Raw genomic sequence first — 55794 nt, forward strand, 5'->3', positions numbered from 1 at the left:
AGACAGTATCAGTAAAATGAAAGTGTAATGATAGCGAAATTTTTAAACTCATTAGAAGCGATATTAATACCGATGCTCATATTGCTCATTGCGTTTATTGTAGATGCAGGAGTACTATTTTATCGTGTGTTGCCAGAATATATGAATGAAAATCTAAAGCTATTTGCTTCTATAATGTTAGGGATTGCTGTAGCCTTTCCTTTATTGCTAACAAGTGTGAATTCTAATCTATTAAAACATAAGTATAAAATAGGTTTTCCTGAAATCTTCGGTTTCTGTAGCTTCTTTATGACCTTGTTATTCTTTGATGTATTCTCTGCAGATACGAAACCATTTAACTGGTATTTGACTACGGTATTTATGTGCTTGCTTTTGGGATTAATTGATTACTTATATGCAGATTTATTTGTAAAAAAGTATAGTCAAATCAACAACCTAGAGTTACAACAACAGGACTACGAAAGACTAAAGGATAAAAATAAAAGTCTACTCAAAGACTTAGATAAGTCTGATTTAGTCCTTTTACAATCCAAAGAAGAACTATCCAAGACTAAAGAAAGCCTACAAAGGACTATAAACAGTCTGGAAGAAGCCAATGAAAAACTTACCTGTCCTCATTGCGGACAATTGCAGAAATCTGTTAGTACTTATCGAAATCATATCGGAGGTTGCAAGGACAACCCTAAGAACAAGTTAAACGGAAAGGTTAAATCAATATCAATTACAAAAGAACCCTAATTAGTATGAGCACTATATTTTTTACTTCTGATCATCATTTTGGACATAGAGGAATAATCAAACATGCTAAACGTCCTTTTCGATCAGTAGAAGAAATGAACGAAACAATGATCCTAAGATGGAATGAAAAGGTTAAAAAGAATGATATTGTTTATCATCTAGGCGATATCGGATTAATGGCGTCAAGGAGACTAGTAGAAATTTTGGAGCGCCTAAACGGCAAAATTCATTTAATCAAAGGAAACCACGATGATCTAAATAGAAATTGTAAAGATCGATTTGAATGGATAAAAGACTATCAGGAATTGAAATTACCAAATCCCGATTCAGCAAACAACCAATTGATTGTCATGATGCATTATCCTCTTATGACTTGGAAAGGAAAGTATAGTGGTTCTTACCATCTTTTCGGGCACTCTCACGGTAAACTCACTAGCTTTAATAGAAAATCTGCTTTAGATGTAGGCGTGGATTGTCACGATTTTTATCCTATTTCTTATGAGGAAGTAAGATGTATTATTAAAAAGGTCAATTAATCTTGCTTAGTGGAATTTTTAGTTCTGTGATCTGAACTGAAGCGCAATTTTTCCAAATTAGAAGTATTATGGTTTAATAAGATATTAATAATATTAAGTATATTTAAGGCACTTAACAATATAACCCCACGCTTGGATTAATCAATCTAGGCTTGGGTTTTTTTTATTCTAACTAAAAATTATCAATATGAAAACAAAATTATTTTTCTTTCTCGTTGTGATTTATCTTTCAGTTACAAATACCAGAGCTAATGATGTCATTGAACTTGGCTCTAATGATCCTAATAATCCACAGAAATTATTAATCAAAGAAAATGGTATTATTGGGAAGGCTGGTCAAAAACTTTTAATCAAAGGCTATGTCGAAATCAGTCATTTTGAGGAAAATATATATACGGAAGAAGCAAAGAAAATATATATAAAATTTGATTCAATTCAATTTACAAACAATGGATTGGTATATACTAAAAGTGATTTAGGAATTTATCCTACAAAGTATTTAGGGGGATTTGTGAGAATTCATAGTGTTAGAGGTCAGAATGGTGTAGATGGAAAAGGTTATAGTATTCAGTCATCTCCAATCACCCAAAAAGCACCAAATGGAGCAAATGGTTCTAATGGTAGAGATGCTAGCTGTGGCGTTAGAAACTTTGTTCCATATAGTAGAGGTGCAAAATCTGGTAGTAACGGTGGAGCTGGTTCTGAAGGATATAGAGGAAATGATGGGCAACACGGAGAACAAGGTGAAAATGCTACTCATTCTTCTAATATTTTGATTGAACTTAATAAAATATCACTTGACTCAAACTTAAGAATAGAAGTAGTTGCTGAGGGAGGTAATGGAGGACAAGGAGGTAATGGCCAAAAAGGAGGAATTGGTGGTGAAGGTGGTAATGGTGGAAAAGGAGGTAATGGCGGTGATGGAAGTGAATGCGGGAGGAGTGCTAAAAATGGCGGTAATGGCGGTAATGCCGGCAATGGAGGTAATGGCGGCGATGGTGGTGACGGGGGTAATGGTGGAAAAGGAGGTAATGGTGGGCTAATTGAGGTTTATTTTAGTGATGTAAATATCCAAGATTTCCTTTTTCAAGGAATAGATAAAAGAGTAGTTGCAAAATATAAAGGCGGTAACGGAGGAAAACCTGGCTTAGGAGGTGAAGGAGGTGAAGGAGGAAAACCTGGTGCCAGGGGATGTGGAGGTTCAAAAGGAAAAGCTGAAGGAATACCAAATATATGGCAAGAAAATGGAGATAATGGAGACTGTGGTAATACTGGAACCGCTGGTAATGTTGGTAAAAGAGGCTTGAATGGGAAATGGGGGGATTCAGGGCAAGACGGAACTTTAAGGCACTCGAATTATAAATATGTTGAGGAAAGATCAACTGATTTCTTCAATATGCCAAACAGAACTCAAGGTAGATATATAATCCTTTAATTTAAACTGAGAAATGAAGATTTTAATAATAATTCTTTTAGGTATTCATACTGCTATTTCGCAACAGTCAGATTCAGATATTACAATTCAATATGACTCAAATGCTAACCTACAACTTGGTGGTAACATTGATCCAAATAGGATATTTGCATCCAAGCAACAATGTTTATCACCTTCAGAAAAGGAATGGGTTGATGGGGGAGCGGTTAGAACTGAAATTTCGACGGAATTTTTAACATCACATAAAGACATAAGTAATAATTTCAAACTATCTTATTTTTCAGATATAAAAGCTAGCTTAAATCTTGGTGATGGTATAAATGCTCGAGCTTCAGTGAATTATGATTTTAGTTTAGATAACTATTTTAGAAACATCTCTAATTCTCTTTTTTTTGTAATAAAAGCTGAAACAAGTCATGGAAGAATCGGTTTGAAAAATATAAATCTTAAGTCAGAATTCAAACAACTAATAGCGGAAAGTAAATTCGATGAATTTAGATCTGCCTGCGGAACTCATTATGTAAGATATGAAACGAAGAAATCTGCTGTTTACGCAATAATCAGTGTGACTAATATAGAAACTGAAATTAAAAGACATATAATTGCTAAATATGCGGCAAAATCAAATATAAAAATGACTGGCTTTGGTTCGATGGATTCCGAAGTACGTTTAAATATTGACAACTTGTTTAAAGAATTATCTAAGCATGGGAAAGTAGATATTAAATATACGGCACTTGGTTCTGAAGGAATAAAATCTTTTAGCCCTGTAGTTTCAAATGCTAATAATTATGATATAAGTAAAATTTTGGATAATTTATCAACTGCTCTTGAAGGTTTTACTAAAGAAAGTTCTGTCCCAGTAGAGTATAGACTGGCGTCGTTTAAACCTTTCGGTTTAGAAGAGTTTACATTTAATAATGACAAGTTAATCTATTTAGGTAGAGTTCAATCTAACTTAAATCAACTATACGATTCATTTAATCAAATACAGGAAATAAAGGATAGTAGGTATGATGATTATTTGTTATATTTTAAGGAGTTTGAAGAAAAAATAAAACAATATATTGAACTTAGTACAACCTCACTTAAAAATTGTTATTTTAATAATGAATATGATTTAGATAACATTCCAGATAACACTGAATTTATAAAAAGTATTGTTTGGCCTTCAGATGTTTTTAGTAAAATTAACCTTACGCTAACTCCTCATTATTCAAATGCGGTTAATTCAAGTGGTGAAAGGAAAGAAACCTTAACCTCTTTGGTCATTACTATAGATGGTAAAATAAGACATAGTAATTACTATAAGAATATGACTCCAATGAGATTAGATCAAGATTTAAAGTTGTTACCCACTAATGGTTTTGAGATGTTTGAGAATAATCCTTCAATCGGAGAGCCTAAATTTACAGAAGATAACATTAAATACGTACCCTTCTTCTTACGCCTGGAATCTTTTAATCTTAACTTTGATCAGAATAGTAATGGATTAATTGAGCTATCCTCTTCCGATGTTATTACTAAACAAAAACAATTGTTAGAGTCGTTGTCTAGAAGAAGCTATATAGTTAATATTAAAACTACTAAGAATGAAAATTTTTTACAATCTGTAGACTTTAATTTCAAGGAATCTGATATTGAATTTACTAGATGATTTCAATTTTGTTTACATAGGGAATTAAAATATCTGTTTTCTTCTATAGTTGGTGTTGAAAATTTAACATTCAATATCATCAATCGAATGATTTGTTTAAAACATTTGAATAAACTTTGAATGAAGACTAATTGTAATTGAAGTCTTTTATTTATTTTAGTTTTTTGGTGAACTGAATTTTTAAGAGAGAAAAAATAGAGTAATTGAATTTAGATTTAATAGAGGGAAATAAAGTTAAACTTCAGCCTATTCAAGAGGAATTACCTAGTGATTATGCAAATCGACTAGGCGAGTTCTATGCTTCTAATAGTACAAGTGGAGAGAAGAAAGTTAAAGGCCAGTTTTTTACGCCATTATCTATTGCTAGATATATGTCTTCTTTATTTGAAATTAATAAAAATGAGGTTTCAATATTAGACCCAGGATGTGGTTTAGGTGTTTTATCAATTTGTTTAGTTGAATCAATTATTGAGCGTAACAGTGATTTAAGAACTATACATATTGAAGCTTATGAGATTGATTCTGAATTAATAGTTTTTTCACAATTAACTTTCGATTATTTGAAAGTTTGGCTAGAAAGTAGAGGGGTGTCAATGAATTATATTATTCACGTGGCTGATTTTGTCTTGGATAAAATTGAGGTTACGGATGAATCTAATTTATATAGTTTGTCATTTAATAAATATGATTTTATAATTTCCAACCCTCCTTATTTTAAATTATCTAAAGATGACAAAAGAGCTATAGTAGCAAAAAAAGTAACTAATGGTCATTCAAATATATATTCAATATTTATGGCTATCTCTTCTTCTCTATTGAAGTCTAATGGGCAGATGATTTTTATTACACCTAGAAGTTTTAGTTCTGGAAATTATTTTCAAGTTTTTAGAAATTACTTCTTTAATAAAATAGATATAGTTCAAGCTCACTTATTCGGGTCTAGAAAAGAAACATTTAGCCGTGATAATGTTTTGCAAGAAACTGTAATATTAAAATGCAAGCCAAAAAAAAATAACCCAAAAAGAGATTCAGTTTTAATCACTTCGTCTAGTGGAACTTCAGATTTAAATAATGTTGACAAAATTGAATTACCCGTTGAATTAGTGATTGAATATGATTCATTAGACAAAATTTTATTTCTCCCAACAAATCAAGAAGAAAGGAAGATAATCGAACTTTTTAGATCTTGGAAAGGAACATTAAATCAATATAATATACAAATATCAACAGGTAGAGTAGTTGCTTATCGTTCAAAGGATTACATTAAAGAGAATAACAACTTAAAAAATACAAATCTAGCACCTCTATATTGGTTGCATAATGTCAGTCAAATGGATTTAAATTGGCCTATAGATAAACCTGGAAAAGGTCAATATATTTCTATTGAAAATAAATCAATGTCTATATTAGTAGAAAACAAGAATTATCTTCTGTTAAGGAGATTTAGTAGTAAAGATGATAAAAGCAGATTAATTGCTACTCCTTATTTTTGTAATGATGATTTTTCTCATATTGGAATTGAAAATAAGCTAAACTATATATATCGCCCTGATGGTGATTTAGAGGAATTTGAAATTCTTGGTTTAGGGGCATTATTGAACAGTTACGTTTTTGATCAATTTTTCAGAATGCTCAATGGAAATGTAAATGTGAGTGCAACAGAATTGAGATTTATTCCCCTTCCACCACATAAAATAATCAAAGAAATTGGAAATGAATTATTTTTATCTAATTCATTTTGTAACTTAGATTTGATTAATAAAATCGTGAATGAAAAACTCAAACCTGAGCTTGTTTCCTGAAAATATAAACAAACAAGAAGAAGCACAAAAAATACTTGAAGAATTAGGGCTTCCAGAAGCTCAACTTAATGAGCGTTCAGCATTAACATTTTTAGCATTATTGAATTTGAAGCCTGACCAAAATTGGGAGAATATAGAAAACCCTCTTATGGGAGTAACTCCAATAATGCAATGGATTAATACTTTTTATAATAAAAAGTATGCAGCCAATACAAGAGAAGCTATAAGGAGACAAACATTGCATCAATTTGTAGACGGAGGCGTGGTAGCTTATAATCCAGATCGACCAGATAGACCACCCAATAGCCCTAAGGCATGTTATCAAATATTACCTGAGCTTAAAGAAGTATTATCTTATTATGGAACCAAAGAGTGGAGAAAGCATCTTGATGCTTTTCTAAGACATAAAGAGACATTAGTTGAGCAATATGCTATGGCAAGAAATATGAGTAAAGTTCCTCTAAAGATAAACCAAGATAAAACATTTTATTTGACACCAGGAAAGCATAGTATATTAATAAAACAAATAATAGAAGTGTTTGGACCAAAATTTGTTCCAGGGGCAGAGCTTATTTATGTAGGTGATACTGAGAACAAAAAAGGTTATTATTTAAAAGACAGAATGCTTGAGTTAGGAGTTGAGATAGATGATAAAGGTAAGTTCCCTGATGTTGTTCTGTATTTTGAAAAAGAAAATTGGTTAATATTAGCCGAATCGGTAACCAGTCACGGACCAGTGGATGGTAAAAGATATAAGGAACTAAATAATCTTTTTGGAGGATCGACAGCAGGCTTAGTATTTGTTACAGCGTTTCTTGATAGAAAAATGATGTCTAAGTATATAGCGGATATTTCTTGGGAAACTGAAGTTTGGGTTGCAGAAGATCCTGAACATATGATTCATTTTAATGGGCATAAGTTTTTAGGCCCATATTAACTTAAAATATAGATAAATGCCAGATGAACAAAGTCTATTAAATGAACTAAGTAGAGAAAAAAGTATAATAAAAACAGATAGTTATAGCATGTCTATAGGGGAGATTATTAATCTTTATAAAGATAATGAACTTCAATTAGACCCTGCTTATCAACGTCTTTTTAGATGGAAGGAAGATCAAAAATCTAAATTTATTGAATCAATTTTATTAGGAATTCCTATCCCTCCAATTTTTGTTGCTCAAAAAGGGGATGGAACTTGGAGTATTGTAGATGGTGTACAGCGTATTTCTACCATATTACAGCTAACAGGAGATTTAAAATCAGGAGATCTTGGACCTTTAACATTAGGTACCACAAGAAAGCTGCCGTCTTTAGAAGGGTTTACTTGGAATACCCTTCCAACAGATTTAAAAAGAACCTTTAGGAGATCAAAGTTGGGTGTAAATATTATTCTTACCGAAAATAGTATTCAGTCCCAATATGAATTATTTCAGAGACTTAATACGGGTGGGTTGAATTTAGAACCGCAGGAAATAAGAAATTGCTTAATAATTATGTTGAAACCCGATTTTTATCAAAAAATCAATCGGCTTAAGAAATATTCTAATTTTTTAGAAATCATCTCTATCAATAAAAGAAAGCTTAGAGAAGAATATCATATGGAATTAATTTTAAGATACTTCATTGGTAGGTTTAATGAAATCGATTACGACTCTTACAGAATGTCTTCTACTCATCTAAGTGAATTTATTGATAAGGAAACTGCTAGGTTAATTGAAAACGAGAATTTTGATCTTGATGCTGAAATCATACTATTTAAGAGATTAGTAGATTTACTTAAAGACAATTTAGGAGAATCATCTTTTAAAAAATATAATTTCCAAAAAGATACATTTGAAGGTCAGTTTTCTAATGCTATTTTTGAATCAATTTGTGCTGGAATTGCTGATAATATTGATCTACATGAGGCAAAAACAAATGAAGAGTTTGTAGAAAAAATCAAAAATATGTATCAGGAGCAAGAATTTAACACATATTCTAATAGAGGAATTAAAGCTATTCAAAGATTTAAAGAATTAAATTCCTTCTCAAAAGCATATTTTAGTTCATGAGATATGATCAGTTTGAAAATTATTTGGATACCGATTTAGCTTGGAGAAAAAAGGAAATATCTGAACTATTACTTCTTGCCAAAACCTCAAATAAAGAAGTTCTTCTTAAATCTCTGATTCTCCTATTATATGCGCATTGGGAGGGGTATATAAAAAAGAGTAGCAAGTTATATATAAAGTATGTTTCTGAAGAAAAAATAAAAATAAATGATCTTTCTTCAAATTTCACTGCTATTGTTCTGAAGTCCCAAATTAGTCGATGCATCGAAGAAAGTGATAGTTTAACTTTAGCTAATGAATTATCTTTTATAAATGGTTATCTAAAAAAAATAAACAAAAGATTCAAAATCAAAATTGATCCTGATAAAGATTTGGATAAAGATATCATTGATACTCAGTCTAACCTAAAACCTAAAGTTTTTAAAAGTATTGTAGACATCGTAGGGCTAGATTACAAAACTTCAATAGAAACAAGAGAACACTATATAAATAGTAACCTTCTTGCAAATAGAAACTGCATTGGTCATGGCAGCCCTTTCGACCATACAAATCAATTAGATTTTAGTTTGACCTTAAAAGATATAGAAAAATTAAAAGATATTATTTTTTCTATAATTGATAATTACAGAGAAGAATTATTGGATTATGTAAATAATGAATTTTATCTATCTGTTAATGAGGTTAAAAGAAAATCTTATACTCTAAAAAAGGATAAGGAGCTTGAAAAATTATTTTCCCAAATAGAGTCTGTTTAATTTTTTTGATTCTAAAGTGATCCGTTTATTCTGTCACCAAATCTGACATCTAAAAATATAAAACTCCTTTAAAATCAATGTTTAAAGGAGTTTTTTAGTGACCTCGGCAGGATTCAAACCTGCAACCTCTTGAGCCGTAATCAAGTGCACTATTCAGTTATGCTACGAGGCCGTTTTGCGGGGGCAAATATAGGATGTTTTATTTACCAAACAAAACTATTTTTGTGTTTTTTTGAAGTAAATAATATGGGGTTTTGATTTTCAGATTGGTATCTTTGATGCGCTTAATCTTAGAACTATGGAATTTAATCAGTTAATACGTGATATACAGGATTTTCCCAAAGAGGGCATCCTTTTCAAAGATATAACCCCCTTACTCGGAAGCCCCAAAGCCCTGGTAGCTGCAGCAGATCGATTAGCAGCAGTGAGCCCTGAAGGAATATCGATTGATAAAGTGATCGGTATAGAGGCAAGAGGGTTTATTTTAGGCAGTATGATAGCAGAACGCCTGGAAGCCGGTTTTGTTCCGGTAAGAAAAAAAGGGAAACTGCCATTTACAACCAAACAAAGACAGTATGGGTTAGAATACGGAACAGATGTGTTGGAAATTCATACAGATGCGATTCAACCTGGGGATCACGTGTTGGTACATGATGATGTATTAGCTACCGGAGGAACGGCAAAAGCAGTATGTGAATTGGTGGAAGAGTTAGGAGGGATCGTAGTACAGTGTAATTTTATAATGGAATTGACATTTCTCGATGGAGGATCAAAATTAAAAGCTCCGATTCAATCACTTTTACAATATTAAAAAAAAGAGGTAGCTGCTCTTGCATGCTACCTCTTTATCGCTATGAGAAGTTTATATTAAATATATATACTTACTTTTTTAAAGTGGCGATAATAGCGCCGTCTTTGGCTTTATCCCCGTAAATACTGATGGCGGTAGCAGGTTTCAAAAAATCTACATCCTCCAGTTTATCTTCTTTGGCATATGTGTCCAATGTTTTAAAATTACTTTCTTTTCCGTTAATAATGATTAGTTTCTCTACAGAAGGGTCATCTCTAAATCTGTATTTTGGACCTTGATGTGGTTGCTGAAAAGGATGCATTGCCTGTCCGTTAAAGAAAGCTTCCATATCACCTTCTTTGAACTGCATGGATTGCATAATCTGATCTTTTAATTGTTGTATATCAATAGCACCATTTCCAAAAGGAAAACCTCCATCTTCATTATCAAAGTTAAAATCAAAAGAAAGGTTGTGTTGTTTTAATAAACTATCAATTTTTTTTGCTGGAATTCCCGTATGTGATTGATTGCGAAATGAGGCAATGTCAAACATTCCGGTGCTGGTGATATAAAGATTTCCGTTTTTGTAACCCAATTCGATATCTGGAATAGGTTGGTTTGAGGAGGAAGAATAGTGACTTTTGGAACTTCCTTTTTGGATAACAATATTGATTGCGGTAATCAGACCTTCTTTATTGAAGTTTATTTTTTTAATGATTAACTCAATATCATTTTCTGCAAGAAATGCTTTTAGATCATCCAGTTCTTTTTGTGTTGTTTTTTTATTGATAATCGCTGTTATCTCATTCTCATTAGAAATGTTTTTGGAAACCGGAAAAGTAGCAATGCGATTAAAAGCAGAAACAGAAAGCATTCCCATTAAGCCGACTCCTATTAAAATCCATTTTTTCATACGGTTGTTTTTTATAATTCTAAGATATCAAAAAGAAAAGATATAAAAGTGTATCTATCTTCTTTACAGCTTTAAATACGAGCGGGTTAAAAAGATGTTGCAGATGCAGAGAATAAATAGTTTGTTTTATACACTTTTGAGATGTAAAAACATAGTGTTAACTTGTGTTAGAGCCTCTTGTTGTGCCTGTTATTGATGTAAAGCCCGTTTAGTCACATAAAGGCGCCAACCAAAAATAAGGAGTTGAAATTTTGAAGCCTTACTGAGATCAAGTCGTTTTTTGGTGTAACTGGGGAGTAGTGTCTTGTTGATCGCTGCCAATATTTTAAAAAAAGAGGATTTCATGAGAATGTGTTTAGGTCGATTAGTTGTGCGATATTAGTACAAAATTTAAATACTATTCAGCAACATACGTTTTTTATCTCTGGAAATGGAAAGTGTTTTTCCATCACTCATAATAATATGCCCACCATCATCATTACATAACAATTTTAGGTAGTGAATATTGATAAGGTTGGATTTGTGAATTCTGATAAAATGAGGGTGACTTAGTTTTTCTTCCAAAAATTTTAAGTTTTTCGATACGACAATCTGCGGCTGATCTCTAAGGATGATTGATGTGTAGTTTCTTTCTGCAATACAATACATAATATCATCTACTTTAATCACATGAGACCCTCTGGAATCTGATAAAATGATTTGAGCCGGACCGTTTTGTGCATATATTTTTTGTAAGTTTTCAATAATCTCATTTTGAGAAGCTCTTTCTTTTTCTAGTATCTGAGCAGTTTTTTCTACAGCCTCCTTGAGTTTAATAGGATCTACCGGTTTTAACAGGTAATCAATGGCATTGTACTTATACCCTTTTAAGGCATACTCTTCATGAGCGGAGATAAAAACGATTTTAAAATTACTGTAATCAGCATCTTCAATAATAGTAAAGATATTGTTGTTACCAAGCTGGATATCCAGAAATACAATATCTGGAGTTAATTCTTTGAATAATTTTTTTACAGAAGCCTCATCTTCTCCTTCTCCGATGACTTCTACCATTGGACAATAGGCGCTTAATAAAACCTTTAGGCTGTTTCTAGCCATTTTTTCATCATCAATGATAATACATTTTAATTTCATATTCATAGCGTACTCATTTAATGATAGGAAGATCAATAATAATCCGGGTTCCTATCGGGTTATTTTCTGTATCATATAAATCATCAACATGCAGAGCTGTCTCTTTATAGCCGATTTTTTTTAACAGATTAATTCTTTCTGAGGTATTTTTTGAAGCAATCGATAAATGTGCTTCTCGTTTAAGTGTATTGAGTTCTTTTGATTTTTCTCGTCCGATCCCGTTATCTTCTACAATGCATTGCACAAGATTCCCCTTTTTTTTGAAATGGATCTTTAGTATCTTTTTGTCCTTATGACTAAGTCCGTGTAGAATAGCATTTTCTATATGCGGTTGAATAATCATGGATGGGATTTTTGGATCCATGTTGATTAGTGTTTGGTCAACAGATTTGTGTAAGATGAACTGATTGTCGAATCGCTCATTTTCAAGTTTAATATATGTTTCCAGAATTTCCAGTTCTTCATTGAGTTTGATAAAAAGGCTATCCGCATTAAATAAGGTTTTTCGAATCAGCTGAGATAAAGAACGCATGTGCTCGCTGGCCTGAAATTTATCTTTTTGCAGGATAAGACTCTGAAGGGTATTAAAGGAGTTGAATAAAAAGTGAGGATTCATCATAGATTTTAAGGACTTGAGTCGGGTAAGGCTGATTTCTTCATTTAGTTGAGCAATTTTTAAACGGCTTTTTTGATAAAAAGCCAGGAATATTAAAATACTAAATAGACTAAAAACCCCGGTGGTAATCGCAATAATCCTAATGTTAGAAACCTGCTTATTGGTTTTTATGTTTTTTTCCTCCAGTGTACTGATAATTTGATTTTTTTTCTTCAGGACACGATGGTATTCTGTTTTGGCTAGTTCTTTTTTTATGTTTAATCGTTCAACTTCTTTGACATAGTTTTCTTTAGCTTTTAAGTAGACGTTCGCCTTTTTATAATCTCCTTTTATCTCATAAATTTCAGCAAGATCATTTAAGCTATATGTATTAGAAGCGGGGTGATTCTGAATAACTGTATCGATAGACCTATTGTAGTATTCAATGGCTTTATCATATTCTTTTAACTTGTAATGAAGCTCTCCAAGGGTGTGAAAAAAGAAAGAATCAAAAGAGTATAATTGACTGTGAGAAGTTTTGTTCAGATCGATGTTTTCTGCTATGATGCGTTTTGCTTTTAATAATTTTTGCTGTTTGATATAACCATAAGCAATATTGTTAACACTCGTTTTGATGTTTTGCTGTAAGTGAGGACCGCTAACGGTTTTTGGATCTATTTTTTTGAATTTATCCAGAGCGATACTGGAGTAATATACCATAGAATCCAAAGTTCCTGTAGTATATGTAGCGGAGATATTCAGGATAGAAGTAGCGGTTCTGTACTTGTTATTTGTACAATAATTAAGAGATTCGATATAGTTTTCTCTGGCAAGTTTATACTCATAGAGTTCTGATAGTAAAAGCCCCTGACAAATTAGGATTTCCCATTTCAGATTTTTGCTATCACTGTTTTGTGATAATTCCCGGGCTCTTTTGAAATAATCCAATGCTTCCAGGTATTGTTCTCCTTTGTGGAACTGCTTTGCGATCATCATATGTGTTTCTGCCAGACAATCGATATTTTCTTTCTCTCCACAGTAATCCAGTAGAGAAAAAAGAGCTTCAGTATCTGTATTTGTCAATTCGTAATGAACTTCTTGTCTTAGTAATCGTAAGCTGTATTGAATATATTTCTTTGCATCATTCCTTTCTTTGGCATTGTGTATTTTTTTTCTTAACCGTGCCTTTGCAGAATCGATTTTAGTGTCTTGAAGAGGAAATGAGTAAAAGTTTTTAGAATAGGCTGTTTGGAAAAGGAAACACCCTATAAGTATATATAATAAAGTAGAATAGTGATTAGTTGACACTTTTTTTGGGGAATTTATGACAAAATTACGAATTAGCTAATTTAAAATTAAATTTAGTTAAAAAAATGTTGTTTTGTTGTTAAAAAAATGTGTTTTGTGTATTGTTTTTTACCGTTGGTGTAGTCTGATTAGTATTTTTTTTTGATCAATCCTAATATTGTAGTCATAAACAAACTCAATATCTAATGAAAATAACAAAGTCAGTGAAAGCGATGGCTGTTACAGCAATCGCAGCATCCATGATGGTATCATGTGAAAAAGATGCCACAGCGAATTTTACACCAGAAGAATCCAGGGAAATTTCTAAAGAAGTAATAGCAAAGATTACCGAACTGCATTATAACCCTAATAATGTAGAAAAACGTATGATCACAGATATCGATGGGAGCCAGGAAGAAATGTATGTTATAGAAGGTGATATTTTAATGTCGTATGATCAATTGATGGGAATGGAATTGCACGGAGGAATAAGAAATAAACAGTATCGAACTAATAATATAGTAACCGCAACAAATATAATTCGAGTAGTTGGATACACGGGAAACAATCAGTTTGGGTTAAGTAATACAGCTCAGACAGGGTTGCGATATGCAGTAGATAATTATAACAATGAGAATTTAAGTATTCGATTCGAATTGTCTTTTGGAACAATCTGGGGACCTAATGATATTCTCGTATATGTAGATAATAGTATTAATCCGAGTCCTAACCAATCATCTGGGATTGCAGGTTTTCCTAGAAATGGATATCCTTTTACACGGGTAAGGATTAATAATCGAGCAAATACTGGAGAAAGTAACCAGCAGTTAGAACATTTGTTAGCACATGAAATAGGTCATTGTATAGGATTTAGGCATACGGATTGGGATACAAGAAAGACATGCGGAGAGAACAGTAATGAAGGAGTCTCTAATGACGGATTGGTGTATATTCCTGGAACAGCGGGACCAGGAGGAGATGCGAATTCGATCATGAATGCATGTTATCCGTTTAATACAGATGGCGAATGGAGTCATTTCGACAGAGTAGCCCTTAACTATTTATATTAATACATAGCGTGTACGACGTATCATAGTTAAGAAAAAAAAGCAGTAGCCGATTGGGGGTTGCTGCTTTTTTGTTTGGAAGAATTTCCATTTCAAAAACGGCTGATCCGGTAAGGAAAAATAGCTTTTCTAAATCTTGTCTTTTTTGAATAAAAGAATAGTATCTTCGCGGGTAAATTAGTTACTATGTTAGGAAGTATTTTATATGTCATTATAGGATTGGTTCTTCTGGTTGTGGGAGGCGAATTTTTAGTGCGAACCTCAGTTGCGTTGTCTTTTAAATTACAATTGTCCAAAATGGTTATTGGATTGACGGTTGTGTCTTTTGCGACCTCGGCACCGGAATTATTAGTAAGTATACAGGCTGCATTAGATGGATTGTCAGATATGTCGTTAGGAAATGTAATCGGTTCTAATATTGCCAATATAGGATTAGTATTAGGGATTACTGCGCTGATTGGTCCCTTGGCAATCGATAAAGACTTCTACAAGTTTAATTGGCCTGTGATGGTGTTATTATCACTGGCATTATATGTATTTCTTAATAATGATGGGGTTTTATCTCTGTTAGAAGGAGGTATATTATTAGCCTCTCTGGTTACCTATTTGTATTTGTTGATCAAAAGAGCAAGAAAGTCAGGAGGAGAGGAAGAAGTAGAAGAAGTTGATGATGCGTTACGGCAAGTATCAAATTTTAAAATTGTCATATGGCTATTAATAGGAGCAGTTGCATTGTTTTATGGGGCTGAGTTGCTGGTTGATGGGGCTAAGGAAATAGCACAAAGCATGGGGGTTAGTGAAGGAGTCATTGCTGTGACATTAATAGCAGTAGGGACCAGTGTCCCCGAATTGGCAGCTTCTGTTATTGCTGCATTAAAACAAGAGAAAGCCATTTCCTTGGGAAACCTGATAGGGTCCAATATCTTTAATATAGCATCTGTATTAGGGATTACAGCTTTGATTCAGCCTATAGAAGTAAAAGATGCAGCATTGATTGACGTGAATATTTTTTGGATGCTTGGTTTTGCGATCGTGTTATTGCCCTTAGCTTTTATTCCTAAAAAAATGGAATTAAGTCGTCCTAAAGGGTTATTGATCTTTGCGGCTTATTGTATTTTTGTAGCCTTGGTTTTTGTGAAATAAACCACCTTGGATCTCTAATTATTAATAATGAATCTTAAGGCTTGGTCCTATTTTAATTATAAGATAAAAACCATATGAATAATAGTATCTGGAGATAAGGCTGCGAAAGAAGCAGTTCCTAAGAATCGTCTTTGGAAAGTATAAAAAGTTACAAGAGCATGTATATCAGTACATGCTTTTTTTGTGTCTTTATATTAATTAGAAGTTGGGTTTGTACTTAAAAAAAATAAAACGATACCTGAGTTTAAAGATATTTATAAGAACTAAAACAAAATATCATTTTGGATTAAGATATTATTAAAAATAGGGGGTGTAAAATGTTTTTATTGTAAAATTAATGGTTGACCCTTATTTTTTTAGGGGTGTTTCTGTTTTTAATTATATATTTGCAGCAAAAACTCAATTATGTCAACACTTAGATTTCATGCCTTAAAAGAAGCAATAGGTCGTAAAACAGTAGTAGTAACTGAAGAAGAGCGACGTTCATCATTATTTGGTCAGAATGTATTTAATCAAGGAACCATGTTACAGTATCTTACAAAAGATGCATATAATAGTGTTATTGATGCTACAGAAAACGGATCAAAAATCGACAGAAGAATTGCAGATCAGATTGCTTCGGCAATGAAAGATTGGGCGTTGTCTAAAGGAGTAACGCACTATACACACTGGTTTCAGCCATTGACAGGAGCTACTGCAGAAAAGCACGATGCTTTTTTTGAGACTATTGGGAATGGACAAGCTATTGAGAAGTTTGGAGGAGGACAATTAGTACAGCAAGAACCAGATGCTTCTTCTTTTCCAAATGGAGGAATTAGAAATACATTTGAAGCAAGAGGGTATACTGCATGGGATCCGACATCTCCTGCTTTTATATATGGAACAACCTTATGTATACCTACAGTATTTGTAGCCTATACCGGAGAAGCGTTAGATTATAAAACACCTTTATTAAGAGCTTTACAAGCTGTAGATCATGCAGCGGCTGATGTAGCAAAATACTTCGATAAGAATGTAAAAAAAGTAAACGCATCATTAGGATGGGAACAAGAATATTTCCTGATTGATCGCGCATTGGCAGATTCCAGACCAGACATCGTTATGGCAGGAAGAACATTATTAGGACATGCTTCAGCAAAAGGACAGCAATTGGATGACCACTATTTTGGAAGTATTCCTAATAGAGCGTTGGCATTTATGAGTGACCTGGAAAAAGAATGTATGTTGTTGGGAATTCCTGTAAAAACAAGACATAATGAGGTAGCGCCGAACCAGTTCGAATTGGCACCTATTTATGAAGAAACTAATCTGGCAGTAGATCATAACTCATTAGTTATGGATATTATGGGGAAAGTAGCTGCTAAGCATAACTTCAAGGTTTTGTTACATGAAAAACCTTTTGCAGGGGTGAACGGGTCAGGAAAACACAATAACTGGTCCTTGTCAACAAATACAGGAGTAAACTTATTAGGTCCGGGAAAAACACCTATGAGCAATCTGCAGTTCTTGACATTTTTTATCAATACCATCAAGGCAATTCACGATAATGAAGAGCTGATGAGAGCGGGAATAGCTTCTGCGAGTAATGATCATAGATTAGGAGCTAATGAAGCCCCACCGGCAATCATGTCCGTATTTATAGGAGAGCAGTTAACAGCTGTCTTAAAAGAACTAGAAGGAGTAACCGATGGAAAGTTGTCTCCAAAAGAAAAAACAGATCTAAAGCTAAATGTGGTAGGGAAAATTCCTGAAATCTTATTAGATAATACAGATAGAAACAGAACCTCTCCATTTGCTTTTACAGGAAATAAATTTGAGTTTAGAGCAGTAGGGTCAACGGCAAACTGTGCAAACCCAATGACAATTCTTAATACAATTGTAGCAAAACAATTGGTAGACTTTAAGAAAGAAGTAGATGCTTTAATCGAGGCTAAAGACCTTAAGAAAGACGAAGCGATTTTTAATATCCTTAGGGAATATATCAAGCATTCCAAGAATATTTTATTCGAAGGAAATGGATATGGAGAAGCATGGGAAAAAGAGGCTAAAAAAAGAGGATTAAGCAATAATAAGACAACTCCGGAAGCACTAAAAGCAAAAGTAGCTAAGAAAAACCTGGAATTATTCGAGCAAATGGGAGTGATGAATAAGGTAGAGGCAGAAGCACGCTATGAAATTGAAATCGAAGAATATGTAATGCGTATTCAGATCGAAGGACGTGTACTGGGAGATATCGCAAGAAACCATGTGATTCCTACTGCGATTAAGTATCAGAATATGTTGATCAGCAATGTTACCGGTTTAAAAGAATTATACGGAGCAGACTTTAAAAAATATGGAAAAGAGCAATTAGATATTATAGAAGAAATCTCTCACCATATTAGTGTTATCAATGCCAAAGTAAATGAAATGACCCAAGAACGTAAGAAAGCAAATGCATTGGAAGATACGGAACAAAAAGCTGCGGATTACTGTAATAGGGTAAAACCGTTGTTTGATGAAATTCGATATAGCTGTGATAAATTAGAGCTGTTGGTCGATGATGAATTATGGCCACTGACTAAATATCGTGAATTATTATTTACAAGATAAGTAGGAAAGCGCTTACTAGTTAAGAAAAATTATGATAAATTAGTAAAAGATTAACATCCTTGAGAAACCTTTTAAAAGTCGTAGAACACAAGTTTTACGACTTTTTTTCGTTGGGTATTTCATCGAATTTTTTGAGAATGTTAAAAAAGGTGTGTTATTATTTTATAATTTTAGATTGTCAACGACACTACTATTAAGACAAAACCCTTAGATATTTGACTCCCCCCAAATGTTTTTTTATTAAGAACTTGCTTTTTATTGCAATAAAAACAGACTGTTTTTAGTGGTCATAGTTGCGTAATATTACTTGTAATTTTTAACCTTTAATTATAATTCACACATGAAAAAGTTGATTTTAAGCGCCGTAGCTATACTAGGCGCAACTACAATGTTTGCACAATCTAATTCTAGTAATGTCGGTCAGACTGGAGATGATAATAAAGCAAACGTTACACAGGTTGGAGCAACCAATGAGGCATTAGTAACTCAAGAAGGAGAAGCTAACTCATCAGAGGCTGTTCAAGGGAGCGACCTTTTTACTGCCAGAAACGGAAGTATTGTACAGACGCAAACAGGGATCAGAAATGTCGCTTTTGCAAAACACGAGGAAGACAATAACCAGGTAGTACAGGAACAATTAGGAATGGGAAATAATGCTTCTGTTACTCAAAACTTAGTACATTTTGGAGGCGATAATGTCGCAAATCAAAATCAGGAAGGACAGGACAATACTGCTACCATTTCGCAAGAAGGGTATGGATTCTTTACCTCTGGAACGGCCAATCAGGCAACTCAGAATCAATTAGGAGCAGAAAACTCTGCAGTAGCTTCTCAGAATGGAGAAGAAAACTTCAGTCTTTCTCAGCAAGAAGGTGTATCTAATGCCGTAACGATTGAGCAATCTGGATCAATTAACTATTCTGAGCAAACTCAGAACGGTGAAGCAAACTTAGCAGAAGGAACTCAGTTCGGAGAAGAAAACTCTTCTACTCAAACACAAATAGGAGGAGGAAACACAGCAACTTCTATTCAGGGGAGCAGTGCTTTTGAAGCTACCGGAGGAATTGTAGAGCAAACTCAGGAAGGAAATGAAAACAGCGCCTTCGCTCAGCATGAAGAAGTAGGAAATAGCGTAGTTCAAGTTCAGATTGGAGATGGAAACAGTGCATCTGGTACTCAAAACTTAGAGTATTTCGGAGGAAATAACAATATTGCACAAGGACAATCCGGAAATGGAAATATAGCAGAAGCTAAGCAAGAAGGAATGACAGGAGTATTTGGAGTAGAAAATACGATTACTCAGATACAATTAGGAAATGATAACAAAGCAACATCTGTACAAAACGGAGAAGCAAACTTCAGTGACATCATTCAGGAAGGAATAGAAAACATCGCTCAGGATACACAAAGAGGAACAGGAAACATGACGACAGTTCGTCAGAACGGAGTTTCTCACCAAAGTGTAATCATGCAAAATGGAAAGAATAACGCTGCTGTAGTTACTCAGATAGGAGGATAATACTACACCAGTAATTGTTTTCAGTAATCCCTGAGATTGCAGAAACACCATATTGTTGTGTTGGCATATTTCATATTATATAAGAGTATATAATATGAAATATGCCTTTTCCCACTACATAATGGTATAAAAAGAAAATTAGTATTCGTTTCATTTTATCATAAAGATCGTTGTCATGAAAAGAACACAGTTACTATGGATGATTCCCTTTTTTAGTATACACTTTCTTGTCGCGCAGGAAGAAAGTTCCTCGGATACACAGCAAACATATAGAGATTTTGTTGTGTTTTCACAGGCAGATCAATTGCGGCAGTATACAAATAGTCAGCAGACTAATGCGGTTTTCATTCAGCAAATAGGAGATAAGAACACTATCTTGTCCAATATACAATCAAATTCCTCATTGATTTCCATCGTTCAGAAAGGAAATGAAAATGATATCTCGATTCGAGAACAAGCAGATAGAACCGAAAAAGAATTGACCCAGTTGGGGAACCGAAATTCTATTGAAGAAATAGGTTTTAATGCAGGTCTTGTTACAAAATCGGAAGTCCTTCAGCAAGGAAGTGAATTAAAATTCAGACGATATGGAAGTAATTCATTGTCCAAAGATATGAAGGTAAAAATGACAGGAACTGATAAAACCATTATCATACGTAATTTTTAAAGCTGTCAGGACATGAAATGTATAGGGATATTGTGCGCATTATTGATGACTGCATCAGGATGGACACAGTATGCCAATAACGAAGTAGTAGCAGCCTTAAAACAAGAAGCGGTTGCTGATGCGACTCAAATAACAGCCATCGCAACCAACACTTCTGAGATCTATAAGAGTTTGCGATTTTCTTTTAGCATTTTTACTACAGATGAGAACAATGTATTAACCAAAAATGTAAAAGAAGGTCGCTTTACAGTAAAAGCAAATGAGAGTATTGTACTTTCTAATGCTATTGTAGCGAATGATGAAACAAATAAAGTTGTCATTTTAGTACTGATCTACGATGAAGATCGGATTATAGGAAAAGACCGGGTCGCTTTTAATGAAGCCCCGGACAAAGTAAGCAGATTAACAGATGATCCGAAGGAACCGGAAGATGGTATTGAACTAAAAGGAATTGTGATAGAAGAAACCAAAACAAAACCGGGAAAAGATTTCTATGATTTTTTCTATCAATCCTATCTGATGAATCAGATTAATGGCAATAAAGTTGTAGGAATTTATGAGACATTGAGCTTTGGAAGAAGTACCATTATTCAGGTGAAAATAGAAGAAACCGTCTTACATGAGTTTTTAGGGAAACCAGATTTGGAATATTTAGAAGAAATGTCACGAGTCGCTATCCGAAAAGTGTACAAATATTTTAAGGACGCCAGAAACCAAAAAAAGGCTATTTTTCAATATTGAGAGGAAGTAGTCTATAGTATTTGTTTAAAACGGTCCATATGTAGTTTGTTCGCAGATAGCAGGATGATCGGTACGTTTTGTGACATTGATAACAACAGTATAAACACATGAAAATAAAAAGTTTAATCTTTGTTCTTGTATGCTTTATGACATTACTGGGATACGGACAAGATTTAGTGTACAAACCCATTAATCCGGCTTTTGGTGGAGATACTTTTAACTACCAGTGGCTGCTCAGTTCAGCCGAAGCCCAAAATACTTTTAAGGACGCAGAACGTTCCAGGGGAGAAGAATCAGATATAGAAAGATTCACTCAAAACCTAAACAATCAGGTATTAGGTCAGATTTCCAGATCCCTGTTTCAGGAGCAGTTCGGAAAAGATGGACTAAGAGAAGGAACCTATACATTTGGCACCTTGTATATAGAAATATTCCCATCAGCAGATGGACTGGTGGTCGATATTCTCGATACCAGTACCGGAGACCGTTCACAAGTAATAATACCTAATTAGATACGAATGCGCAGATCATTTCATTTAGCAGGCATACTGTTGGGTATTGTTTTATCTTTAACAGGATGCGGCAGTTATTTTAGCCAACCTTTCTCCGTGCAGGAAGCACGATTAGGCGAACAGACTTCAGTTACCAAAAAATTACAAAAAGCTCCGCAGCCGGTAGAACCTATTGTTGTAGGAGTCTATAAATTCAGAGATCAAACTGGACAATATAAACCTACAGAAAACGGAAGTACCTTTAGTACAGCAGTAACTCAGGGAGCAACTACCATTTTGATAAAAGCCCTGGAAGATTCTAAGTGGTTTGTTCCTATAGAAAGAGAAAACCTGAGCAATTTGCTCAATGAGCGAAATATCATTCGTTCCACCAGAAAAGAATACCGAAAAACAAAGAACCCTAATGAGCCGCAATTACCTCCTCTGCTATACGCAGGGATCATTCTGGAAGGAGGAATTGTATCATATGATTCTAATATCGTTACCGGAGGTCTGGGAGCTCGTTATTTTGGAATTGGAGGAGCAACCCAATACCGACAAGATAGAATCACAGTATACCTGAGGGCGGTATCAACTTCCAGTGGGAAAATTCTGAAAACAGTATATGTGTCTAAAACCATCTTGTCACAATCGTTAAGTGCCAATTTTTTTAGATATGTTAATTTTAAGCGGCTGTTAGAAGCAGAAACCGGATATACCCGTAATGAACCAGCACAGTTAGCTGTTACAGAAGCTATAGAAAAAGCAGTAAATTCTTTGATTGTCGAAGGGGTAGAAGATAAGCTGTGGAAAGCAAAAGGAGATACAGCTGCTATCGATACCTGGGTTGCAGAATATCATGCAGAAAAGGAAACAGCAGCAAATACCCGGTTGTATGATCGTTATTTTAAAGAAAGACGGGGAAAAGCAGCAATAACAGCTAAGGTAGGAGGGGCATTGATTAGTGGAGATTATGCTGATGCAGAACTTACATATACCACCGAATTAGGGGGAAAATGGTTTCTAAACCCCTACCTCAATATGAACTTGAGTGTACAGAAAATGGACTTGAGCAATGGAGCAGCTTTTGTAGAAGGACTTAATGCGGTTAATCTTTCTACAGAAGTAATTTTATTGCCCTTCGAGTCGTTTACCCCATTCCTTTTTGGAGGAGCCGGGATGGTGAGTAATGACGAATTCGAGAAGACACTGTTTAAATTTCAGTATGGGGCAGGGATAGAATACTTGCTATCTGATACTGTAGGAGTTCAGGTCGATGCGACCCATAATCTGGTAATGAGTGATGAACTGGATAATGTTGTGCAGGGAAAAAGAGATGATCAATATTTTACCTTTTCTGTGGGAGTCAACTGGTACTTTGATCGTTTGTTTAAGAAAAAAGAACACAAAAAAAAGATAAAAAAAGAAACCTCAGTCGATAATCAAAAGAAGAAATAAAGGATGAAAACTGACAATAAAATAACCCTTTTGATAAACAAGATGCTTATGTTGTGGAGACGATACCATTTGCGATCGTTGGGAGCAGGAATAATGCTGCTGTTTTTAGGAAGTTTGTTAGCTTGTAGTGAGGATACTATTGAGCTGGAAGGAGTAGGAAGTATTAAGGGGCGTATTGTAGAAAAAGGAAGTAATGAACCGTTGGAAAATGTAAAAGTTTCTACCAACCCCAGTTCGAGTACTGTTTTTACAGATGAAAAAGGATTCTACAAGATAGAAAATGTAGCCATTGGAGAATATTCATTATCAACGCAACGAGAAGGATTGTTGACTAAATTTACTCCGGTCTCTGTAGTAAAGGACAAAGCAGTAGAAGTAGTGGTAGAAATGGAAGAAGAAACAGCAGGGAATCGCCCTCCAGAAGCGGCGATGCTGGTCTCTCCAAAAGATAACACCACAGCAGCTCCGGTAGAAGTGACATTAACCTGGATCGGAAAAGATCCGGATGCAGATGAATTGACCTATACCGTTACCTTAAAAAATGATGAAAACAGCTCGGTAGAAGTTTTTGAAAATATAAGCGATACTACCTATGTGTTATCAGGTCTGGGATATGGAATTAAATATTTCTGGCAGGTGACCTCCTCAGATGATATTAATGATCCCGTTTATAGTGAAACCTTTTCTTTTGAGACAGGGGTAGCACCAGATAATCGGATTTTATATACCCGACTTGTAAATGGTAATAGTGTGATTTATTCAGCAGATGAAAACGGAGAAAATGAAGTGCGGTTAACAGCATTGGATAAGAACAGTTTTCGTCCCAGACGAAGTGCACATACAGGAAGCATAGCTTTTTTACAGTCGGTAGGAGGGAAAATTCAACTGTTTACCATGAAAGAAGACGGTTCTGATACCAGGCAGGTAACCACTACGGTACCTGTTTCAGGGTTTAATTTAGAAGAGGTAGATTTTTCCTGGAGTTCCAGAGGAGCCACTTTGTTATTCCCTAGTCAGGATAAACTGTATCGAATAAAAACAGATGGGAGCGGAGTGCAGCAATTGTACAAAACCGGAGATGGAAAACTGATTACGGAAATAGATTATAATGATACCACTCATATGGCTGTAGTAAAAGTAAACGATGTCAATGGATATGAGGTAGCTATTTTTACTCTCAATGCCTCCTGGGCGGTAAAAGATACAATTCTAACCGGAATGCCTGGAGCTGCGGGCAGTATAAATCTGTCGGTTGACGGAACCAAAGTGTTGTATAGCAGAGATGTTTCCGGTTTTGAGCATGTGACATACAGACAATTGGATTCTAAACTTTTTGTACATACTATTGCAGATGGAACAGCAGTCGAATTATCGACAGGAAAACCAGCAGGAACCAATGACCTGGATGCCCGTTTTTCTCCTAATGAAGCAGCAGTTATTTTTGTGAATACCTCTAATGACGGACGCTCTGTAAAAAATATTCAGACTGTGGAAATTGGCGATATTTCTAATAGGAAAACATTGATAGAAGGTGCTGCGATGGCAGATTGGGAATAAAAAGGAAAGTCTGCTGAGCGATAAAAAACCTTTTTTGACAGGATAGTTTTTCAGCCCGCTGAATTCCATTATCTTTGCCATTTAATCCCATAATAATGAGTCAAGAAATTAGTAAGCGATACGCCCAGCGTGGAGTTTCAGCATCAAAAGAAGATGTTCATAGTGCCATTAAGAATATTGATAAAGGGCTTTTTCCCAAGGCATTTTGTAAAATTGTACCTGATCACCTGACCGGAGATGAAGATTATTGTTTGATTATGCATGCCGATGGTGCAGGAACTAAGTCCTCTTTGGCATATATGTACTGGAAAGAAACAGGAGATATTTCAGTATGGAAAGGAATCGCACAGGATGCATTGATTATGAATATTGACGATTTATTATGTGTTGGAGCAACCGATAATATCATGCTATCTTCTACTATCGGAAGAAATAAAAACCGTATTCCTGGAGAAGTAATTTCTGCGATAATTAATGGAACAGAAGAATTATTGGAAGAGCTTAAGAGTTTTGGAGTAACGATTCATTCTACCGGAGGAGAGACTGCAGATGTAGGAGATTTGGTACGAACAATTATTGTTGACTCTACCGTGACAGCGCGTATGAAACGAGAGGATGTTATTGATAATGCCAATATCCAAGCCGGAGATGTAATCGTAGGTTTAGCATCTTTCGGGAAAGCTTCTTATGAGAAAGAGTACAATGGAGGAATGGGAAGTAACGGACTTACTTCTGCCCGACATGATGTATTTAGTAAGGTACTGGCAGAGAAATATCCAGAGAGTTATGATGCCGCCGTGCCGGATGAACTCGTATATTCTGGAAAAACACAATTAACGGACACTGTAGAAGGAGCTCCTCTCGATGCAGGGAAACTCGTATTGTCTCCGACAAGAACCTATGCTCCGATTATCAAAAAAATAGTAGCAACCTATAAAAAAGATACCATTCATGGAATGGTACATTGTAGTGGAGGTGCGCAGACTAAAGTATTACATTTTGTAGAGGATGTGCACGTGATCAAAGATAATTTATTTGAAGTGCCACCTTTGTTTAAATTGATTCAGGAAAATTCCGGAACCGACTGGAAAGAAATGTATCAGGTATTTAATATGGGGCACCGTATGGAATTATATGTAGCGCCAGAAATTGCAGAAGAAATAATCGCAATTTCTAAAAGTTTTGATGTAGATGCGCAGATTATAGGTCGTGTAGAAGCTGCTGATACCAAAAAATTAACGATCAAATCTCCTTTTGGAACATTTGAATACTAAGTAGTATAACGCATAGATGATTCCTTCTGACATTTGTAGAAGAAGCCTATTTTTCTTGGTAATTTTTGCTGTTTCTTGTTCAAAATATCAGGAGGAATCTATTTTTATTACCGTTTCAGGAGACCTGATGCCGGATCGAGGTATTCGGAAACAAGCATCCATTACCGGTATATCGGATTTTTTTAGTGAAATAGCTCCATTATATCAAACGCAAGATGCTTCTATTATCAATATGGAAGGAGTTCTTTCTTCACGGGTACTGGAACCTGAAAACAAAACATATACATTTATAGGAGACCCGGAGTGGGCAAAAGCTGCGTATAATGCGGGAGTTACCCATGCTGGTATAGCGAATAATCACAGCATGGATTACGGGGCGATTGGAGTAAGAGAAACACAACGGTATCTCCAGGAAGCAGGAGTGATACCTATAGGAGGGAGTTGTAATCCGGTTCTTCTCCAAAAAGGAAATACAACAGTACGGGTTTTTTCATATACAGATGTAGGAGGGAGTACCGGAGTACTATGTGATAGAGAAGAAATACTATTACAAGGTATTCAGTCTTACCGGCAGCAATATCCTAAAGAAGTTATCGTAGTGATTGTGCATTGGGGAATGGAGTACACCCATCGACCTACCTCCAGACAATCGATGCTTGCACGACAACTGATAGATCATCAAGTCGATATTGTAATAGGTCATCATCCACATGTCGTACAGCAGATCTCCTATTATAAAGGAAAGCCAATTATATACAGTCTGGGGAATTTGATCTTTGATCAAGTACGTCCAGGAACAAATACCGGAGGGATTCTCCAGATGGAGATTCAGGACAATCACCTATGTCAGTTAGCATTTTATCCAATTCGGTTGCACAAAGGAAAGCCAAGTTTTGTCAGTAAAGAAGAAATATCCAGATTAGCTAAAAATAGCTGGTTTGAAAAGGTAGCTCTTAGCCCGATTCCTAATGGATGGCTATTGCAAGAAAAGAAGAAAGCAACAGATGTATGGGAAGTACGTATTGATGATGCTCATTTTCAGGGAAGAATTCGGGTCTCCAGGATGAAAACAAGAGAAGCCTATCGGTTATCTGTAATAGATACTACAGGAAAGGAAATAGATAAAAAACGATTAGATTATCCGGTGTACACACTTCAAAAAGGAGATATTAATGGTGATGGTAAAACCGATATTGTCTTGGGAATTGTCAAGGCGACCAAATACCATCCGGAAAAAGCAAAACGACTATTTACTTTTTCTCTGGATCAGGGAAAAATACGACCTCTATGGCTAGGGTCTCAGTTAAGCTATGAGCTAAAAGATGTAAAACTAGTGGAAGAAGAGGGAAAAGTCTATGTGTATTCTTTGGAATTTTATCATACTTTTATGGTAGGAAAGTACTATTGGAAAAATTTTGGAGTTACCCTGGATCGCTTTGTGCTCAAAGGAGCAGACGAAACAACAGCCACTCAGTTTTTTAATGCCTTGTGATCTCTCGTGTTTAGAATAGAAGCGGCATCGATAGCAATTTTTTAAAAAGTAATTGTGAACAAGTAATCTAATAAACGACCATGTGAAATAGGTGATGTTTGGAGTTGGATTAAAATAATCTCAATACATTTTATTTGATCTTTTAAAATTATAGAATAAACAGATGAAAAAAGGAATTCTTTTTGTTGTATTAGCCGCCATCGTAGGAGGAGGCTATTATTTTTTAACAAAAAAAGAAGGAGGAGTAGAAGAGGAAGACCCGGAGGCGCAAATGGTTCCCGGATTAGAAGAAAAAACGGAGGTAGCAGACCCCTTTGAAGAAGAGTTGGCAGCCTATTACGAAATCGATTTTATCAAAGAATGGTACCCCGAGCGAATCTACCCGGAACCTTTTGATTTTGATATTTCTCTAAAAGGAAAAACACTGGATGAACTTCGCATTCTGAGAAATGAATTATTTGCCAGAAAGGGGTATCTGTTTGAGGATGCAATTGCCAGGGGACACTTTATGCAATATGAATGGTATCAACCTATTTTTGATGTACCGGATTTCAAAGTAAAATTAACCTCTAAAGAAAAACGCTTTGTTACCAAAGTAAAAGAAGCTGAAGAGACACTTAAAAAACAACCGTTTGTAGAAAAGAATGGGCATACATTTATCGCATTTAATCAGGTGTTGAATACCTCTCAATTTAAAAACCTGGGAGGGAGTATTCAACGTTCTTTAGAGAATACGAATGCCTGTATTATTCCGGGAGGACATAAACAAATGTTTCACCTATATGATTATAATCACTATCAATATATTCCCAATTTTGTCACAACTGATTCATATTTGCAGTTATTGCATAAGTACTTTAGTGGCATACTAAAGCATGTAGAAGAAGAACAGTTTATTCCAATGATGCGTACGATGCTCAATACCTTGTATACGCAATCTTATACAGTGTATAAAGAATCAGCGCATAAACAAGAACGAGCGGCAGCGGCATATCTGACCACTTATATTGCTATTGGTAGTACAGCATTGACAGGAGAGGAAAAAGAAGTCCCCGAAGAAATGCAATCCTTTTATAAGGAGGAAGTAGAGAAAATTCAAAATCATTCGGGAAACCGATCAGATTTTTTGGGAATTTCTAATGGGATGACAGACTACCAACAATTTACTCCAAGGGGAAACTATACCAAGAGCGAGGCGCTTAAGAAATATTTTACCGGAATCAAATGGCTGAATTACGCTCCCTTTTTTCTGGATGAAAAACAACGATTTGATGCGGTATTATTACTAGCTGATATGATACGGTCTGATCGTGCATTGATGAAGGATTATACCCGATTTAATTCGCTGATAAGTATGATGGCAGGAGAAGAAGATAACCTGTCAATAGGAACTGTTATAGAGGTATTAGATACGTTGTATAAAGGAATAGAGCGTAAGGAAATGTATACCAGGTCAGTAAAAAAGGAGTTGATTGCGGCATTAAAAAAGCGGGAAGTCAATAAAATACAAGCCCAAACGGCAGATAAAAACAGAATGAATGTATTGTTTACTTCAGGACGTTATAGTATGGATGCTGCTATTTTTATGAAGTTGGTTCATGTAGATGGAGTAAAATCCAAACGCCCGTATCCCAGAGGATTGGATGTTTTTTCTGTATTAGGGAATCAAAAGGCATCCCATATAATAGAAGGAGTATATAAAGATGAAACTACCTGGGAAGCTTATCCAGAGAAGGTAGATTCTTTACAGCAGGTATTTGCAGCTTATTCAGATTGGGATAAGAATTTATATACCAAAACCATGCAGTTGTTATTGCAAATGAATAAATCAGATAGTAATTATCCTGGTTTTATGCAGACAGATTTCTGGAAAACTAAAAATGTTTCCACTTCATTAGCTGCATGGGCAACCTTAAAACACGATTTGATTCTATACTCAGAACCAGCTTTTGCAGCTCAGGGAGGACAGGGAGGAGGACCGCCACCACCACAGCATCTGAGTTACGTAGAACCTAATATTAAGTTTTGGGAGCATGCCCTGGCATTACTAAAACTGGAAAAAGAAATTTTGCAGGAAGCGGCTGTTTATACAGATCATTTGCGTTTTATAAATGAGGAATTAGAAGATTTGGCAAATCTCCTGTTGAATGTGAGTAAAAAACAATTGAAAAAAGAAAAAGTAACCGAAAAAGAATTTATAGAACTCTCCTGGATTGGTGCCAGAATGGAGCGTATTTTATTCCGTATTTTTAAAACAGATCACCTCCCTAAACAGGAAGCAGATATGGCAGTAGTTGCCGATGTATATAATTACAAACAATTTTTAGAAGCAGGAACTGGTCATGCTGATGAGGTGTATGTGGTCGCTGAGATTAATGGTAGCTATTATATTACCAGAGGAGCAGTTTTTAGTTATTATGAATTTTTATCTCCATCCCCTATGACTGATATGGATTGGCAGGAGAAACTCAAAACTAATCCCAAACGTCCTCGGTGGATTCGTAATACTTTGATTACCCCTGCAAAACCTTTGGAAACCAAACCGAGTTATGCGCTGATGGGAGATACCTATGGAGAAGAGTAGGAAAAAAAGAACATTTAGGAAAGCTAAAGGTGTTGGTTGTATGATTGAGAATAGTAAAAATAGGAGAACTACTTTTCATAGTGTTTAACTATTCTAATAAAAAAAATATTTACTGCAACTACAGAAATTATTCTGTTTAATGATTATTAGTTAGTTTCTTTTGTTTTTACTTTTGTATTCAAATAGATTATTTTGTTAAAACCTTGTTTATGAAAAAAATATATTTGGGTACATTTTTATACCTTTGGATAAACATGCTTTTGGGACAAGCTACGAATGTTTTTCCAGATAATAATAATGTTGGAATTGGTACACTGAACCCTATCTCAAAACTCCATATTTCTAATGGAGAAACAAATGGAGAAAATCATTATATGTCAGATCTAACTATAGAAGATGATGATCATGCAATGATCAACCTCTTAACGACCAATTCTAAGAATGGGTATTACGCATTTTCAGATTCTAATGATAATTACTTAGGAGGAATGCAGTATGAGCACGCCTCTAATCTTTTGAGATTTAGGGTTAATAATCATAATACCAATATGATAATAAATGGTAATGGTAACATAGGAATGGGTATTCGTGTAACAAACCCATATGCACAATTAGTAGTAGGAAGCCATTTTGGAGCTATAGTTTCTGGGTCTTCAGGAGGAAATGCTTTATTTGGAACGAATATGGCATTTCAGCAAGATGGGGGTAATCATAATAAAATATATACTCCTTATACACATACAAGTAATTATGGATATGCTGGAGTAAGAGCTTCATGGGGTAAGATTTTATTTTATACTGAAAAGAAAAACACAATGGAAAGAGAGGTTATTACCCCAATTGCTAGGATGATTATAAATGAATTTGGTAATATTGGAATAGGAACTAATAATCCTGATTCTAAATTAAGCGTAAATGGGAAAATACATGCCAAAGAAGTAAAAATAGATCTAAGCATACCTGCTCCCGATTATGTGTTTAAGAAAGAATATAACTTACTAAGTATTCCAGAGGTTCAAAATTACATAAGAAAAAACGGGCATTTGCCTAATATACCTTCTGCAAAGGTCTTAGAAAAAGATGGAGTTAGTTTAGGAATTATGAATATGAAACTATTAGAAAAAATAGAAGAGCTTACTCTTTATACTATAGCGCAAGAACATCGTATTAATGAACAAAAGCAAAAAAATAAAAAATTAGAGAGTAGGATAGAACGGTTAGAGAAAATGTTGTTGAAAAATTAAAGAGATGCCTTTTCTAATTTATGAGTAAGCAATAAAAGTAAATAAATATAAGAAGAACCAGTTACAGCGATGTAGCTGTTTTTTTTACAGGAAGTGATTTGCATACCAAAATCGTAATTGTTGTTTTTACTGAGTAGATTTAAGTAGTAAAAGGTATAAGATGTAATTATTATAACAGCTTTAATTTCTGTAGTTGCAATGAATAATAAACCACTTTTTCATATCGTTTACCTGCTTCTTTTTATATTTGACGACTTATTTATTTGAAATACCAGTATTAATAATGAAACAATCCTCCTATATTGCTATTAGCTGTTTTGTCATTTTATTAGTTTCCTGTAAGGGGCTCATAGTGAGTACAACAAAGATGCATACTACAGATGCCACTCCTATTGCCTTAGGAGTTCTGGGCATACATTCAGGAACGGTATTCCAGGCTAATTTCAGAGAGACGGCCCTTCCTGTTTACCAGACGCCAATTCGAGTTGGAGTTGAAGTTGAGGACTTTTCTTCCAGAACTTATAAAGCATATCTTCAGCAGGTAAAAAAAGAGCAAGAAGTAATTAATTATGTGGATTCTATTTCGGATAAACCCACTTTTCTTCAACTTCGTTTGCTGGATCATATTACTGCAATATCAGCATTGCAAAAAGAAGCAAATCAGGAAACAATTTCTTATCTCAAAACGCAAAAAAATACAGGGATTGTCAGTACTGTTTCTATGGTGATAACCGCTTCTTTACAAGATGAGATTACAAAAGCTGAAGCGGTATTTTTAACGAATAGTCAATATAAACAATATACATTATCCTTAGCGAAACAAGGAAAAATCTATAAAACCATTGATTTTTCCAAAGCGACTATTTTTGGGTATGGTCTTTCTTATTTCTGCTGGGGACAAAATGATAAAAATCAAATCAGCATTTTTAGCCTTACAGAGGAAAACCGATCTTGCCCGAAAAACACCTATAACGATGCTGGCAAAGCAGCAGAAAAAATAAATTATTTAAAATTATAAACCTTCTATGAATAAGTATATCCTATTTTTAATATTTCCTTTTCTGTTTCTGTGTGTCAGTTGTGAAGAAATTTTATTTGAAGAAGATATCTCGGGAGAAACCATTTTATTAATTGCTCCCAAAGATAGTTCTGTGGTAGAAAGTACAGCGGTTAACTTTAGCTGGAATGCTGTAGATCAGGCAACTTCTTATCGATTGCAAATCGCAAAACCTAATTTCGAGAATGCAACTCAGATTGTAACAGATACTACTGTGAGTACGACCAATTACCGGACAACATTAGTAAAAAGCGATTATCAATGGCGGGTACAGGGAATGAATTCAGGTTCCAAGACTGCTTTCTCTCAAGCTAGATTTACTTTAAAAGAGAATGAGGATTTTTCAGCCAGAGAAGTACAGCTGATCACTCCGGTAGATAATAAAATTACTAATGTTACTGCCACAGCCATGCAATGGCAATCAGTCAATGGAGCAAGTTTATATCGAATTCAGATATTGGATACTAATGATAAGGTTCTTGCAGAACAAACTACAGAAGAAACAAGCATACAACTCACGTTTCCAGAAGGAGAAAGCTTTTGGCAGGTTCGGGCAGAAAATAGTACACAAAGTACGCTATATAGCAAACGATCTATTGTTACAGATACGAAAAACCCAAAAAAACCTGTCTTGGTAACCCCTGCTAATGAATCGGTTTTATCAGATGCTACTGTGAGTTTTTCATGGACCAGAGAAGCTGTTGCCGGAACCGGGGAAGTAGATACACTCTTTGTCTATAGTGATGAAGCATTGACGCAATTAGTTCGTAAAGAACAAGCGGGTAGTCCCGCAGAAGTACCCCTGGATGCGGGTACTACCTATTTCTGGAGAGTTAAGGCTTTTGATAAGGCGGGGAATCAGGGAGAAGCCAGTAATACGTTTACATTTACAATCAATTAGGCACTAGTATGTTAAAAGGAAAAAAAGGACTGTATATTTTATTTCCTGTAGTAGCTTTTATTTGGGGAGCTATTATCTATCAGGTAGTTGATGCCTTTTCAGAAGACGACCCGGTGATAGCAGATCCGACAACCATTACTATGGCAACGATTAAAACCAAAGAACGCGCTCCCTTTTCTATCCATACGATTTCCAGAGATCCATTTTTAGGCAAAGCGTATAAGATAGCTAGAAGAAAAGAAGTAAAGAAACCTTCAGTTGTATCTCAAAAACCACCCATTATATGGCCATCGATTCGGTATAAAGGACGAGTAAGTAATCAAAATACCGCAGATGCTGTTTTTCTATTAGAAATTAATGGTACAGAATATCTAATCAAAAAAAATCAATCTGAAGCAGCGGTAACAGTACTTAAAGGAACTGCGACTTATATACGATTGCGATACCAAGGGAAAACAAAACAGTTTAATCTTTTATAGTTAATTGAAAAGAAATATAAAAATAAAAGCACAGGCAATGCAGTTTGCGTTACTGGTATCGGTATTGGTAGCGTTGCTGCTAAGTGCCTTCCTTTTATTGACGCATGTACATTCTTTTTTTGCTATTAAATCCAAAGAACTCATAAACGGAGTAACCATTCCTGCTACTGCCATTCGAAATTTTCTTGCCACTTCAGAATCACCATCTTCTGTGACGGATAGCCTTCACTTTTTTATAGAAAATCAAGAAGTGAAAATCAGCAATTCCTTTTACGGAGGCTGGACAAAAATAACAGCTGTTACTGAGCTTCCTCAAAAAAAATATATCCGCACGGCATTATCTGGAAGCAGGCTGATTCCTGAAACTCCCAATCTGTATCTTCCGAAATCCAATACGCCTTTGGTAGTTATTGGCAATACGCGATTAGAGGGGAATTTGTATCTTTCTGAATACGGAATCAAAGCAGGGAATATCGGAGGAAAATATTATCAAGGAAGGCAACTGTATGATGGACGATTGCTAAAAAGTAAGAAAACACTTCCTACACTGGACAGTAGCTGGTTGTACTATATAAGCTCACTCACCACGCAAGTTCCGGAAGATACTTCAGAGATCATTCCATTACGACCAAAAATGCAGCATAGTTTTGAACAGCCGCAAAAGTGGATATATGCACCTGAAACTATTCACCTGGAAGCTGTAGAAATAACAGGGAATATTATCATTAAATCGGATACAAAAATTATAGTTTACTCCAGCGCTATATTGCAAGATGTGTTATTAATAGCTCCGGTTATAGAATTAAGAGAACAAGTCCGTGGAAGGATGCACTTATTAGCAACTAAAAAGCTTCAGATAGGCAAAAAGTGTCACCTGCAATATCCTTCTTCTGTCATTCTTTCAGCTACTAACCATATAAAAGCAACAACCACTCGTGCAGATATACGCAATCAAATTGATATGGTGATTGATTCAAAAGTACAGGTTGAAGGAGTGCTGCTGTATCTCAAAAAAAAGCTGCATGAAAAAGAACGGGTAAAAACACATATGCTGATCAAGCCGGAAACCCTTATAACAGGAGGGATTTATTGTCAGGGAAATGTTGATTTTCAGGGAGTTTTAAAAGGAAGACTCTATGCGCTGCAATTTATAGCGAATCAGCAAGGGTCATTGTACCTCAATCATATTTATGAAGCTCGTATTCTGCGGAACCCCATACCGGATTATGCAGGGCTACCGATGGCAGATACTAAAAAAACAGTAGCAAAATGGTTGTATTAAAGAAAATAAAAGCCGCCACTTTGATAGAAACACTAACAGCTTCTGTGTTAATCATTATTGTATTTATGATTGCGAGTCTTAGTTTTAATACAGTGTTCTCTAATCATATACGTGCAGATAAAAGTGCTATTGATAACCGAATCAAAGAACTAGAGTATTTTCTGATACACGATCAGATTAAAATTCCATATATAGAGGATTTTGGACAGTGGGAAATCACAATAGAGAAAAAAAAACATCTTACTGTGATTACTTCTCAAAGAGAAGGTGAAAAATTATATAAAAAAGAAATTATCCGATGAGTCTGTGGATACGAAAACATAAAGTACAGGCGATGACACTTACCGAAATTATGGTGGTATTGGCAATTACTGCTATTATTACCGGGTTGTCGTTTATGATTCTTCGTCTGGTACAAAAAAACATGTATGCTATTCAAACCAATTATGAATACCGTACGGAGATTCAGTCATTAGAAACCGCATTGACAATTGGTTTTCACAGCTGTACTGCATCCTATTGGAATGCCTTGGAACAGCAATTGACATTGCGTAGTCCTCTGACTACACAAAATTATAAGTTCTATAAAGATAGTATTCGATCTGATATAAAAACCTATGTTATTCAGATAGATAGTATACAGCTGTATTTTCAGGGAAAGACCGTAGCTGAAGGAGAAATAGATGCAATCCGATTGCATTTTAATCGTACAACGAATTTACACCGCAGCTTTATCTTCAGATATAATGATCCATCGATTCACTTTGCTTATGGGAATTAAAATACAACCACATAACCAACAGGAACGAAAGAACACTTCTTTTGAACTCTCTGAAGTATTGACCAGGGAGATTACTTTATTTGGGAGCTCTTTTAACAATAAGAAAAAAGAAGAATGGTATTCAGAGTTACATGTGCTTCTAAAATCGGGAATTGACCTGAAGAGTGGATTAGAATTATTAACGGAGACCAGAAAAAAAGAAAAGGAGAAACAATTGTTACAATCCCTTGTTGATCCGCTGATAGCAGGGCAATCTTTTTCTACAATATTACAAGAAAACAAACACTTTACGGACTATGAGTATTATGCCATTCGAATAGGGGAACAGACAGGGCAGTTGGCACAAATTACTCAGGAGCTCTCTGATTTTTACAAGCGAAAAAATGACCTGAAAAGAGAAATCGTTTCTGCATTGACATATCCGGTGATTGTATTATGCACTGCTCTTCTTGTCATTATGTTTATGCTCCGTTATGTCGTTCCCATGTTTGTAGATATTTTTAAGCAAAACAAAGTAGCACTCCCCGGAATTACCAAAATGATCATACGGTTTTCGGATATGATTGGTAGTTACGGAGGGTATATTATTGGAGGGGGTATTGTATTGATTTTAGGCAGTTCTTATATCGCAAAACAACCCTGGTTTAGAAAAGCCTGGGGTACTTTTTTGCTAAAAATCCCGATTTTGGGAGCCTACTTTCGAAAGATTTACCTGGCACAATGTACGCAAGCCCTTTCTTTATTAACCTCGGCAAGAGTACCGATGGTAGATAGTCTGGAGCTGGTGAAAAATATGATTAATTTCTATCCATTGCAAAACGGTTTGGAAAACACTCGTAATGCAATCATTACAGGAGATAAAATGAGTGCTGCATTTGCTAAAAATCCCATTTTTGATAAAAAAATGATTGCTCTTATCCGGGTAGCAGAAGAAACCAATCAAACGGAATTTATTTTCGCACGATTAAAAGAACAGTTTAATCAACAGGTGAAACATCAGTCTCAGCTTATTGCTAATGTTTTAAATCCGATACTGACCCTGTTAGTAGGTCTTATTGTAGGAGTTATACTGGTAGCGATGTATCTGCCAATGTTTAGGCTTAGTAGTGTGATAGGATAAAAAAATAATAGAAAAAGCAATAGAAACCGAGACATAATTTTGATACATCATAGCAGACATAAAAAGCAAATCACTATCAATAAAGTATTGCAACTACAGAAATTAAGAGACTCTTTTGGAAGCGCAACGCTTTCTGAATGGTCAAAAAAACATATTTTTGTGAGTGCTTCTGTCACATTTATAAGTTATATGAAAATGAGATATAAAATACATACTGTAAAGGCATTTAACCTTCAGGAAATGTTACTGGTTCTGGCATTAATAGGGATTCTCCTCTTGATAGCACTGCCAAATTTCCTTCCTTTGATTGCGCAAACAAAGGCACAGGAAGCAAAAATACAGTTGAAAACGATCAGTAATATGCAGACCCAATATCGTTACTTAAACTCTAAGTACAGCTCCGATTTTAATGAAATCAACTATGAGGCTCCGGTAACAGTAAAAAATGGCGGAACGGCTAATTACAGTTATGAAATCATTGAAGCCAGTATGTCTGGCTTTAAGGCACGTGCATCTGCTGTGGTAGATTTTGATGGAGACGGGGTTTTTAATGTATGGGAGATTGATGAAAAAGGGAGCCCGAAACAACTTATAAAAGATTAAAGAATGCTGAAGGCGTTGATTTTGATACATTTGATAGTTATTAGTTATCAGGACATAAAAGCCAGAGAAGTATATTGGTTTCTCTTTCCCGCTTTGGCTGCATTACTGGGATGGTCTCATTATCAACATAGTCTTTTTATACATTTTATCAATGCAGTAGGGATTAATATTGCTATGGTCTCTGTCATTCTTGGGATATTATACCTGTATAATGTCTTGATTATCAAAAAAAAGTTCTTAGAAGAAGTATTCGGATTGGGAGATGTTCTGTTCCTGTATGCCGTAGCTATTGGGTTTCCTACGATATCATTTTTGGTAATACTTGTATTTTCTATATTTTTTTCACTGATTTTATGGATTGCAGTTAAGAGATTCTCTTCTGAAAACACTGCGCCACTTGCTGGCTTTGCCTCTTTGTTTTTACTGATACTTCTTTCGGTAAATTGGGTGGGCGGGCTTATTAACTTATATCTGATATGACACAAGAATCCGCAACGTATAAACTACCGGTGCACTTAAAACAGCTGATTACTTCCAATCAGGCCTTTCACTATCGGATTATACCAATAAAAAAAGAGGGAACAACACTTGTTTTTGCTTCTGATTCAAAACAACCCAAAAGTCTGCAGAAAGAACTGTCTATCATCTTTAATAGTGCCATACAAATTACAGAAGAAACGACGGAGGCTATTCAGTCATACCTTACCCTGAATTATAGAAAAACAACCACTGCAGCTCAGGAGAAACTTCAGTACGAGGACAATTTTTTGCAGAAACTAATCGCTACAGCAAAAGATTTTGGAAGTAGTGATATTCATATGGAACCCTATGAAAAGTTCTGTAGGGTACGATTTCGTCTGGATGGAAAATTAAAAGAACAATATACGATCTCAAACAAAGAGTATCCACAGCTGATCAATCAAATAAAAATACAATCCGGATTAGATATTTCTCAAAAGCGATTAGCACAGGATGGGCGTATTACTTTTAAAGCGGGAACAGAAGAATTTGATATTAGGGTATCGACCATGCCTACCCTGCACGGAGAAAAGATTGTATTGCGTTTATTAAACCGGAACACACAAGAGGTTTCCCTTACCGATTTAGGGTTCACTGCCCATGAGTTACTTCAGTACCGGGAAGCCAGTAAACAACCCCAGGGAATTATTTTGATCTCTGGTCCCACAGGATCAGGAAAGACAACAACCTTATATGCGACCTTAAAAGAATTAAATAAGGAAACGTCTAATATTCTTACTATAGAAGATCCTATAGAATATACATTAGAAGGGATTAATCAGGTACAGCTACGGGAAGATATAGAGTTCGATTTTCCGGCAGCACTTCGTGCTTTTTTACGACAAGATCCGGATATTATAATGGTAGGAGAGATCCGGGATGACAAAACGGCTAATATGGCGATCAAAGCAGCATTAACAGGTCATTTGGTGTTATCGACAATTCATACTAATTCCGCCTGGGCGACCATTTCTCGTCTTATCGACATGAATGTTCCTTCCTTTTTAATAGCCAGTACCTTGACCATGAGTATTGCCCAACGACTGGTAAGAAAGCTGTGTCCTCATTGCAAAAAAGAAAAAAATACTGAAACTACGGATTTTCCCCTTACCTATGATATCCCCAAAGACCTTAAGAAATACTATATTGCGCAAGGGTGTAATCAATGTTATCACACTGGATATTTAGGAAGGAAAGCAATTTATGAATTACTACCAATTACCAAGGATCTGGAACAAGCTATAAAAAGTAATCAACTGCAAATTGATGAATATCTGTCAGAACATAATATCAGCACCTTAGAGGACAATGCAATTCGATTGGTAAGAGAAGGGGTTACTTCTGTAGATGAAGTATATGCCTTATTAGCAAAACAGTAATACGAGAATAAGATAGTTTTGATACGATGAAATATAAACAAATAACCCGATATACAAGTAAGATGGACAAGCTGTCCTGCCATTTGATGGCTCAACAAACAACGCTAAACGGATGAAAAAGATTGTATTCCTTCTAGGCTGTGTCCTTCACTTGAGCCTTATCTCTTATGCACAACAGTTGCCACAGGGAACGATGAATCAGACCAATGCCAGAATCGCTGGTATAGAAAATAAACTACAGCTGTTGCACGTAGATGTTCCCGGTCTCACGGAAAAAGTTAATATCAACTTATCCAGTACCTCTTTGGCTAATTTTTTAAAAGCTATTTCTCAGGTACATAAAATCAACATCAGTGTATCTCAGGAGCTCTCCGGAATTTCAATTGTCAATGGATTTTCAGATGTGACAGTGCATGATCTTTTGCTATTTGTGGCAAAAGAATATGAATTAGATATAATGATTACAGGGACTATTTTATCCATAAAAAAATATACCCCTCCGGTTATTGCTCCGACAGAAAAAGAGATACAGGTATCATATGATGCTTTAAGCAATACCTTGTCTACGGATATTTCTAATGATCCCTTACCAAAGGTATTTCGGAAAATCACAGAGGTTTCAGGAAAGAATCTTTTATATGCACCAGAACTTAGTAGTAAAAATCTCAATCTGTTTATTAGTAAAGTGCCTATTGATGTTGCTTTGAGGAAATTAGCAGAAGCCAATCAATTGGAGTTTTCACAAACCAAAGATGGGTTTTATGAGTTTGAAGGAGTGTATAATGCCGAAAACGGATCGGGAACTTCCGGATTTAGCAGATCAAGACGTTATCGAAACAATGAGCGGTATCAGATATTAGATACAGTCCGGAAAATGGTAAGAGTACATCTGGAAAACACACCAATTTCTGAAGTAATTCTTCCCTTGGCAGAAGATTTAAAATTAGACATTTATATAGCATCCCCGCTAGAGAGTGCAGGGAATGTAACATTAAAGACAGAAGCAATTTCCTTTGATGAATTACTGCTAAAAATCTTTCAGCAGGGAAGTGCAGTTGATACTCCATTGATTTCTAATAATAGTACCAGCGGAAGTTCATATGCTCAAAATAATACGAATTCAGGAGCGAATACAGGGAGGTCAACCACAGCCACCAAAGAATATACGTTTAAGAAAGAAGGGAATATATATTATTTTGGAACCGAAGATCAGCTCGCAATCCGAAAAATAGAAATGGTACAGATGATGCATCGCTCGATTGCCATGTTAGGAGATCCATCTCCCGCTGCCGGATTTAATTCGGGGAGTCTGAGAAGTTCGAATTTTGTATCGGGTGGTACCAATTATATAGGAGGAAATTCCGGAAACTCCGGGTTTCAAAATACACGAAATACCAATTCGTACAACTCCAGAACAAGCAGTGCAGGCACTGCCAGTCAGGTAGGAAATATTCATTCGCTATTTCCACAGAGTGTGACCAGGGGACTAGATATCAAGGTTGATACCGAACTCAATAGTTTTATTGTAAGCGGTCCTGGTGCCCGAATAGAAAATTTCAAAAAATTTGTAACCTATATAGATAAACCGGTTCCTTTGATCCTGATAGAAGTCATGATATTGGAAGTAAGCAGAAGTGCGACCATTGAAACCGGAGTAGAATTTGGAATCGGGAAAGAACCGGTAGCAACCGAAGGGGTTTCTTTTCCGGACGCTAATATTACTTTGGGGGCTAAAACAATTAACCGTATTATAGGTGGTTTTGATGGTTTTGGATCGCTTAATCTGGGGAATGTTGTTCCTAATTTCTATATGGATATCAAGGCGATGGAAACCAATGGAAATCTGAAGATCCTATCGACACCAAAATTAAGTACGCTTAATGGACATAAAGCATACCTGTCTAGTGGACAAACTACCTATTATGCTGTTACGAATCAAAACTTTTTTGGATCACAAATTCCACAGACTTCTCAGGTAGTGAATTACCAACCTATTGATGCAGAACTGGCATTGGAATTTAAACCTTTTGTTTCTGGAGATGGTCAGATTACACTTGATATTCAGGTGATTCAATCTAATTTTAGCGGAGAGCGAATTGCAGAAGACGCTCCACCGGATATCAATAGCAGGCGTTTTTCTTCTATTATGAGGATGCGCACTAATGATGTGGCTATTCTGGGAGGAATCGAACGAAAAATTAAAAATAATTCAGGCTCTGGAGTTCCTTTTTTATCTAAAATCCCCATCATTAAATGGTTTTTTAGCAAGCGAAAACGAGAAGACTCTAAAAGAAAATTAAATGTAATCATTAAACCGACTGTTTTTTATTAATGATAGCGCGTCTTTTGTCATATCGCCCGTTAGGAACGAAAATATACAGTTTGGAGCATTCTGATCAGGAAGGGACTTTATGTATTCAGGGAGTCGTTGTCCATCAGAAAAAAGAGGAAATCGATCTTACGACACAGTTTACAGTAGCTACAATCAAGGAATTAAAAACAGTATCTCCCCCTGTAAAAAAGGCACGACTGACGCTGACTACAGAAGAAGTATTACTAAAACAAAGCCCTCAGACAGGTACGGATACGGAGATTATTGCAGCGACCTATCCCAATCTGGATCTAGACGCTTTTTATTACCAGATTTTACAAACAGGTACCCAGTCTTATATAGCCATCTGCAGGAAGGCGTATGTAGAAGAGCTTATTAGAGCGTACCGGGTGCAGGGAATTTATATAGAGGATGTCTCTTTGGGGGTTACTAATATCGGAGTTTTGGCTCCCTATTGCGGGGATACACAGCTGTATACACAAACAGCAGTAGTTGGTATTCGCAATAAGGAAGTGGAATTTGTAGCAGAAAAAGAAGCATCTGTAGTAGAAACTTATGAGATAGAAAGCCTTAGAGTACCCAGTACACATACCTTGCCACTGGCTACTGCTATCCGGGCTATTACAGCAACAGCTACCATTACGGGAAACCTGGAGGATAGAAATAAAAATCTGACCAGAGTATATCAAGAAGTAGCTACGTTCAAAAAAATTGCTCAATATGGAATTGGAGTGCTGTTAGTGTCTTTGCTAATCAATTTTTTTGTGTTTAACAGTAATTACAAACAATGGCAGAGCCTGCAGGAAACCCTGCAAGTATATACGAATCAACAGGAAAGTATCAAACAGCAACAAACAGTAGTAGCCAATAAAGAAGCAATTGTCAAGAGTATTCTTGGGACTGGCTTTTCTAAAAGTTCATATTTTATGGATCAACTTATCTATAGAATTCCCAGTACAGTATTGCTTAATACATGCATGTATCAGCCACTTAGAAAAACTATACATCCTGGAAAACCAATCCATATTGATCAGGGAGAAATCCGTATTTCTGGAACAGCAATTGATAAGCAGGACTTTACCAATTGGGTTGCTGCAATTGAAGGCTTGGATTTTGTAAGAAAAACTACCATTATATCCTATGGGGTTCAACAAAAAAATAGCGCAGATTTTGAACTAATTATAAATCTTACAGATGACGCAACGCACTAAAAACAGACTCCTCATTACAGGGTTATTGCTACTGGCATATATCGCGTATCAATATGGTTTTTCCAAAACCGTGGCACTGCGATCTGAGGTGGTCAAACTAACTGAGCAAAAAACACAGTATCAGAATGCCCCGGCACAACTTGCAGCTCTGGCAGCCAAGGAGAAACAACTGGATCAGATTCTGGAAAAAAACAACGTAGCGGGAAACTCTGTACAGAATAATCTTCTGGCGACACTCAATCGCCTGTCGGATAGTACGCAGGTACGTATCACTACTTTTGAGAAGCCTCATATTTTTACAGAAGAAGTATCTAAAAAGACCACAACAACCTATAATTTTACACTAGAAGGAGATTATCGTTCCTTACTGCATATTCTGTATCAATTAGAACAACGTTATAGTTATGGAAACATCGTATCAGCCGGATTTATAAAAAAGAAAAACTACAAAACCAGAAAACAATACCTGCAATGTCAGGTGCTGCTGCAACGACTTAATTAATACACGTTTATTAGATTTTTGTAGTAAGAGTTGTATAAAATTATGAAGGGTATTAATTTGCTTTTGAGAGAGTTAGGTTGTGTTTGTGAACAATTTACTGCAAAGACAGGAAAAACAACTTAAAAAGAACAGGGAAATCCCTTACATCTTTTATTTTTGCCTTCTATAAAAGGTGTAGGTTATCCAGATTTACTTGATAGCCATCGTATGAGGAAACAAAAAATAACTAATCATAACAATGAATAAACTTGCCTTACCTATTGCAATACTGGCATTAGTTGCAGCTGTTGCTTCTTTTTTCTTTTCGATGACGACAACGGAGCTGGTCTATGTAGATGTCAATAAATTGTTAGATGGATACAAGCGAACCAGTATTGAGAAAGCTGCTTTTGATAAAAAAGCTGCTACGATGAAAGCCAATGTCGATAGTTTGATAGCCGATTGGCAAAAAGATTTAAAGGGGTACGAAAAGGAACGAAGTAGTATGACCAAAAAAGAAATCACATTAAAGCAGCAATTACTAAGTACTAAACAACAACAACTCAGTAATTATCAGCAAGCCGTTCAGAAGCAATTGCAGGAGGAAGATCAAAAAATGACTCAAACGGTTATCAATGATATTAATGATTTTGTCAAAGAATATGGAAAAAAACATAAGCATACCATCATCTTTGGGGCAACAGGAAGTGGAACTATTATGTATGGAGAAACCACGGCTGATCTGACGGAAACCATATTAACCGCATTAAATGCTGAGTTCGAAGGAAACCTTAATAGATAATTATGAATCGCATTCTGTATACATTTATCCTTTTGGGAGCATGTATGATATTTGGCAGTTGTAAGCAAACTACTTTTGATACCAAAGAAGCTTTATGGACCTATCTGAAGGATCCCGAAAACGGATATACTCATACCAAAATGATTCGAGGGGTACGTTATACGATCACCTATAAACCTACCGATCTACTGGTCGATCAGGAATTAGGAGGACAACAAAAAGAACCACGTGTGATTGACGATTTGAGATCTAAATACACCCCGTATCTGTACTTCACACTATCAATGGCGAAGAACCAGCAAGAATTACTCAATACAGTAACAGGAGACAAACAGCGATTTGGCGCGATGGTCAATCAATTAGCCTTTGGAATGGAAGAAAAAATCCATTGTTTTACCCCTTCCAAAGATACAATTGCACTGGCTGACTATAACTATCCAAGAATGTACGGTATGAGTGGAGCCACTACCATGTTATTAGTATATCCCAAAGAAGCAGCCATATTGAATGCGGAGTATATTAATCTAACGATAGAAGATCTGGGATTGAATACCGGAGAAGTCAGGTTTAAAATCCCGACCGACATTATCCGTTCAGCACCGACCCTGCGTTTTTGATCAGAACAACACGACTAAAAATAGAATTATTACCAACAGAAGACTACAGAAAACAACACCCGACCTATGAAGAAAACAATCATACAGACTTTTATGTCATTAGGCGTATCCAGAGAGTCATCTTCAAAAGACATACCATCTCAAAAAACAAAAGGTTCCCATAGAGCCATTGCTTTGTTTTTTGTCTGTGTTTTTTTGCAAACACTTATTCCATACAATCAGCTATGGGCTAATAATAATGGTCCCAATGCTCCGGAAGCCGCTTCTTTTGAACCGGTAGATGCAACCGATATGGTTAATTTATTAACCGGAGACATGTCCTATGTATTACCATTACTCAATGTGCCTTCTCCAGAAGGAGGATACCCCCTGGCATTGGCGTACCATGCAGGGATTGCAATGGACCAGGAGGCCTCCTGGGTAGGACTCGGGTGGAATTTAAATCCAGGAGCGATTAACAGATATGTTTCTGGTGTTCCTGATGATTGGAAAAATAAAAGAAAATATACTGTTTTCTATGATGAAGGAGGAACGTTTAATTCATATACAGGAGGGGTAAATGTCGGATGGGGAGAAGGTGTTTTTTCAGCAGGACTTTATGCCAGTTATTCGGAAAATCAATCTTCTAATGGGGAAAACTCTCGTCAATTTGGAGTAGGAATAACAGGAGGGGTAGGTCCTTTTTCAGGAAGTCTTAGTACTACAGGGGCTAGTTTAGGAATAAGTGTCGCCTCATTACTTAGTAATGGTGATAATGTAAGTTCTGGAGTAGGGTTAAGTGGCTCAATAAATCAGAGTTTTCTTAATGGTAATACGACATTAGATGCTTCTATATCTGCTTCGCTATTTTCTAATACTGATAAAAATTTAAGTACGGGTATTTCATTAAGTTCTCGGAATGGATTAAGCGGAAGTATGATAGGGTATCATTTTAAACTTAGTGGTTTTCAATCGATATCTAAACAAACTTCCATTTTAAATAACTCCTTTACTGCGTATATCCCTATACCAATTTCTGGTGGTTTAGCTAGTTTGAAGGCAACATTTAACAAAACTAAATATTGGGTCTATGAAAATGATTACTATATTTTTAATGGGGCGTTATATGCAGGAAATACTAATAACTCTCTAAATAATACTTTGTTTGATTATAAAGTAGCATTTGATTCCTATGAGTCTTTTTATAGGAGTGATAATAAATTCCTTCGTAATGAAGCATACTATTCTGGAATATCTTATGATAGCTATTCTGTTTCTGGTCAAGGAATATCTGGTAATATTAAACCTTATATCTTTGAAGATGCTATTTTACTAAATCAACTAAAAATAACAGATAATGAAGGAGGGACTGTTAACTCTGTTTCTTATGATTATCCGCTAGGAACGACTGGGGATAGATTCACAAAAAATATTAATGACATTCATTTTTATTTTAATAATGAAAACTCTTCGTTTTTAAAAGTTAGCTCAGATCATTGGGATTTATCAAGAAATACATTGAATAGTATTTTTGATCTTAATACTTCTAACCCTTCTTTCAATTCTTTACTTACTATTAATGGAAAAAACTATAATGGTTATAATTCTAATAGTAAAAGAATGAGAAAAGGATCTTATATAGAAACTTTCACCAATCAAGAAATAATAGATAATCCTTCTAGTATATTAAAACCATATTCATTTAATAGGACAAGAGAAAGAATTCCGAAAGAAGGAATAGGAGCGTATCAAGTAACAACTCCAGATGGAAAAACATATCACTATTCGTTACCGGTATACCAACATGAAAAATTTTCTAGGACATCTGAAATAAATAATGATTTAAATAAACACTTTTTTGAAGAACAACAACTCGAACCATATGCTACCCACTGGCTATTAACTGCGATAACAGGACCAGATTATATAGATTTGAATAATAATTATTTAGTTGATGAAGGGGACTACGGATATTGGGTTGGTTTTGATTATGGTATGTGGAGCGAAGGGTTTGGTTGGAGAACCCCGAAAAATGGGTATGAAGCTTCAGAAAAAACTAAAGTTTACGAATGGGGTATAAAAGAAATCTACTATTTGGATAAAATAAAAACGAGAACGCATACCGCATTATTTGTTAAATCACCAAGATTAGATAATATGTCTTCCTCTTCTACATTAAATGTAGGGACAAAGGATAATCCTAAAGTATATAATGATATACATATTAACTCATTTTATATAGGAGATGATGGTAAAACATACTTTTCAGGGATTTATGACAAAATTCTGCCTAGAGATGGGACGCATCGTATCGAATCAACACATACTTTTTTTCTTAATTTAAACCCCCAAAGATCTCTTAAATTAGATAAGATAATTTTATTAAAAAATAGTGGTTTAAACAAAACAATAAGTAAAACAAATTCCTCAGAACAATCAGAATTTATAGGAGGGGAAATAAAAATAGATGAATATTATGAGCAATTTAGTATACTTGGGCAAAGGTTAGGTAAATTATCTAATTTAATTACTAATAGAAATTGGAAAGCAAATTTATTTCGAAACATTCTTGATTCCAAAGATATTATTGAGCAAAGCCATAAAATTGATAATGTAATCAAAACTATAGAGTTTAAAACCTCATATGAACTAGCTAAAAATTCTCCTAATTCTGCTAACTCAGGAAGACTTACTTTGAAAAAGTTGTTTTTCTCAGGTAGAAATGGAAATGCTTTAGTTCCTCCATATAGCTTTAGCTATAAGAATATAAACACACCATTTAATAAGAATCTAAAGGACGATTGGGGGTATATAAGTAACTCGCCTCAAAGTTGGAGCTTAAATAAAATTATAACTCCTTTAGGAGCTTCTATAAATATTGAATATGAAGAAGATAAGTTTCAGTATGAAGCAGCAATAACTTCTCCTTCAGAAACAAACAAAAATGGAGGAGGAATACGCGTGAAGAACCTTTATACAGAACTAGAAGGAGAGCGATATATTACCTCTTATAGGTATAACATTCCAGGAACGAATACCTCTTCAGGTGTTACTTCCTATGCCCCTTCTAAGAAAGAAAAAGAAGTTAAGTTTATAGGAGATATCCCATCTCCATCTGTAATGTATGAGTATGTCGAAGTGGCACATAAGTATGCAACGAATAATGTCAAGCATAAAAATGTATACCATTTTAATGTATTGAAAAAAATGACAGAAAAAAGTAATGGTTTTGAATTAGGAAAGAGCCTTTCTTTGAGAAAAACACAGAATATAGATAAAAATATCACTATTAATGGAGAGAATCATTTAATAAATTTTTCAAAATTTGAGCTTATTGATCATACAGCATCTCTTGGTAGTATGATTTCTAAAAAAAGTTATAATGGAAAAGGACAACTTTTATCTAAAATAGAAAATGAGTACTATTCAATAGAAGAAATACAGCAAGGAGCAATTCAGGAGACCAATAAGATATATAAAAAAGGAAAAAAAGGAGTCGTACAAAAAAATTACTTAAGCTCATCAAGCAAAACAAGCCTTCCTAATGTTTTAAAGTCTACATTAAGTTATTCAAAAGGACAGGAATCTGTTTCTTATTTTGATACCTATGATTTTTTGACAGGTCAAAATATAGAAACAAGATCAATACTAGCTAATAATGTTGAGGCAAAATCCGTTGTTGTTCCCGCTTTCCATAAGTATACAGAAATGGGGGCTAAAGCGGATAATTTGACAAATAAGAACATGTTATCTCAACAGGCATTGAGTCTGGCACAGATTAAAGTAGGCAATGAATGGAAAACCATAGGAGCAGGAATTACGACCTGGAGTAATGACTGGCTTTATATGAATACACAGGAAGAGATAACAGAACCGTTAGTAGAAGGAACACAAAAAATATGGAGAAAACATGCCGTGTATACATGGAAAGGGGATATTGATGCTAACGGAGCTTATGTTAATTATCAGGGAATAGACGACAATTTTAAATGGACAGAAGCACAAACCAACCCTAAGTGGGTTAAGACTTCTTCTATTGATAGATACGATCATTATTCGACCCCATTGCAAACATCAGATATCAACAATAACTTTTTTAGTAGAAAAATGGGGGATAAGGAATCTAAAATTATAGCCATTGCAGATGCTAAATATTCCGAAATGTATTATTCAGGAGCAGAGTATCGTTATCCTAATCCATACTACTTTGACGGAGGTGTTGGAGCTGCAGGGGCATCTGGGAACGGTATTGGACAAACCTCAGAAAAGTCTCATACGGGATCTTATTCCGTAAAAGTAAATACTTCGATTGAGTCATTTAAGGTAACCATGCAGCGAGGGAAACACAGAGCAGGAAAATATAAAATTTCAGTTTGGGTAGATAAAGCAAATGTAGCAAATGCCAGAGTTTCGGTTAATGGGCAAGTAAAACCTTTTAATGGAGAGCGTATTGATGCTAAGGATTGGGTTTTGCTAAATCATTACGAAGATTTTACGATTAGTACGCAAAATATAGCCATCAAAGCCGCTCAGGGGATTTTTTATGCCGATGATTTTAGAATTCATCCGGTAGAAAGTAATATGACTAGTTATGTCTATAATGAATGGGATGAACTTACGCATATCATAGGATCCAATAATCTGGCTACCCGATATGAATATGACGATGCCGGTCGATTGATCAAAACTTTTGTAGAGGTGGTGGACGCTCCCGGATTAACAGGAGGCTTCAAAAAAGCAGCAGAAACAAATTATTCCTATAAATCCATGATTACCCTGGATCAGGATGGTGATGGGGTCATCGATCCGGAGATTATCAATCCACCGATTAGTGCATCTATCAGTCTGGATACTTCTCAGAGTGCTAACCCGATTGTGTATAAGGCAAACGTACAAAATGGTTCTGGAGAATACCAATACCGATGGAATAATGGAAGCTGGTCTGCTAGCAATGTATTTTATGGTTACCAATGTGGTGCAATCAACGTCAGCCTCAGCGTAAAAGATGTCAGTACCAACGAAACCGTGACGACAACCAATACATTTCAGGTTCCTGCCTCGCAATGTCAGCTCATCGGGGGGGATGATCCAATAAGCCCTAATGAATAATAAGAATCAGGAAGCAGACCAACAAAACAGTACAAGTATGAAACATTTTATAGTATATATATCATTTTTGCTTTTCTCTTTGGGGATGATGGCTCAGGGAGGAGTTCCAATCGGTCCGATTGATGGGGAGTGTACCGAAGGTGCGGTACGTTATTATTATGATTATGACCGTGATGGAATGGGAGTTGCTCATAGTTTTATTGAGTTATGTCCGGACACGACTCCGAATCCATCTAATTATTATACCGCCTTAGTCTATGGGGATCAGGATGATAATGATCCTGATGTTACCAATGTAGAAAAAAACTGGTATATCGACGGGGATCAGGATACAGAAGGAAAATACAATGCTTCTCCGATACGAAGTGTCTTGCGACCAACACTCAATAACAAACGCTATGTTTCTAATAATACAGATTGTGATGATACCGATCGGCATATTAAATCTTTTACCTGGTATGTCGATAGAGATGGAGATGGTAGCGGAGATAAAGAACATCCCGGGATCAAACAATGTGAGAAGCCTACGGATGCAGAAGGAAATAATTATGTGCAGAACCGCGATGACTGTGCCGATACGGATGAAACAGCGACGCTGAAGCTCTGGTATAAAGACCTGGATAAAGATGGTTTTGGAGACCCGAATGATACGCGATTACGCTGTACAAGACCTGATAATTTTATAGGACGGGCGGGGGATATCTGCCCTGATGTATATGGAGTATACAATGGATGTCCTGCTGCAGGGAATATAAGAGAACCCTGGAATACCATTACAACCACTACCTATGATGTTCAGGAGCAAGTGAAAGGGAAAAATAAAACATATTTTAATACATTAGGAAAACTTACGCAATCCCAGTCTGTTGACCCCAAGACTAAAAAAACCTGGGCCTCACAGATCTTGTATGATAGACAGGGAAGACCTGCATTGCAAACGATGAGTGCTCCGACCAATGGAGAAATTGACCTGGATTTTATTTATCGGGAGGATTTTATCAAAAAATCTAATGGCGATATATATATAGCCGAAGATTTTGAAACCAGTCCGGAAAACCCGAAAACCGTAGGATCCCAGTCCAATACACTAGGACACTATTACAGTACACAGAATCAGGGAGAGGCTTATCAGGATGTTACTACCCGTCCTTATACCCGAACCATTTATAGTGAACTTACCCCCGGGGCGGTTAAAAAGACATTAGGAGGAAACCGAATTAACGGAAATTGGAAAAACGGATATGTGTTTTCGATGCCTGCTGGACAGGAACTATCGAGCACAGCTGCTTTTGGCGATGCTAAGTATAATAACTATACGATTTTAAAAACAGTAAGCAGGGATGTGCATGGAGAAGAAAATGTTGTATTTACAGATGCAGAAGGCAGGACCCTGGCCGCGGCTCGTAGTGGAGATGTCGAAGCAGCCAATAGAACGGCTACCGTACAGATTCGGGAACAAAACTATGTGGATATACACATTCCTAAGGGGCGAAGCGGGGTTGTAGTAAAAAATGATGTAGGCGTTGTGTTATCAAACAATACGCTTTTTGATGTATACAACCTGATTACCGAAACAACCACCAGTACAGCATTCGGCAGTTTACCCAGTGGTTTTTATAGGATTGCATATACAGGTGGGGATACCAGCCGTGCACCTATTCATATTACCTACCCGGAAAATTATTATGATTACAGTTTACAGGAGTATAATAAGGCAGGGCAATTGATTGCTTCTTATCAACCATTACGGGATCATGCTCAGCAAAAGTTGAAAAGTACCTTTACATATAATGCATTAGGACAACTAACTAAAAGTGAGAGTCCGGATGAAGGAGCAGCGGATTTTAAATACCGGAAAGATGGTCAGATTCGCTTTTCGCAGAATAGTAAACAAGCCCATGCTACCCCTCAGGAATTTTCTTATACCAATTATGATCACAGAGGACGTTCTGTAGAAAGTGGTGTATTGGTAAGTACTGCCTTTGCAACAGCCGATCCGGATGCGGCACTTCCTGCCGGAACCCGAAAAGAACAACACTTTACCGTTTATGATCAGCAGACAGTACCCGCAGGTACTACGGCACCTTCCAGAACCCTGGAAGAAGCCCTGACACAACTGGGATTGAACAGTACGCAAAAAGCAACCTATAAGGCTACCTTTTTAGCTGGTAATGTAGCCATGACCTATACCCTGCCGGAAACGACCATCAGCTGGTATAGTTATGATATATATGGACGGGTTAGAAATATGGTGCAATATATTCAGGGATTGGGAACCAAAACTATTGACTATACCTATGATCCCGTAAGCGGACAGGTGACGCAGGTAGATTACCAGAAGTATAAAAGTGCGGAGCGCTTTATGCACCGATATAGCTATGATCCGGATACCGGGCAATTACTTAAGGTAGAAACTACAAAAAATGGAACGAATTATATGGAGCATGCCGCTTATACCTATTATGAAACCGGCGCCTTAAAACGTACCAATATTGCCAGGGGCTTGCAGGGAATTGATTATGTATACAATCTTTCCGGGCAATTAAAAGCAATCAATCACCCTAGTCTCTCTGCCGGTAATGATCCGGGAGGAGATGCCAATGACCTTTTTGGGATGATTATTGACTATAACCACCACGATTTTAACCGACCATTGCGAAATATCAAAAGTACCAGCTATGGAGTAGATCAATACAATGGAAACATCAAAGGAATACGATGGAATAGTACAGATACCCCTGTTACCGGAGGAATGAGTACAGAACATACCTATTCATATACCTATGATCGCAATAATTGGTTACAACAAGCAGCATATGGAACATTTAATGCCGATACGGCAAGTCTCCCTGTGATCATCGATGAAAATACCAGTGCCATTCCCTCTCCTGATGACCACCTTCCTTCAGTAAATGACATTCTGAATAGCGGACAGGCCAAGCACTTATCTGCCAATAAGAGCATTACTTTGATTCCCGGCTTTCACGCCAAGCAGGGGAGTCGTTTTAGTGCCCGTATTACTGCAGGGAGTAATCGGGAAACCCGGAGTATCAATGCAGGAACATTAGCCCTGAATGCTCAAGGCGATTATACGGTGGATCAAATCACCTATGATGCCAATGGAAATATCCAGACCCTGCATCGTGCTAAGCAAACCGAAAACGGAAACAATGCGATGGATCAGCTGACCTATATCTATAAGGAGGCAAAACCCAATCAGTTGACACAGGTTACAGATGCTGCCGGGGATGTAGCAGGAGCAGCTGATATCGGCTCTCAGCCGGCTGATAACTATCGGTACAATCGTATCGGGCAACTCACGAGAAATGAAAGTGAAAAAATTGACTATCTTTACAATGCCAGTGGGTTGGTGACAGAGATTCATGAAGAAGGAAGTCCGCGGCTTAAGTTCTTTTACAATGATAGAGGGCAGCGGGTCCGAAAAGAAGCTTATGCTAATGGAACTCTTAGTTATACTGAGCACTATGTACGCGATGCCGGAGGAAATACAATGGTCATATACCGCAATGGGCAGTTAGAAGAATACACCCTGTTCGGAGCCGGGCGTATCGGGGTCCAAAAAAGAGGCGGGGCTAATTTTTATCAGTTGACAGATCATTTGGGCAATGTCCGGGCGGTGGTTAGTAAAACAACTACAGGAACCCCAATAGCATTGACCAAAACAGATTATTACCCTTTTGGCATGCCAATGCCAAACCGGAACCTAAAAGGGGATTACAGGTATGCCTACCAAGGGCAGGAAAAAGACCCGGAAACCGGGAAGGAAGCTTTTGAACTGAGGTTATGGGATAGCAGGATTGGACGGTGGTTAAGTCCTGATCCGTATGGGCAATATAATTCTCCATATCTAGGGATGGGGAATGACCCTATTAATGGTATTGATCCTGATGGGGGATGGAAAACCAAATGGGGGCAATTTTGGGGATGGGTTGGAAATGGTTTCAAAGGAGAACGATTTACTACTGATTTTGAAGGTGATAAGAAATATGGTATTGGAATTGATCAAGGTAGTACTGGAACTTTTCTTGCTTTCAACAAAAGCGATCTTAATGTCGTAAATAGTAACTTCAAAGGATTTTCAAATTTTGGAGCAGACTCAAATGTTTTACATTCTCGTTTTAATGGATACATAGAAAATGTTGATTTGTTAACTCAATTTGATTATTGGAGAGATTCACCTTCTGAGGGAGCTATTGATGCTCTTTTACACTTTGGTGCTGAATCTACTTACGGAACAGTTGATGGAGCATATGTATTTCTTAATGGAATGCTTACAGGTGATTTAAGGCGTATTTCAGGAGCTCCAGCCACTACAGATGAAGCTCTCATGGGATTACTTGATATTGCAACAAAAGGAATGGGAAGAATGGCCAAAGAAAGTGTTAAGAGTTTAAAAACTTTTACTTCTCACGATTGGAGGGTATATTTGGAAGCAAATTCTACAAGACGTATTAGAAAAACTGCTCGGAAACAAATGTTGAAAAAACATAATAGTTTTGTAAAAAATGCCCCTATAGTGTTAAAACAAATGGATAAAGCAATAGGTTATGGATTTGCGTTAGATGATTATAGGAATCTTTTAAATTATTTCTTATTTGATGAATAAAATATGATAATATTAGAGTTTATAGGAGCAATTATAAGGTTTTTGTATAAAAGGTTTTTTTTGAAGAAAAATGTAGTATTTACAGATATATGGAAAACTTTTGATTTCAAAAATAGAAATGCATTTGAAAATGATATTGACAATTATTATACTGGTATTGGTTTTGTCATTTTTGTTATTGTTATAATAGTTTTATTTTTTAACTAACCCGCCCGCTCCGTAAAGTCTCCCGACTTTGAGGAATGATTAAAGAAGATAGGTCAAAATAATAGAAATAGTAAAACAGTCACAATCTTGTAAAATAGGTTGTGGCTGTTTTTTTTATGCAGAGTATGCTTTTTTGGTTTTGGTATCGCGTATAAAAGCCCCCGCTGGCGCGAGCAAAACTAAGTAACGGCTAGCGCGATGCCTCTGGCTCGTGCCGTCAAAGCTTGGCAAAACAAAACTAAAATATAAACAACCACGAACTATTTTATGAATAGGTCGTGGTTTTGTTTTTTATGCAGAGTAAGCTTTTTTGGTTTTGGTATCTCGTATAAAAGCATCAATGATCTTGGTAATGGTATTTTTATCGTCATTAGCAAGTTCACTAGCGCTCGAACCAGATAACGCGGATTTGTACCTTATATCCGTAGGTTTATTATAAAAAATCCCCTGCTGCCGCTAGTATGCGCTCCCGCTAGTTTTCAAAACTAGTGGCGGCAAAGATTGGAAGGGTTTGAGTAAGCAGGTTCAAGTAAAAAATAAAATCAAAAACAGTCATGTTTGTAAAAAATGTGACTGTTTTTTCTATTTTAGACGTATGAGCAGAAACTACAAATTTCATAATAAAAAAGGTTTATACTTTGTCAGTTTTGCTACGGTCAATTGGATAGATGTTTTTACAAGGCAGGTCTATTTTGATGTATTGGCAGATAGTGTAAGCTATTGCAGAAAACACAAAGGTTTTGAATTATACTGTTATTGCTTTATGCCGAGCCATATACACTTTAT

43 protein-coding genes, 1 tRNA gene and 1 pseudogene are annotated in these 55794 nt (G+C 35.8%); 40 read left to right on the forward strand and 5 right to left on the reverse strand.

Going from position 1 to position 55794, the window contains the following annotated elements; translation table 11 throughout:
• Positions 1-27 precede the first annotated feature (27 nt).
• The 8 genes from ACFSTE_RS14680 to ACFSTE_RS14715 all read left to right on the forward strand — a co-directional run bounded on the left by ACFSTE_RS14680 (position 28) and on the right by ACFSTE_RS14715 (position 8974).
• Positions 28-738: a hypothetical protein gene (locus tag ACFSTE_RS14680; RefSeq protein WP_378253604.1), complete on the forward strand. Its 711-nt coding sequence runs from the start codon at positions 28-30 to the stop codon at positions 736-738.
• A gap of 5 nt (positions 739-743) precedes the next feature.
• Positions 744-1274 (forward strand): metallophosphoesterase, encoded by a 531-nt coding sequence (locus tag ACFSTE_RS14685; RefSeq protein WP_378253606.1) that lies wholly within the window; start codon positions 744-746, stop codon positions 1272-1274.
• 217 nt (positions 1275-1491) lie between these two features.
• On the forward strand, positions 1492-2709 hold the full coding sequence (locus ACFSTE_RS14690) for a hypothetical protein (protein WP_378298219.1): 1218 nt from the start codon (positions 1492-1494) through the stop codon (positions 2707-2709).
• A 13-nt stretch (positions 2710-2722) separates the two neighbouring features.
• Positions 2723-4366 carry a hypothetical protein gene (locus ACFSTE_RS14695; RefSeq protein ID WP_378253610.1) on the forward strand — a complete coding sequence of 548 codons (1644 nt, stop codon included), beginning with the start codon at positions 2723-2725 and terminating at the stop codon, positions 4364-4366.
• Positions 4367-4569: 203 nt separating this feature from the next.
• Entirely contained in the window at positions 4570-6168 is a 1599-nt protein-coding gene (locus ACFSTE_RS14700; protein ID WP_378253612.1) for an Eco57I restriction-modification methylase domain-containing protein, read from the forward strand.
• Positions 6137-7105 (forward strand): BsuBI/PstI family type II restriction endonuclease, encoded by a 969-nt coding sequence (locus ACFSTE_RS14705; RefSeq protein WP_378253614.1) that lies wholly within the window; start codon positions 6137-6139, stop codon positions 7103-7105. Before ACFSTE_RS14700 ends, ACFSTE_RS14705 begins: the two co-directional genes overlap by 32 nt.
• 16 nt (positions 7106-7121) lie before the next feature.
• Complete coding sequence (locus ACFSTE_RS14710) at positions 7122-8219, forward strand: DUF262 domain-containing protein (protein ID WP_378253616.1); 1098 nt, start codon at positions 7122-7124, stop codon at positions 8217-8219.
• Positions 8216-8974 carry an MAE_28990/MAE_18760 family HEPN-like nuclease gene (locus tag ACFSTE_RS14715; protein ID WP_378298221.1) on the forward strand — a complete coding sequence of 253 codons (759 nt, stop codon included), beginning with the start codon at positions 8216-8218 and terminating at the stop codon, positions 8972-8974. The genes ACFSTE_RS14710 and ACFSTE_RS14715 overlap by 4 nt, the downstream gene beginning before the upstream one ends.
• A 98-nt stretch (positions 8975-9072) precedes the next feature.
• Here the strand turns inward: ACFSTE_RS14715 and ACFSTE_RS14720 are convergent.
• A tRNA-Arg gene (locus ACFSTE_RS14720) sits at positions 9073-9146 on the reverse strand.
• Positions 9147-9272: 126 nt separating this feature from the next.
• On the opposite strand from ACFSTE_RS14720, the gene ACFSTE_RS14725 reads away from it, so the two are divergent.
• A complete protein-coding gene (locus ACFSTE_RS14725) occupies positions 9273-9785 on the forward strand; it encodes an adenine phosphoribosyltransferase (RefSeq protein ID WP_378253620.1) in 513 nt (170 codons plus the stop codon).
• Positions 9786-9855: 70 nt separating this feature from the next.
• Here the strand turns inward: ACFSTE_RS14725 and ACFSTE_RS14730 are convergent, their stop codons facing one another.
• The 4 genes from ACFSTE_RS14730 to ACFSTE_RS14745 all read right to left on the reverse strand — a co-directional run bounded on the left by ACFSTE_RS14730 (position 9856) and on the right by ACFSTE_RS14745 (position 13714).
• Positions 9856-10677 (reverse strand): hypothetical protein, encoded by an 822-nt coding sequence (locus ACFSTE_RS14730; protein ID WP_378253622.1) that lies wholly within the window; start codon positions 10675-10677, stop codon positions 9856-9858.
• Positions 10678-10866: 189 nt separating this feature from the next.
• On the reverse strand, positions 10867-11022 hold the full coding sequence (locus ACFSTE_RS14735; protein WP_254884069.1) for an SsrA-binding protein: 156 nt from the start codon (positions 11020-11022) through the stop codon (positions 10867-10869).
• A 45-nt stretch (positions 11023-11067) separates the two neighbouring features.
• A complete protein-coding gene (locus ACFSTE_RS14740; protein WP_176027072.1) occupies positions 11068-11817 on the reverse strand; it encodes a LytR/AlgR family response regulator transcription factor in 750 nt (249 codons plus the stop codon).
• A gap of 7 nt (positions 11818-11824) precedes the next feature.
• Positions 11825-13714: a tetratricopeptide repeat-containing sensor histidine kinase gene (locus ACFSTE_RS14745; RefSeq protein ID WP_176027071.1), complete on the reverse strand. Its 1890-nt coding sequence runs from the start codon at positions 13712-13714 to the stop codon at positions 11825-11827.
• A 185-nt stretch (positions 13715-13899) separates the two neighbouring features.
• Between ACFSTE_RS14745 and ACFSTE_RS14750 the strand changes: the two genes are divergently transcribed.
• The 31 genes and pseudogenes from ACFSTE_RS14750 to ACFSTE_RS14900 all read left to right on the forward strand — a co-directional run.
• Complete coding sequence (locus tag ACFSTE_RS14750; RefSeq protein ID WP_378253624.1) at positions 13900-14763, forward strand: M57 family metalloprotease; 864 nt, start codon at positions 13900-13902, stop codon at positions 14761-14763.
• A 183-nt stretch (positions 14764-14946) separates the two neighbouring features.
• Complete coding sequence (locus tag ACFSTE_RS14755; RefSeq protein ID WP_378253626.1) at positions 14947-15903, forward strand: calcium/sodium antiporter; 957 nt, start codon at positions 14947-14949, stop codon at positions 15901-15903.
• A 405-nt stretch (positions 15904-16308) separates the two neighbouring features.
• Positions 16309-18495: a glutamine synthetase III family protein gene (locus ACFSTE_RS14760; RefSeq protein ID WP_378253628.1), complete on the forward strand. Its 2187-nt coding sequence runs from the start codon at positions 16309-16311 to the stop codon at positions 18493-18495.
• Between the two features lie 340 nt (positions 18496-18835).
• Positions 18836-20014: a hypothetical protein gene (locus tag ACFSTE_RS14765; RefSeq protein ID WP_176027067.1), complete on the forward strand. Its 1179-nt coding sequence runs from the start codon at positions 18836-18838 to the stop codon at positions 20012-20014.
• A gap of 175 nt (positions 20015-20189) precedes the next feature.
• A complete protein-coding gene (locus tag ACFSTE_RS14770; RefSeq protein WP_176027066.1) occupies positions 20190-20681 on the forward strand; it encodes a hypothetical protein in 492 nt (163 codons plus the stop codon).
• A 12-nt stretch (positions 20682-20693) separates the two neighbouring features.
• Positions 20694-21422 (forward strand): CsgE family curli-type amyloid fiber assembly protein, encoded by a 729-nt coding sequence (locus ACFSTE_RS14775; protein WP_176027065.1) that lies wholly within the window; start codon positions 20694-20696, stop codon positions 21420-21422.
• Positions 21423-21529: 107 nt separating this feature from the next.
• Positions 21530-21934 (forward strand): curli production assembly/transport component CsgF, encoded by a 405-nt coding sequence (locus tag ACFSTE_RS14780; RefSeq protein ID WP_176027064.1) that lies wholly within the window; start codon positions 21530-21532, stop codon positions 21932-21934.
• Positions 21935-21940: 6 nt separating this feature from the next.
• On the forward strand, positions 21941-23371 hold the full coding sequence (locus ACFSTE_RS14785) for a CsgG/HfaB family protein (RefSeq protein ID WP_378253631.1): 1431 nt from the start codon (positions 21941-21943) through the stop codon (positions 23369-23371).
• Between the two features lie 3 nt (positions 23372-23374).
• Positions 23375-24928: a carboxypeptidase regulatory-like domain-containing protein gene (locus ACFSTE_RS14790; protein WP_378298223.1), complete on the forward strand. Its 1554-nt coding sequence runs from the start codon at positions 23375-23377 to the stop codon at positions 24926-24928.
• A gap of 95 nt (positions 24929-25023) precedes the next feature.
• The gene (locus ACFSTE_RS14795; protein ID WP_176027061.1) at positions 25024-26202 is read left to right on the forward strand and encodes an AIR synthase related protein; all 1179 of its coding nucleotides are present in this window, start codon (positions 25024-25026) and stop codon (positions 26200-26202) included.
• Between the two features lie 16 nt (positions 26203-26218).
• Positions 26219-27694, forward strand: coding sequence for a CapA family protein (locus tag ACFSTE_RS14800; protein WP_378253635.1), 1476 nt, complete (start codon positions 26219-26221; stop codon positions 27692-27694).
• Positions 27695-27857: 163 nt separating this feature from the next.
• Complete coding sequence (locus ACFSTE_RS14805) at positions 27858-30278, forward strand: DUF3160 domain-containing protein (protein WP_378253637.1); 2421 nt, start codon at positions 27858-27860, stop codon at positions 30276-30278.
• Between the two features lie 209 nt (positions 30279-30487).
• Positions 30488-31522, forward strand: coding sequence for a hypothetical protein (locus ACFSTE_RS14810; RefSeq protein WP_378253639.1), 1035 nt, complete (start codon positions 30488-30490; stop codon positions 31520-31522).
• Between the two features lie 352 nt (positions 31523-31874).
• Entirely contained in the window at positions 31875-32540 is a 666-nt protein-coding gene (locus tag ACFSTE_RS14815) for a hypothetical protein (protein ID WP_378298225.1), read from the forward strand.
• Positions 32541-32547: 7 nt separating this feature from the next.
• Entirely contained in the window at positions 32548-33480 is a 933-nt protein-coding gene (locus ACFSTE_RS14820; protein ID WP_378298227.1) for a hypothetical protein, read from the forward strand.
• A gap of 8 nt (positions 33481-33488) precedes the next feature.
• A complete protein-coding gene (locus tag ACFSTE_RS14825) occupies positions 33489-33959 on the forward strand; it encodes a hypothetical protein (protein WP_176027055.1) in 471 nt (156 codons plus the stop codon).
• A 4-nt stretch (positions 33960-33963) separates the two neighbouring features.
• A complete protein-coding gene (locus ACFSTE_RS14830) occupies positions 33964-35241 on the forward strand; it encodes a hypothetical protein (RefSeq protein WP_378253646.1) in 1278 nt (425 codons plus the stop codon).
• Positions 35229-35543, forward strand: a complete 315-nt coding sequence (locus ACFSTE_RS14835; protein WP_176027053.1) for a hypothetical protein — start codon at positions 35229-35231, stop codon at positions 35541-35543. Before ACFSTE_RS14830 ends, ACFSTE_RS14835 begins: the two co-directional genes overlap by 13 nt.
• Positions 35540-36022, forward strand: a complete 483-nt coding sequence (locus ACFSTE_RS14840) for a type II secretion system protein (RefSeq protein ID WP_378253648.1) — start codon at positions 35540-35542, stop codon at positions 36020-36022. Before ACFSTE_RS14835 ends, ACFSTE_RS14840 begins: the two co-directional genes overlap by 4 nt.
• Positions 36012-37142: a type II secretion system F family protein gene (locus ACFSTE_RS14845; RefSeq protein WP_176027051.1), complete on the forward strand. Its 1131-nt coding sequence runs from the start codon at positions 36012-36014 to the stop codon at positions 37140-37142. The genes ACFSTE_RS14840 and ACFSTE_RS14845 overlap by 11 nt, the downstream gene beginning before the upstream one ends.
• Before the next feature lie 39 nt (positions 37143-37181).
• A complete protein-coding gene (locus ACFSTE_RS14850) occupies positions 37182-37745 on the forward strand; it encodes a prepilin-type N-terminal cleavage/methylation domain-containing protein (protein WP_378253650.1) in 564 nt (187 codons plus the stop codon).
• 3 nt (positions 37746-37748) lie between these two features.
• Complete coding sequence (locus ACFSTE_RS14855; RefSeq protein ID WP_176027050.1) at positions 37749-38225, forward strand: prepilin peptidase; 477 nt, start codon at positions 37749-37751, stop codon at positions 38223-38225.
• Positions 38222-39643: a GspE/PulE family protein gene (locus ACFSTE_RS14860; protein ID WP_176027049.1), complete on the forward strand. Its 1422-nt coding sequence runs from the start codon at positions 38222-38224 to the stop codon at positions 39641-39643. The genes ACFSTE_RS14855 and ACFSTE_RS14860 overlap by 4 nt, the downstream gene beginning before the upstream one ends.
• Positions 39644-39755: 112 nt before the next feature.
• Entirely contained in the window at positions 39756-41975 is a 2220-nt protein-coding gene (locus tag ACFSTE_RS14865) for a type II secretion system protein GspD (protein WP_378253653.1), read from the forward strand.
• Positions 41975-43186, forward strand: a complete 1212-nt coding sequence (locus ACFSTE_RS14870; protein ID WP_378253655.1) for a hypothetical protein — start codon at positions 41975-41977, stop codon at positions 43184-43186. Before ACFSTE_RS14865 ends, ACFSTE_RS14870 begins: the two co-directional genes overlap by 1 nt.
• A complete protein-coding gene (locus ACFSTE_RS14875) occupies positions 43170-43688 on the forward strand; it encodes a hypothetical protein (protein WP_378253657.1) in 519 nt (172 codons plus the stop codon). Before ACFSTE_RS14870 ends, ACFSTE_RS14875 begins: the two co-directional genes overlap by 17 nt.
• Positions 43689-43926: 238 nt before the next feature.
• Positions 43927-44469 carry an OmpH family outer membrane protein gene (locus tag ACFSTE_RS14880; RefSeq protein WP_176027045.1) on the forward strand — a complete coding sequence of 181 codons (543 nt, stop codon included), beginning with the start codon at positions 43927-43929 and terminating at the stop codon, positions 44467-44469.
• Between the two features lie 2 nt (positions 44470-44471).
• Positions 44472-45086, forward strand: coding sequence for a hypothetical protein (locus ACFSTE_RS14885; RefSeq protein ID WP_378253659.1), 615 nt, complete (start codon positions 44472-44474; stop codon positions 45084-45086).
• 66 nt (positions 45087-45152) lie between these two features.
• Positions 45153-50174, forward strand: coding sequence for an RHS repeat domain-containing protein (locus tag ACFSTE_RS14890; protein ID WP_378253661.1), 5022 nt, complete (start codon positions 45153-45155; stop codon positions 50172-50174).
• Between the two features lie 37 nt (positions 50175-50211).
• Positions 50212-54801, forward strand: a complete 4590-nt coding sequence (locus ACFSTE_RS14895; RefSeq protein ID WP_378298229.1) for an RHS repeat domain-containing protein — start codon at positions 50212-50214, stop codon at positions 54799-54801.
• 802 nt (positions 54802-55603) lie between these two features.
• Positions 55604-55794, forward strand: a pseudogene (locus ACFSTE_RS14900) (transposase); the annotation flags it as partial.

Source organism: Aquimarina hainanensis, from assembly GCF_042684685.1.
Taxonomy (GTDB): domain Bacteria; phylum Bacteroidota; class Bacteroidia; order Flavobacteriales; family Flavobacteriaceae; genus Aquimarina; species Aquimarina hainanensis.

Excerpts from the sequence above, each read along its gene's own strand:
- ACFSTE_RS14680 (WP_378253604.1), top strand. The coding sequence starts at position 28 with ATGATAGCGAAATTTTTAAACTCATTAGAAGCGATATTAATACCGATG.
- ACFSTE_RS14685 (WP_378253606.1), top strand. The coding sequence starts at position 744 with ATGAGCACTATATTTTTTACTTCTGATCATCATTTTGGACATAGAGGA.
- ACFSTE_RS14695 (WP_378253610.1), top strand. The coding sequence starts at position 2,723 with ATGAAGATTTTAATAATAATTCTTTTAGGTATTCATACTGCTATTTCG.
- ACFSTE_RS14705 (WP_378253614.1), top strand. The coding sequence starts at position 6,137 with ATGAAAAACTCAAACCTGAGCTTGTTTCCTGAAAATATAAACAAACAA.
- ACFSTE_RS14710 (WP_378253616.1), top strand. The coding sequence starts at position 7,122 with ATGCCAGATGAACAAAGTCTATTAAATGAACTAAGTAGAGAAAAAAGT.
- ACFSTE_RS14715 (WP_378298221.1), top strand. The coding sequence starts at position 8,216 with ATGAGATATGATCAGTTTGAAAATTATTTGGATACCGATTTAGCTTGG.
- ACFSTE_RS14725 (WP_378253620.1), top strand. The coding sequence starts at position 9,273 with ATGGAATTTAATCAGTTAATACGTGATATACAGGATTTTCCCAAAGAG.
- ACFSTE_RS14730 (WP_378253622.1), bottom strand. The coding sequence starts at position 10,677 with ATGAAAAAATGGATTTTAATAGGAGTCGGCTTAATGGGAATGCTTTCT.
- ACFSTE_RS14735 (WP_254884069.1), bottom strand. The coding sequence starts at position 11,022 with ATGAAATCCTCTTTTTTTAAAATATTGGCAGCGATCAACAAGACACTA.
- ACFSTE_RS14740 (WP_176027072.1), bottom strand. The coding sequence starts at position 11,817 with ATGAATATGAAATTAAAATGTATTATCATTGATGATGAAAAAATGGCT.
- ACFSTE_RS14750 (WP_378253624.1), top strand. The coding sequence starts at position 13,900 with ATGAAAATAACAAAGTCAGTGAAAGCGATGGCTGTTACAGCAATCGCA.
- ACFSTE_RS14755 (WP_378253626.1), top strand. The coding sequence starts at position 14,947 with ATGTTAGGAAGTATTTTATATGTCATTATAGGATTGGTTCTTCTGGTT.
- ACFSTE_RS14760 (WP_378253628.1), top strand. The coding sequence starts at position 16,309 with ATGTCAACACTTAGATTTCATGCCTTAAAAGAAGCAATAGGTCGTAAA.
- ACFSTE_RS14765 (WP_176027067.1), top strand. The coding sequence starts at position 18,836 with ATGAAAAAGTTGATTTTAAGCGCCGTAGCTATACTAGGCGCAACTACA.
- ACFSTE_RS14770 (WP_176027066.1), top strand. The coding sequence starts at position 20,190 with ATGAAAAGAACACAGTTACTATGGATGATTCCCTTTTTTAGTATACAC.
- ACFSTE_RS14775 (WP_176027065.1), top strand. The coding sequence starts at position 20,694 with ATGAAATGTATAGGGATATTGTGCGCATTATTGATGACTGCATCAGGA.
- ACFSTE_RS14780 (WP_176027064.1), top strand. The coding sequence starts at position 21,530 with ATGAAAATAAAAAGTTTAATCTTTGTTCTTGTATGCTTTATGACATTA.
- ACFSTE_RS14785 (WP_378253631.1), top strand. The coding sequence starts at position 21,941 with ATGCGCAGATCATTTCATTTAGCAGGCATACTGTTGGGTATTGTTTTA.
- ACFSTE_RS14790 (WP_378298223.1), top strand. The coding sequence starts at position 23,375 with ATGAAAACTGACAATAAAATAACCCTTTTGATAAACAAGATGCTTATG.
- ACFSTE_RS14795 (WP_176027061.1), top strand. The coding sequence starts at position 25,024 with ATGAGTCAAGAAATTAGTAAGCGATACGCCCAGCGTGGAGTTTCAGCA.
- ACFSTE_RS14800 (WP_378253635.1), top strand. The coding sequence starts at position 26,219 with ATGATTCCTTCTGACATTTGTAGAAGAAGCCTATTTTTCTTGGTAATT.
- ACFSTE_RS14805 (WP_378253637.1), top strand. The coding sequence starts at position 27,858 with ATGAAAAAAGGAATTCTTTTTGTTGTATTAGCCGCCATCGTAGGAGGA.
- ACFSTE_RS14810 (WP_378253639.1), top strand. The coding sequence starts at position 30,488 with ATGAAAAAAATATATTTGGGTACATTTTTATACCTTTGGATAAACATG.
- ACFSTE_RS14820 (WP_378298227.1), top strand. The coding sequence starts at position 32,548 with ATGAATAAGTATATCCTATTTTTAATATTTCCTTTTCTGTTTCTGTGT.
- ACFSTE_RS14825 (WP_176027055.1), top strand. The coding sequence starts at position 33,489 with ATGTTAAAAGGAAAAAAAGGACTGTATATTTTATTTCCTGTAGTAGCT.
- ACFSTE_RS14835 (WP_176027053.1), top strand. The coding sequence starts at position 35,229 with ATGGTTGTATTAAAGAAAATAAAAGCCGCCACTTTGATAGAAACACTA.
- ACFSTE_RS14840 (WP_378253648.1), top strand. The coding sequence starts at position 35,540 with ATGAGTCTGTGGATACGAAAACATAAAGTACAGGCGATGACACTTACC.
- ACFSTE_RS14845 (WP_176027051.1), top strand. The coding sequence starts at position 36,012 with ATGGGAATTAAAATACAACCACATAACCAACAGGAACGAAAGAACACT.
- ACFSTE_RS14855 (WP_176027050.1), top strand. The coding sequence starts at position 37,749 with ATGCTGAAGGCGTTGATTTTGATACATTTGATAGTTATTAGTTATCAG.
- ACFSTE_RS14860 (WP_176027049.1), top strand. The coding sequence starts at position 38,222 with ATGACACAAGAATCCGCAACGTATAAACTACCGGTGCACTTAAAACAG.
- ACFSTE_RS14865 (WP_378253653.1), top strand. The coding sequence starts at position 39,756 with ATGAAAAAGATTGTATTCCTTCTAGGCTGTGTCCTTCACTTGAGCCTT.
- ACFSTE_RS14870 (WP_378253655.1), top strand. The coding sequence starts at position 41,975 with ATGATAGCGCGTCTTTTGTCATATCGCCCGTTAGGAACGAAAATATAC.
- ACFSTE_RS14875 (WP_378253657.1), top strand. The coding sequence starts at position 43,170 with ATGACGCAACGCACTAAAAACAGACTCCTCATTACAGGGTTATTGCTA.
- ACFSTE_RS14880 (WP_176027045.1), top strand. The coding sequence starts at position 43,927 with ATGAATAAACTTGCCTTACCTATTGCAATACTGGCATTAGTTGCAGCT.
- ACFSTE_RS14885 (WP_378253659.1), top strand. The coding sequence starts at position 44,472 with ATGAATCGCATTCTGTATACATTTATCCTTTTGGGAGCATGTATGATA.
- ACFSTE_RS14890 (WP_378253661.1), top strand. The coding sequence starts at position 45,153 with ATGAAGAAAACAATCATACAGACTTTTATGTCATTAGGCGTATCCAGA.
- ACFSTE_RS14895 (WP_378298229.1), top strand. The coding sequence starts at position 50,212 with ATGAAACATTTTATAGTATATATATCATTTTTGCTTTTCTCTTTGGGG.